Origin of the sequence: Pseudomonas chlororaphis subsp. piscium, from assembly GCF_003850345.1 — a bacterium.
GTDB classification, from domain to species: Bacteria; Pseudomonadota; Gammaproteobacteria; order Pseudomonadales; family Pseudomonadaceae; genus Aquipseudomonas; species Aquipseudomonas piscium.
In genome coordinates this window covers 2,240,396-2,291,971 of the sequence record NZ_CP027707.1, presented here as the reverse complement: position 1 = coordinate 2,291,971, position 51,576 = coordinate 2,240,396, and the positions used below count along the sequence as shown (strand labels likewise).

Below are 51,576 nucleotides of genomic sequence, written 5' to 3'. Positions count from 1 at the left end.
CGTAAAACCTCACTTCTGTTTCCGTGGCGCCCTGCCAGGTGCTGGGCGAGAATTCGTTCAAATGGTCATCGGCCAGCGATGTCAGGCTGCTTGAGGCTTCTTCGACGCCTTAAATTTGCCCTTGGAAAGAACCTGAATCTGGTACTGCCTGGATTCAGGAATGGTTTCCCCCCACATGGTTACGGCGCTCGGACGGATGCCAAGCGCCTGCGCCAGTTTTGTCTTGCTGCCGAAAAATTCGGCGACTTCATGCGTATTCATTGCGCATCCTCGTTCGAGCTTTACGTAATTTCAGCATGCTTAAGTTATTGCGTCAACGACGGTTTCTACCTACTGCATGCTTAAATTCAGTTAACTTAAAATTGGGTCCATGGAAAGACACGAACGTATCGCCCGAGCCATTGAGCTCAGCGGAAAAAAGAAAGGCGAAATTGCATCGCTGTGCGGCGTTGCGAATTCTGCTGTTACTCAATGGATTACTGGCGAGAGCAAAAGCCTCAGGCCAGAAAACCTTTACGCATTAGCGAAAGCGACCGGATTCAGAGCTGAATGGCTTGCGATTGGCGAGGGAGAAGAGCAAGAGGCGCGTGAGTCGAATGTCACTATGGCTGTCCAGCCCTCCAAGTCCTTCCGCTACCCTGTTATCAGCTGGGTCGCCGCCGGAGCCTGGTCCGAAGCTGTAGAGCCCTACCCCGCGGGAATCTCTGACACCTACGAGTTTTCCGAATATGACTCGAAAGGCCCGGCGTTCTGGCTGAAGGTCAAAGGCGACTCGATGACTGCTCCAGCCGGCCAGAGCATTACTGAAGGAACGCTGATCCTGGTCGACACCGAGGTCGAGGTCGCCCCTGGCAAATTGGTCGTGGCCAAGCTACCGGACAGTAATGAAGCAACGTTCAAGAAGCTGGTGAGCGATGGCGGGCGACTGTTCTTGAAACCGCTGAATCCTGGCTACCCGATCGAGCCGGTCGACGAGAACTGCCGGATTGTGGGCGTCGTGGTGCAGGCCCTGCAGAAGTTCTACTAGATGCCAAAGAAACAGCCCGCGGTTACCAAAGCAGCGACTGCTGCTGATATCGAGCGATCCATCCAGGCCCTCAACAAAATGGCTGAGCGGCTTTGGGGTGATGGGCGGGAGACTGAGGCGAAAGCCCTTCTCGATGCCCTGGACGCGCTAAACCGGGCGCTGGATCGGATCAGGATTGGTGAAAGTCGTAGGGTCGTGACTCTCCATTAAGGAGGGGCGACTAGGAATTGTAGACCTCACATTTGGTGGGCGATGTATTCGCGCTGAATGCATTAAGCGCTCAAAACAGCTGAACCTGCACTTGCGACAGATCATCAGCCCTAACCGGTCATCACGCTCTAGGCTTAACAGGCGAAGCGAAGGGATGACTGGTAGCCTCTATCGGTGACGAAGACGTGTTGCCTGTCGTCACTTTGGCGTAGAGTCGCCTCGCAATCTAGAGTAAACGCGTGATGTCTAAAAAAAGGTTCGGCACATGGAAGCGCTAATCAACCCACAAATTCTGCGATGGGCTAGGTCTCGGGCTCGCATCAGTACAGGTACGCTCGCAAAAAGTCTTGGTACAGCCGAAGACAACGTCCTAGCTTGGGAAGATGGCATAAAAAGGCCGACCTTCAACCAAGCAATGAATTATGCGCATCACACACATATTCCATTCGGATACCTTTATTTAGCCCACCCTCCTGTCGAGGATTTGCCTCTTCCAGACCTCAGAACCGTTAATGGCAGAGAGCCAAGCTACAGCCTGGCCCTCAGGGATACTATCAGATGGGCTATGGAACGACAGGAATGGTACCGAGACTGGCTGAAGACGCAGGGCTATGAAGAAAACGAAATAGTCGGCCGTCATAGCATGCACGATGGTGTAATGGCTGTCGTATCGAGTATGCGAAAAGAATTACAGCTTCCTGAGTTACCTAGACGTGGAACATTTGACGATTATTTTTCCGAGCTAGTGAAAAATATCGAAAATATTGGCGTGCTTGTCATGCGAAACAGTATTGTGAACAACAATACAAGCAGGCCACTTTCCGTTGATGAATTTCGGGGGTTTGCAATAAGCGATAAAATTGCGCCTCTTATATTCATCAATACCGGCGATTGTCCTGAAGCGCGACTATTCACCCTAATCCATGAGCTAGCACACATATGGATTGGCAAATCTGGTGTGTCTGACTCTGAGCCTCAAAGCCAGATGAATGAGGAGGAGTTTTGCAATGCTGTTGCAGCTGAGTTCTTAACTCCTGAGCGTGCGTTCCGTGCAATCTGGAAGCAACTAGAAGATTGGAAAGAAAACCTACCCTTGATCACGCGAACTTTTCACGTTAGCGAGTGGGTAGCGGCACGACGAGCTCTCACATGTGGATTTATCACCAAGCTTGAATATGGAAAGTTTATCGCCGAAAAAATTGCGACATATAAAGCCCGGAATAAAGATGGAGCTCCACCTTACAACCGTCTCCAAACGGGACGCGTTAGTAAGGCTCTCGCAGCCGCTGTCGCGAGTGAAGCTCTAAGTGGGGGCATGCTTCTCAGAGATGCGGCCAGACTGATTGGCATCAAGCCACATAAAATCTCTGAATACTCTAAGAAGGAACTTGGATTTTGAGTTATTTATTAGATGCTAACTCTTACATACAAGCCAAGAACTCCCACTACAGAATGAATTTCTGTCCCGGCTTTTGGGATTGGTTGGATTCCTCGTTCCAACTTGGTCACCTTTCCAGCATCTCGATGGTTTACAAAGAGCTCGTGGAATATGGAGATGAGCTGTCAAGCTGGGCTAAACAGCGCCAAATACAGTTCGACTCGATCGACGACAAAGACACCCAAGAAACCTTTGGTCGAATCGCGGAGTACGTCATGGCAATGAAGCTGCCTACTGACCCAGAGAAAATGCGTTTTTTAGAGGGGGCTGATCCATGGCTTATTGCAAAGGCATCAACAACAGGAAAGACAATTGTTACGCACGAAGTTCTTGCGCCAGATAATAGTAAAAAAATAAAAATCCCTAATATATGCAAAGCATTCAAAGTAAACTATATAACTTCATTTGACTTACTCGACACACTTCAGGCTAAGCTAGTTATGGCGCGCATTTAGGCTCCATACAGTAACTTTCGTGATGCTCGTGAATCTACCCGGTCCAGCGCCGGGCTTTTTCATTCAACCCCTTCGGAGTTACTCATTCGCTCGAATACAATCAGCGATGACTGAAGCAAGCCCCGCTCAATTGTCGGCGTTTCAACCTGGCCACCGCACCACTCGAGATGAACAGGCATTGGAAGCTGAGAGGAGATTGAACTGAGGAGCTTAGGCTTTTCCTCTCTCCATACCGAATAGCAATCAACGTCCTGATTCAGAGCGATAACCTCCACCGCGATATCGATATCACTATCGTCCCGATGATCTCCGCGCACCCTACTCCCAAAAAGCCATACCCTGGAAATGCTTTTGTGTTTCTCGGCCCAAGCACTGACAACGTTGGCGATTAAGTCGATGTGCATTGCTTTTCCTCTTCGATGCCCTGCTACCGAGGAATAGGATACTAGCCGCAAGGCTACAGCCTGCCACTCCCGCCTGATCCCACAGCCCGCCAAATGCGGGCTTTTTTGTGTCCGCCGGAGAGGTATTCGTTCGAGGTTCCTGGTTATTCAAACGGTTAGCCTCACTTCCCTCTTGCCAATTTATGGCAGCATCAATACTGTATATTTATACAGTGTAAGCAAAGAGCGAACCGTGAATCAAGCACCCTCCCAAAAACCAAAACTAAGAAATTCCTATGAGCTTGTAGGCCGACGTCTGCAGAGAATAATCGCCTCTCCAGGCGTACAGAAAGTCCAGGCGGTTGTCGTCTCAAGACGCGATGACGAGAGCCAGGAGGCATGGCAGCAGGTCATACAGGATATCGGCGATACCGTCGGAATACGTATAGAGCATCTGCATGATGGGGCCGTCAGGATCGGCTGGCGAGAATATTGCGACGCATAAATGAGCCCGCCTTTGAGCGGGCTTTTTATTGCCTATAAATTTCAGCATTCTGAATTTAATTATTAAGCATGCTTGACACGATTATTTCAGCTTGCTTAAATTTATCTCAAGCCAACGCAACACCGGCCAGCAGCGAAAGCCGCGCCGCTCTTTAACAACACGAAATCTTCGCGGATCGATCCCCGGCAACGGGCAGCCCTTGAGGCATCGCTGGAAACAGCGAACAGCGCGAAACACAAACTTCGATCTCCATGCAGGCTCTGGAACCTGCCGGACTCCCCAAATGGGAGGACGCCAAACCATGCAAGCCAGCCGGCGAAGAACACCGAACACGAAATGTGTGACGCCGGCCAGGTGGGGAAACCGCGGCGCCGAGCATGGAGCGGATAGCAACACGGAATTTTTCACTGATGCACCTGGTGACGGGTGCATTGGGAAAACAACCGGGAGCTTGAAATGGATAAACAAGATGATCAGGAGGCGCACAACGAGGCGCAAATGACTCGGCTTATAAAAATGCTTGCTGCAGGGATCGAATTTGTAGAACTCGAAGTAATGCTTAAGGCATTAGACGATCACAGGTCGGCGCCGAGAGAAAAACGCAAGCCTAACAAACTGCCGACCGCATCCTGGTCGCTGCCAGACGGCAAAATTTCCTACTCCATAGCGGAGGCAGCTCATCTGATCGGAGTCAAGACCAGCACGGTCACCGGATATTTGAACGTGTGTGGTTTGCCAAGCTTTCGGCTAGGCAAGCGCCGGTTGATTCTCGCAGATGAACTTCAGAAATGGTTACGCATGAACGCCGCCGAAGGAAGGGTAGACACCAAATGAAGTCGCTATCCAACGAACAGATCCTGTCATCTGAAATCTCCTCCTACGAGGAGATGCTGAAAACAAGCATCCAGCTCAAAACGCGAGTCGACGAGACGGTTGCAGCGCTAGAAACCTCTTACTCCAATGTCATTGGTGCGAAGTCAATCTTCGAGGAAATAAAGAAGGAAAACGTCGAAGAGCTGCGGCTGTACAGGCAAACAGTCGCCCGAGAGGTTGGCGAGATCACCCAGGCAGTCAAGCAACTCAAGTCCAATCTTGATTCAAAAAGTCTTTCCGATCTGAGGGAGTACGTTGCCCTCTGTGAGCGCTTGAAGGCGCTTCAGGATTCCGGATTCAAATTTCCAGCCTGACCAACCAGCGCCACGACAGCCTGTCGTTAACTGCCCGATCCTCTCTATGAGAGCGCATCGGTTTGCGATCTTCCAGGCAGGGCGCCCGCTCGCGAGGGAGGTGCTGATTGAAGTTCAGCAAGATCGCAATCCGATGCGGACGAAACTGCGGCCTATAACCGCCCACCTGCATCAAATCCCAGAATCGGTTGTTATCGAGCGCTGGCGAACTGAACACGGCCGTGGAACTCGGCGCCGGAGACGTAACCGGCAACGCAGATGAATGCGCAGGCTGATGCGTAGCGTGAACGATCGGGTGGCCTCTTGCTGGCCAAGATCGCACCCGCGTTAGGCGCGAAAGGAAACAAGTGAACCCTTGTACGTGCTGGAGGGTAGCCGCCAGCAAGCCGGAGATGCAGCACCGGCCATCTGCATCACCAACGTCCTGTTCGACTGGGCTTAGGCCCCACAGAGCGCAGGAGCCGGACAGCGTAACCGGCACCCTTCCCCTCCGACACCATCCGCATGCACTCCCCTCCGCGCCCATCGGCAACCAGCGGAATGGATGAGTGCAGCCGAGTTTTGTTGGATCAACCAGGAGCAAGACATGAGCGAACAACGAGCGCCACTTCCACGGTCGACGGACAACGCTGACCAGATGAACCTGCCCGAGGGCAAGACCTGCGGCGACTGCGTGCACTGCCGCCGCTGCACGCTGATGTTCGGCCACATCCCTGCTGATGAGTCTTGCGACTGGAGCCCCTCGCGCTTTCGTGAAGCCGTTCCAGTCACCGCCTAACCCAAACACTGGAGGTCGCCATGAGCGATTTCGGATATTGCGAGGGCGACACGTGCGCTCGTGATGGCTGTGAAGGAATCATCGAACTTGAGCCGGTCAAGGATTGCAGCTGCCACATATCGGCACCTTGCTGGAATCACGAAAACACCGACATGCACTGCCCTGATTGTGGTTGGCGCGCTGCTGATGATCCGCTGTGTGTCCGAGAAATCGAGACCATCAGCCTGGGCGTACTGCCATACATCCAAACAAAGCCGCGCGTGCTCGACCCCACAAAAATCGACTGGGTGGCGAAGCTCCACACCGCCAGCTCGATGATCAAGGAAGGCGTCTTCCCAGTTGGAACCTCTGCCAAAGATGTCGAGGACAAGGTTCGCGGAACGTTCGGCGGCCGTTTTTCGATGTTCGACAAAGAGCACGGCCGCTTTAAGTACATCGCATACACCGACTGACCCCGCCACCCTGGAGGCGACCATGAGCGCACTACGCAAAGCACAGTTTGAGTACGACAACCGCCAGCCACCTCCAGTGAGCGAGGAAGCCCAGGCCGAAGCCGAGGCTGAATGGCTGAAAACGAACGCCGAACGCTTGATGCTCGGCTACCGCATCGAGTGGGGTTGCAAAAAGTCGGACCGCGGCGAAGTCACCCAGGCCGACTACTGGCAAGCACTCCAGGACCTGGCCAATCAGCGACAGAAGGATGGCGAAGACGAAATTGACGCCTTCGGCGAGCTTCTGGCCCTGGCCGGCAACTTCGGCAGCGGCGGCAGGATGTTTGACCTGCAGGTGTACCTGCTGGGCTCCAAGACGGCTCGTAAGGAAGTAGCCCTCGGCCTGCTTCGTCCACACGTAGCAAAAGCAGTCGCTTTGCAGGCCGAGCAGGACGAACTCGAACGGGAGGTTGGCTGGTGAGCCCTCACATCCTCATCGACCAGGCCCTCGACGGTGTAGCAGATCCAAACAGCCAGTCGGACATCGACGTCCTGGTACAGAGCCTGATCACTCGCCTGTTCACCGACGACGCCATCACCGCCGACGAATTCAATCACTACTGCAAGCGCTTGATGACTGCCTGTCAGCGGCGCAAGGAGGCAATGTGAGTACTCCACCGGTAAAAACCTTGATCGATGAGCAGCTCGACGAAATCGAAGCGAAGCTGATCATGCTGGGCTTCGGCCTGCCCTTCAACGAGGTGATCGGCCAGCCGCGCGAGCGCGCGGTGGCCAGCCTGCCCCAGCGCTTGGCGCCGACGATGAAGGGCGGCCGGATTGCCGTGAGGGTGAGGCCATGACCATTCGCGAGTTCATCAACATCGCCGTCTGGCTTCTGTTCTGCGGCGCCGGAATCTGGGGCATGTCGCATGCAATTGAGCATCAGCCTGAAACCCCACAGATTCCGCATTGCGCTGGGGTGGTTAAGTGAGAACTCTCCAGCAGGCTAGGAGGCTCGCCTACTGGCGCGGATCCGCAGTCACCCTTCTCCTCTGCACCTTCTTGATGTTGCTCGGCGCCCTCGCTGATCGCGTCACTCAGTAATCAACTCCTTCAAGTGCTGCGCACGTCGCGGCAAGGATTCGCTCGTGTCCGCACAAACCGAACTGGCCGTCGTGCCGCCGCAAGAAACCGCCCTCGCCGTTTATAGCACGCCTAACGGCCTTGACCCTTGGCTTGATCAAGTTCGAGCAAAGGTCGATGAGTTTAAAAAGGTACTTCCTGATCTCAAGACCAGAAAGGGGCGTGAGGCATACGCGTCGATGGCTCACCAGATCGCGAAGTCGAAGACTGCGCTTGAGGCGGTAGGCAAAGAGATCTCCGCGAAGCAAAAGGAGATTCCAAAGCTGATCGACGCCGAGCGTAAGCGCGTATGGGACACGCTTGAAGCATGGCAAAAAGAAGTTAGGAAGCCGCTTGATGATTGGCAGGACGCCGAAGATGCCAGGGTCGACAAGCACAACGACGGCATCGAGGCGATCAAGGCCTTGGCCAAGTTCGAAGAGCTGCCGACAGCCGCCCATGTCGCCCAGGTCATCGCTGACCTGGAACTGCTGGCTCTCGACGACTCCTGGGAGGAGTTCTTGCCCGAGGCGGCCCAGGCCAAGGATCAAGCGCTGATCACGCTGCGCGGCCTGCACGCCGAGCGAGCCCGGCATGAGGCAGAGCAGGCTGAGTTGGCGCGCCTCCGCGAGGAGAAGGAAATGCGCGACAAGAAAGATCGTGAGGACCAGATCGCTCGGGAAGCCGCTGAGCGCGCTACGCAGGAAGCAGAAGAAAAGGCCCAGCGCGCTCGAGATGCAGAAGCTCAGCGCGTTCGCGATGAGCAGGAGGCTGCCGAGAGGCGCGAGAACGACCTTAAGCTTCAGGCGGCAGAAGCTGAGCGCCGCGCTGAACAGGCAAAGCGCGAGCAGGTTGAGGCCGAACAGAGGGCTGAGCGCGAGCGACTGGAAGGCATCGAACGGCAAGCCGCTGCGGTGGAGCAGGCGCGACTGGATGAGGTCAAGCGCCAGAACGACGCCGCCGCCGAGATCCTGCGCCAGCAGGAAGCCCGCGAGGCCGATACGGCACACAGAGCCAAGATCAACCGCGCCGCCCTGGCAGCCTTCGTGGCTGGCGGCATGACCGAGGAATGCGCCAAGCAGGCAATCACGCTGATCGCCAAGCGCCAGATCCCGAACGTTTCGATTGCCTATTGAGGTCGCCATGAGCAATACAGCACTTGCCGAGAAATCTGACGCTCGGCAGATCGCCTCCCCGGCGATCACCAGCGAGTCAACCGCAATGCTGACCATGATTCAGCGTGCCGCCACTGACCCCGCCTTCGACGCGGACAAGATGCAGAAGATGATGGAGATGTACGAACGGCACACCGATCGTACTGCTGCAGCAGCATTCAACGCGGCGATGGTTAGAGCTCAGGCCGAGATCGGCCCCGTATTCCGCGACAAGTTCAACGCACAGACGAACAGCGCTTATGCCGCGCTTGAATCGATTGACCGGAAAATATCGCCGGTCTACACGGCTTACGGCTTCTCACTGTCATTCGGCACTGGAGACAGTCCGCTGGCCGGCCACATCCGCACGGTATGCGACTGCATGCATGAGGCTGGCCACACGAAGCAGTACCACGTCGATCTTCCGATTGACTCGGCCGGCATCAAGGGCAGCGTGAACAAGACAGGCGTTCACGCCAGCGGCTCGACATACAGCTACGCCCGGCGCTATCTGACGATGATGATCTTCAATGTCGTCCTGACCAATGAGGATAACGACGGGAATGGAGATCAAACACAGGGTCTTGGCGAGCTCCTAAACGAGTGGATACCAAAGGCCTACGCCGCCGAGTCGAAAGAGGCTCTGACGGCTATCTGGCAAGCAGGCGTCCAGGCCTCCCAGGACCTGAAAGCTACCGACAAAAAAACGGCAACCGACCTCTATGAAGCATTGAAGGTTGCGGTCACCACTCGCGGGCAGCAGCTTAGCGCCCCCGCTCAAGAAGGAGCCGACCAATGATCATCGTTCACTGCTCTCAAGGATCAGACGCCTGGCATCAGGAAAGAGCCGGCGTCATCACAGCAAGCATGTTCAGCGACGCCCGCGCCCGGCTGAAGTCAGGCCCCAACAAGGGCGAGCCGACCGCCAAGGCCTTGGACTATGCCTTCCGTCTGGCCGTTGAGCGTATCAGCGGCTCCCCGCTGGATGGTGGATTCGAAACCTGGCAGATGAAGCGTGGCCACGAACTGGAGCCCGAGGCCCGCATGGAGCACGAAATCCAGACAGGGCTGATCGTCACTCAGGTTGGATTGGTTAAAACCGATGATGGCGTGTTCGGCGCCAGTGCCGACGGCTTCATTGGCGAGGATGGCGGGTCTGAGTACAAATGCTTCTTGGCGCCGGAAAAGCTGCGATCCTTCCACATCGACAATGACGCCAGCGACATCATGGACCAAGTGCAAGGCTGTATGTGGATCACCGGCCGCAAGTGGTGGCATATCGGGATGTACTGCCCAGACCTTAAGCCAGTCGGCCGCCAGCTCTGGTGGCAGGAGTTTAAGCGCGACGAGGACTACATCGAAAAGCTCGAGGAAGACCTGTGGCAGTTCAAGCTGCTGGTCGATCAGTACGAGGCCAAGCTGAGGAGTAAGGCAGCATGATCAGCAACCACCTCAACCTAGTGGAGCGGCAGCGGCAAAGCGCCGAGGAGATATCGGCACAAGTCGCCCAGTTCCTGGCGGCCGGCGGCCAGATCGCCCAACTGAAAAGCCTACCGCGAAATCCCCTGCCGCCTCCCCGCTCAACCCGGATAGACCCTGAAACGGTCCTCAAGCGCAAGCCAAGGCCGCTAACCCTGGCCGAGCGCCGCGCCCTTCGAAAAATGGCGGACTCACTATGAGCAAGCGCAAGCCTCACAACCTCAAGGCCAGGATCGAACGATCCTGCCGGGCCCTGCTCAGCACCAACCACGTCGCAGTGGTGAACATCGACCCGAGCGGTCGCCAGGGCATGATCAATTACAAGTCGCTGAAGAACATCGCGCCGGGGAAGATCGGCCAGGCCGTCTGCGGCATCCCCCACCGGTGGACGATCTACCTCAGCGCTCTATGTATCGATGCCCGCGGCGACCGCTACAGCAAGTCGATTGAGGTGGCTCCGGAAGGCGTCTACCTCTCCGACCACCTGGAGGACGTGATCGAGCATTGCTACAAGGAGCTGCGCGACTCAGCCAACCAAAGCCAGATGGTGGCTTCGGGCTGGATCGCCATTCCCGAGGCAATGTCGCTAGACGAGGATCATGCAGCGCGGATCTTCGAAGCGGTCGGGGCCTGGCATCAGGTAAAGGTCGATTCATGCGCCGCATAGCTCGCACCCAACAACGTAAACGACAGACCTGGCTGGCACTGCCGGCCAGCGGAATAGAAGAGGTAGGCCATGGCCGCCACCCAGAAAGACCGCTCAGCAAAGACCGCGGCGAAGAGAAAGAGCCGCGGCGAAGAGGAATTGCGACTCCATACACTGGCCGGAACCCGCCAGGCCCTGGCCGACCTGATGGACTGGAACGGTATTGAGGAGCAGGGCGAGGCCATGACGCTGATGATTCACCATCTGCACGGCCTGGGCCCTGCTGGATCAGCTCAGTTCCTTTCAGCTCCGCGACACGAAATCACGATAAGCGAAAACGTGTCGCGCAAATTGCAACTCGCCTACAACCGCGAATCCCTTCGCATCTGTCACGACGAATAACCCCTACCCCACGCTGCGCATCCGGTCCCGGAGGGCGGCGCACACCTGGAGAAACACAATGACCCAAGTTGCACAGCAAACCATCGCCGCCGCGGACCTTCCTGAGCGCGGCCAACCTCTCGCCGGCGGCATCTTCGCTACACGCTACTGGCTCAACGGCGAAGAACGCGCCCTGGTACTGCTCGACGACGAGCTGGTCGGCGCCTGGGGCGAGTATGGCCAAGACGTTCCTGGCGCCAAGAGCTACAGCGACGGCGAGGCGAACACTCGGGCCATGGCCGAGGCCGGCAGCGAGATCGCTATCAAGGCCCTGGAGCTGGGCGCGCACATCCCCTCCTGCCTGGAAGGCCAACTGCTGATGGCGGCAAAGGCTGACGGCCTGGTAACGCTACGCGAGGATCGTTGGCACTACATGAGCACGCAGTACTCAGCCGACCGCGCCTACTTCATGGTCTTCGGAGGTGGCTGGCTCGACAACGGCGGCAAGAACTACGAGCGCGTGGTGCGCCCTGTCCGCAGCCTTCCAATTCGCTAATTCCCTTCTTCATTCCTTTTCTTGCAGGCGATTCCGGGAGCGTCAGGACGACGCTCAGACCAGAAACGTGCCGGGCAGTGCCGGCCGCCTGCAACCTGATTCCGAGCACTGGAGCATCCCATGCAAATGATTACCGTAAGTCACGGCGAGACCATGTTGACCACTCCCGACGCCGCCCTTGCACTGCAGGTGCTCACCGGGTTGAGCGCTTCCGTAAAGCCGGCCGCGGCGCCATCTGGCATTCCAGAGATTGGCGAATACTGGCCAGGTGAAGGTGGTGTCAACGGTGGCCTGTTCCCGGGCGGCGACAAGCCCTACTACCTGATCGTTCCAATCGGCGCTGACGCGGAGAGGGAACTCCAGTGGGGTGGCTATGGTGATGAGCTCGATGGAGCCAACAGCCCGCATGACGGCCTGTCGAACACCGCTGACCTTGCTGGAGCCGATGACGAATATCCGGCTGCTCAGTTCTGCGCTGCCTTCGAGCGTGATGGGAAAAAGGACTTCTACCTGATGGCCCGCCGGGAAGCACAGTTCCTGGAGATCACTGTCCCGGATGTGTTCAGCAAGCGTTACCACTGGACCAGTTCGCAGGCCTCAGCCAACTCCGCCTACCTCATGGACTTCGAAGATGGCTGGCTCGACGGCATCGCCAAGCACCTCGAGCGCGTGGTGCGCCCTGTCCGCAGAAAGTACTTCTGATCATTCAATGATTCATTCCTGGGCGCCTCGGCGCCCTCGCTTTTAGGAGGCCAGGATGGCCCTGCATACACAGTTAGAGATCCATAAGGTGGCCGAAGAGTTGTTCGGCATGGCACTCAGCTTGGTTCGCCATATTCCGCGCGACCTGAAACAGGTTGCCGGCGGCAAGATTCGGGATGTGTGTCTTGAGGTTCTGGTGCTGATCGGTAGAGCGAATATGGCTCGAGACAAGCGCCCGTATCTCACCGAGGTCATCGAAAACATCTGGATGCTCAACTACCTGTTCAGGGCGTTATCCGAAAACAGCGCCATCAGCCGCGGCCAACATGCCAAAGCGATGAAGCTCACGGCCTCCGTAGGCCGACAGGCGAACGCCTGGAAGAAATCCGCAACCGCGCCCGCTGCTTGAGGGTTACGGCTCTCCTGCCTGTGCGCTGAATCTGGTCGTGCCGCTGGCCCTTGGGCCACCGCCATGCGCATCAGAGATACCGCCGATCTAAAGCGTTCGGGCTGGTCTCGCGCAGTTTCTCTGCTGATCGGCATCGCCTTCGGCAGAGCGACGTAGATAGCACGACAGGTCGCAGTACTCAGCCAACAACGCCTACAACATGGACTTCGAAGATGGCTGGCTCAACAACAACGACAAGAACAACGAGCGCGTGGTGCGCCCTGTCCGCAGAATCAAGTGTTGCTCCCTTCCAGTTCGAGGATCTCGTCCAGGCCTACTACGATTGCCGCCGGCGCAAGCGGAACACCGCAAGCGCCAGGCGATACGAGCAGGACATGGAGATCAACCTGCTGGAGCTTTACGACGACCTGATAGCCGGCACTTACCGGCCAGGCCGGTCTATCTGTTTCGTCGTGACTCGGCCAAAGGCTCGCGAGGTGTGGGCCGCGGACTTCCGCGACCGGATCGTGCATCACCTGCTGTACAACCACATCGGCCCCGCTATCGAGCGCAGCTTCATAGCGGACAGCTGCGCTTGTATCCCCGGTCGCGGCACGCTGTACGCCGCAAAGCGCCTTGAGTCGAAGATAAGGAGCGCCAGCCAGAACTGGTCGAAGCCGGTCTACTACCTGAAATGCGACCTGGCCAACTTCTTCGTGGCGATCAACAAGCAGGTGCTGCTCGAGCAGCTGGCCGCCAGGATCACCGAGCCTTGGTGGCTGGCACTGGCTGAGCAGATCCTGATGCACGACCCGCGCGAGAACTACGAAGTCCGCAGCCCAGCGCACCTGTTCAACCGGGTGCCGCAGCACAAGCGCCTCACCGCGCAGCCTGCGCACCTGGGCCTGCCGATCGGCAACCTGTCGTCGCAGTTCTTCGCGAATGTGTACCTGGATGCGCTGGACCAGTTCGCAAAGCACACGCTCAAGGCGCGCTACTACATCCGCTACGTCGACGACTTCGTCTTCCTGCACGAATCGCCGCAGCAGCTGAACGAGTGGCTGACTCAGGTTGAGAAGTTCTTGCCAAGGCTCGGCGCAAAGCTGAACCCCACGAAGACGATCCTGCAACCGGTCGACCGCGGCGTGGACTTCGTCGGGCACGTGATCAAGCCCTGGAGGCGAACTACCCGGAAGCGATCAGTTGCCCAGGCACTGAAGCGCACAGCTGCAGCACCTGCCGAGGATCTGCGCGAGACCGCAAACAGCTACTTCGGCTTGCTCGGCCAGGCCAGCCACAGCCAGAAAGACCGGGCCGCGCTGGCGCGGGCTGTGCTAAAGCGAGGATATACAGTCAACGGTGCGCTGACGAAGACTTATACAAAGGGAGTCGGCGATCGTGACCAACCCCAAGCCGAGAAAGAAGGCTCCTAGGGATTTCAGCATTCACGGAAAAATACACCCAATGCCCAGACCCATCTGCCATGGGTTCGTTGCTCGCAATGTAGAGCGCCACCTCGCTCTCAGACATTTGAAGATCCACGGACAGCTCGCGCTGAGTTAGTTTCCGAATCTCGCTCATCAGAACACTCCTTTGTTCCGGCCCCGTGCCGTGCCATCAATCAATAGCCCACAAACACACAACACGCCAGCCGGCGAGGCAGGCGCACGCCTGGAGGTCAACAATGCCTACCCCCCCCTCCGCATCAAGCGGATTGATCTGTCGCGCCCTCGCATCCGTAGGCGCGTTCTGCGGGCCCTGAAAAGGAGCTACCAGCTCACCGGCGGGCCGATCACCAGGGCCTGGCTGTGCACACCTGGAACCCTGACCTTCAAGCTCGGCGAATGGCGTGGGCACTACAACGCAAAGAATGAATGGGTGCCGCTATGACACCTCATGAATTCATCGAGAAGAATGTCCACGACGAGCTGCGCAAAATGAAGTTTAAGGAATCGGTGTGCTTCACTGTAAGTCGCGATGCCGTCGACTACTACCGCCAGCGCAGCATGTTCAGCAAGAGTGTTGTGCTCGACGTGCTGGCTTGGTCGAAGAAGCGCGCCAAGGAGCTATCACGCTGAACGCTCGGCCAGCAACTTCGCCCCAAGCGCCCGGCCGGCCTGCTGAGCCAAGCCCCGGTCGGTAAAGGTGCGATCGCCAGCAACAACCGGCACCACCACTTCCCCGCCGCGCTTCACCTCGACGTTGATCCTCCAGGTCTCTCGGCCTTCCTCGTCTTTCTCGCACTCCATGTAGTTCCAGAGCTGAAATCCTTCCAGCTCGTCATAGATATCGTGCTTTGTCATGGGCCTACCCGCTTTGAGGAAGGCACCATCGTAGCACCTCAACTGCCCGGGCATCGCCCGGCAAGGACTCCCCATGCCCACAGAAACCCAACACCTGGAACAGCGAGTAGCTGCCCTTCAGTCCGACCTGAACGTTACTTCCGGGAATCGATGCCATGAGTAAGGTTATGCTCAAACCTACGGTAGTTCTCGCTGAGGGTTTTGCCCGGATCACCGCTGAGCGCAACACCTTCTAAAAGTAGCTGAGCGGACCCGGAGCCAATTGAATCAAAACAACAATAAGCGACGGGCCATCCAGACTTTTAATCAAATAAATAGTTCGTCAATACTAATCATCTTAGCCGCCTCGACAGCCGACTGCACCTGCGCTGAAGACATACCGAATTCAAGATCAGCGTCACTAATCCCCAACGGCACATCCATTGACTCTGCTTGACTATAAATCGCAAGCCATTCTTTTTGAGCTTCTTCTAGATCGTTGCAAACCAAATTATATTTACTAAACTCACTATTACTCAAAGCAAGGTTAATTTCGTCTACTTCATTACTTATCTCACCACCGAGAATTTTCCAAGCATCTTGAACATTGTATAGGTTCTGCTTGGCAACCTCTGACTCAACAGCCAGATCCGTGTAGATCCCAGAAGTGACCTGCAGAGTTGAAATATCTAATGTATAGTCACTCATATTTTTAGTTAATTCTTCTATTTTGCTGTTGCACGATTTTATTTTCGAACCATCAAGCGCAATATAAAAACCAGCCACAGCCACAGCTGGCACAAGAACGATCCACGTTACAAGACCAAATAGACCTGCAGCAGAGACCGCAGCCGCACCAAGACCAATAAGGGCAGTTTCAGCACCGCCTAGAGCAATAATAGATTTCGTTAGACGAGTTATTTCCTGCTCCAAATCAGAAATGCTCATTTTAAGCTGATCAATCTGCCCCTGATCATATTTAACTCCCACGGTACAATCAGCAGCAGCAGCATTTAACTGAGCCGCTATTTGTGGCAAATCATTTTGTGTACCCTCCAACAACTCTAGCGTACGCTGAACCTCTTTAGACTCATTACCAAACAAATACTTTAGCTGATTAAGACTTTTACTGAGATTACCAGGAGCGTAATGATCTTTAGGATTAGCAATCAATTGCCTAGTTGCTGTTATCGCATCATCAAAAGCCTGACCCACTTGCCCTTTATCTTCAAGTATATAACCAGGAACATTCATTAAATCCACTAGAACCTTGTTATTCCAATTCTCCGCCCTCTTCCTTGCCTCAAGTAAATCCTTCTTAAAATCAGATATATTAGGGAGCGGATTTATACAAACAGGCGACTCCTGCTTTGAAACAGTCACCATATAACGAGTAATCGAATCGACGGTAACCTTATACGCCGCCTGCGCGGCAGTGAGCCTCTGTGAGTTCAATCGAATTACATTTGCAAGAGATGACATCTTGATAGCTCCTTTTTATTAAAACATCCATTACAGCGAAAATACGCAATAAAAAACATCAATTCAAGCCATGAGAAAGTAACTCATAAGATCAAAAAGAAATAAAGCCCGACCAGTTAATTTCAAACTCAAAAAACTCCTACCCTGCAATGTAAGAGCTTCACTATAACCAGCGTCATGTAATAACTACTAATCCCGTAGGGATTCGCTCAGCCGAATGTACTGCTAAGTCTGGCCTTACTCCCTCCCACTTCAAGTCAGTCGCAGCTTCTGCGGCAAGGACAAGTCATGCCTGAAGAAAATGAAATCCAGAACTGGGACGGCGAAGGCCTGCCGCCTGTTGGGACGCTGTGCGAGTCTCGGCGACCAAACACGAACCTTGTGTGGAGGCCGGCGACGATCCTTTGCCTGGGCGAGAAACGTGCTTTCTTCCGCGATGGCGAGGGTAACGAGTTGTCTCGCAGCTTCGAGGAAGTCGAGTTCCGACCGGCGCGCACGCCCGAGCAGATCGCGGCAGAAGAGCGCAGAAGTGCTATTGATACCCTTGCTGATGAGTTGGCGGGGTATCAAGGGTGCGAGGCGAAGGACAGGCATCAGAACCTTGCCCTGTACCTGCATGACCAGGACTACCGCAAGCAGGTGGCGCCATGAGCCGAACAGTCATTCTTACAGGCTATGCCGTGGTGAAGTTCCGCAAGGTCATGACCGACATGGACGAGGACGAGATCGAACAACTGCATAAGCTCCCCGACCTCGCCGGCGGCCAGATCGACGAGGAAGACCTGAGCGACATCGAAGACATCCAGCATATCGATGTGGAGGTGGCGCCATGATCCTGCTCTCCCTCCCCGCACTGCTCTTCATTGGCTGGAACATCTACCGAGGGCCGAAGCGATGAAGGCATTGAGCATTCGCCAGCCATGGGCCTGGCTGATCCTCCACGGCGGCAAGGACATCGAGAACCGTTCCTGGCACACGAAATTCCGCGGGCGGTTCCTCGTGCACGCAGCTCAGGGCATGACCCGCAACGAGTTTACCCAGGCGCTGCTGTACTGCCATGACCGCGGCCTGCCAATGCCCGACCGTAGCGACATGCAGCGCGGCGGAATCATCGGCTCGGTTGAGCTGGTCGATAGCCTCGATACCAGCGACTCGCCCTGGTACATGGGTCAGAAAGGCTTCCTGCTGCGCGATCCGAAGCCGCTGCCGTTCGTGCCGCTCAAGGGGCGGCTCGGTTTCTTCGAAGTGCCTGACGAGCTGATCACGCAATAGGAGTTCGCCCCAGCCCGCAACGCAGTCGACGGATAGCCAGGACAACGGACTGGGCGAACGCTGAAACCATAGCCGCCCGCAACGCCGGCAACCATCAGACCTTTCCGAAAAAAACCTACCTAAATCTGAACTGGCGCCCGTACCGGCCACAGCGCATTCGCCCCTTTACAAGTGCACTGGGCCGGCCGAGCGGCGCAACTCTATCCATAGCAGCGCCGCATGTCCCGAACACAATTCTGAATAAACCTGAAGCCGGCCGCCAGGCGCGGCATGGAGACAAATACCCATGGCAAATGCAACTGCTGCTGTGCAGTCCGGCCTGCAGCCGCGGTTCCTTCGCGCGAAAGATGCGCCTGGCTACCTCGGCATGTGCAAGGACGAATTCAAGAACACCGTAAGGCCTCACGTCCGCGAATTTCCTATTGGGAAACAGGGCGTTGGGTTCGATCGCCTGGAACTGGACGCATGGGCCGACGCCTACATCGAGTCTATGGCAATTGAAAAGGCCGCAAATCAGGACAACAATCGCCCTCGCAGCGAGCGCCAGGGCAAGAAGGAAGGAGAATTGCCGTGGCCCAAAAAGCAATCACAGGCCTCCAGCAAATGCCGAACGGCATCTGGAAGATCGACAAAAAGTACAGAGGAGAGCGAATTCAGGAGAGTACTGGCACTAGTATCCGCGCCGAAGCAGAGCAGTACCTGATCCACAAGCTGGAGCAGTTGCGCCAGCAGAAAGTGTATGGCGTTCGGCGGACCAGGACATGGCGAGAGGCGGCGACCCGCTTCCTGCTGGAAGTAAAGGACCAGGCCTCAATCCACATTTCAGCTACTTATATGGAGCAGCTGGACCCATTCATTGGGGATATGCCGCTCACCCATATCGATGATGACGCGCTCGCCCCGTACATCCAGTCGAAGCTGCACCCGACCGAGGGTAAGCCTGTCACCAACCGGACGGTGAACATTGCGCTTCAACGAGTGATTCGAGTGCTGAATCTTTGTGCGCGGAAGTGGCGGGATGAAGAGCGCCGGCCATTGCTCGATGTTGTGCCGATGATCTCTCTGCTGGATGAGAAGACGAACAGCCGAAAGCCCTACCCGCTTTCATGGGAAGAGCAGTCGATCCTGTTCGCCGAGCTCCCGGCGCACCTTCAGACCATGGCCTTGTTCAAGGTCAACACGGGATGTCGGGAGCAAGAAGTTTGCAAGCTTCAGTGGAATTGGGAGATTGCGGTACCGGAACTGGGAACGAGTGTGTTCCTGATCCCAGCAGGATTTGGCGGAAGAAGCGCCAGGTCTGGAGTGAAGAACCGAGACGAGCGCCTGGTCGTTTTAAATGATGTGGCCAAGTCGGTGATCGAGAAGCAGCGCGGCAATCATCAGCTCTACGTGTTCCCGTTTGGCAAGCCAGATGGCGAGGGGAATGAAACGACGGTTCACCGCATGAATGACTCGGCCTGGAAGAAGGCGCGGGTCCGATCGGCGAAGAAATGGCAGGAGAAGTTCTTGCGGCCGGCACATGACGGCTTTGCCAGAATCCGCATACACGACCTGAAACACACCTTTGGGAGAAGGCTACGTGCAGCAGGCGTGACTGAGGAGGATCGGAAAGCATTGCTCGGCCACAAGAATGGCAGCATCACCAGCCACTACTCGGCGGCGGAACTGGATCAGCTCATTACGGCAGCAAATAAGGTATCAGCAACCGACTCGCGCGCACCAGCGCTGACGATTCTGAAAAGGAGGGAGGCATGAAGAAAAAGTCCAAGGTCACTCGAAAAGTCACTATGGCACAAACAACAAAGCCGCTCGAAAGCGGCTAAGTCATTGAAAAATATGGTCGGGACGGAGTGATTCGAACACTCGACCCCTAGCACCCCATGCTAGTGCGCTACCGGACTGCGCTACGCCCCGACTAGGCGTGTTACTGGGTTCGCTTCTTAACGAAGCGCTCAAGAATATATCGCAAGCTTTTGAAATATGGAAGTATTTTAAAAGCTGAAAATTACTTCTTGAGTACCACCAGAACGTCCTCCAGTTCGGAGATCATCTGGCGGATCAATTGCTTGTACTGGGTGGTGTCGTCTTTGGCTTCATCACCGGAAAGGCGCAGGCGCGCTCCACCGATGGTGAACCCCTGATCATAAAGCAACGCGCGGATCTGCCGGATCATCAGCACGTCCTGGCGCTGATAATACCGGCGATTTCCGCGGCGCTTGACGGGGTTGAGTTGAGGAAACTCCTGCTCCCAATAACGCAGCACATGCGGTTTGACCGCACAGAGCTCGCTGACTTCGCCGATGGTGAAGTAGCGCTTGCCCGGAATGACCGGGAGCTCGTCGTTATGACTTGGTTCCAGCATAAGCCTCAACTCGGGCCTTCAACTTCTGCCCTGGACGAAAGGTGACCACACGGCGTGCCGTGATCGGGATTTCTTCACCCGTCTTCGGGTTACGGCCAGGTCGCTGGCGTTTATCCCGAAGATCGAAGTTACCGAAACCGGACAGTTTGACCTGTTCGTTATCTTCGAGAGCGTGCCTGATTTCCTCAAAAAACAGCTCGACCAATTCCTTGGCCTCACGTTTATTCAGGCCCAGCTCTTCGTAGAGACGTTCGGCCATTTCAGCTTTCGTCAGAGCCCCCATACGTCACTTCCTTAACGTGGCGTTCAACCTTTGTTCGAGCGAGGTGAGGATATTTTGCGTCGTGGAGTTCACCTCATCGTCATTAAGAGTGCGCGATGGATGCTGCCAGGTCAAGCCAACTGCAAGGCTTTTTCTATGAGGATCAATGCCTTTACCCTGGTACACGTCAAACAACCTGAGGTCTGTCAGCCATTCGCCTGCATTCTCACGGATTACATCCAGTACCGCACTGGCAGCAACATCGCGATCAGCCAGCAAGGCCAAGTCACGACGCACTTCAGGAAAGCGCGACAACTCGTGGAATTCAGGCATTTTTCCCGAAGCTACTTCGGCCAGAACCAGCTCGAAAACGAAAACCGGACGATCGAGACCGAGGGTTTTCGACAATTCAGGGTGGATAGCGCCAATATAGCCAACCAGGCGACCTTCACGCTCGATCCGCGCAGTTTGACCCGGATGCAACGCAGGGTGCTTGCCAGGCGCAAAAGTGAAAGCATCGAGTGCGCCGGCAAAGCCCAGTACCGCTTCCACGTCAGCCTTGACGTCAAAGAAGTCCACAACGTCGCGACCTTGTGCCCAACCTTCCGGTAGACGAGTGCCGCATACCACACCGGCCAGCATCGGCTCTTGCTTCAAGCCTTCCAGTTGACCGACGAAACGCAGACCGCTCTCGAACAGACGGACACGGTCCTGCTGACGGTTCAGGTTGTGCTGAAGCGCCTTGACCAGCCCCGGCCACAGCGACGAACGCATGGCAGCCATGTCGTTGGAAATCGGGTTGGCCAGCAACAGCGGCTCGACACCTGGATTAAACAACTCGAACTGTTTCGGATCGATGAAGCTGTAAGTAATAGCCTCCTGATAACCACGGGCCACGAGCAAACGACGCAGCTCAGGCAGATCGCTACGAGCTTCGGCCTTGGCTTGTGGAGCCAGACGCGCTTGTGGGTAGCGAACCGGCAGGCGGTTGTAGCCGTACAGACGGGCCAACTCTTCGATCAGATCGACTTCCAGGCTGATGTCGAAGCGATGGCTTGGCACTTCAACGCGCCACTGCCCTGCTCCATCGGCGGAAATCTTCAGGCCCAGGGCACCGAGCAGACGCTCGACTTCCGACGCGTCGATTTCCATACCCAGCATCTGGGTGATGCGCTCGGCACGCAGGGTGACTGGAGCGATCGACGGCAGGTACTGCTCGCTGACCGCTTCGATGATCGGGCCGGCTTCGCCACCGGTGATCTCCAACAACAGGCCAGTGGCACGCTCCATGGCTTCACGGGCAAGCTGCCAGTCCACACCACGCTCGTAGCGATGCGAGGCGTCGGTGTGCAGACCATAGGAACGAGCTTTACCAGCGACAGCAATCTGGTCGAAGAAGGCACTTTCCAGGAAAACATCGCAGGTAGTCGCAGTTACACCACTGTGTTCGCCACCCATGACACCGGCAATCGCCAGAGCGCGGGTATGGTCGGCGATAACCAGGGTATCGCTGCGCAGGGTCACTTCCTGGCCATCCAGCAAGACCAGCTTCTCACCCTCTTCGGCCATCCGTACACGGATGCCACCGTTGATTTCAGCGAGATCGAAAGCATGCAGCGGCTGCCCCAGCTCCAGCATCACGTAGTTGGTGATGTCCACGGCCGCATCGATGCTGCGTACATCAGCACGACGCAGGCGCTCGACCATCCACAGCGGGGTCGGCTTGGACAGGTCGACATTGCGGACAACCCGGCCCAGATAACGCGGGCAAGCCGCGGGCGCCAGCACTTCAACCGGACGCACTTCGTCGTGCGCAGGCGCAACGGATAGCACCACTGGACGGGTGACTGGTGCGGCATAGAGCGCGCCAACTTCACGAGCAAGGCCCGCCAGAGACAGGCAATCACCGCGGTTCGGGGTCAGATCGACCTCAATGCTGGCATCGTCCAGCTCCAGGTACTCACGAAAATCCTTGCCTACCGGCGCATCGGCCGGCAACTCCATCAGACCGTCATTGCCCTCTCCCACCTGCAGCTCTACCTGGGAACACAGCATGCCGTTCGATTCGACGCCGCGCAGCTTGGCCTTCTTGATCTTGAAGTCGCCAGGCAGCTCAGCACCGATCATGGCGAAAGGGATCTTCAGGCCCGGACGCACGTTTGGCGCACCGCACACGACCTGGAAGGTTTCCGCGCCATTGCTGACCTGGCAAACGCGCAGCTTGTCGGCATCGGGATGTTGCTCGGTGCTCAGCACCTCGCCCACCACCACGCCACTGAAAACACCGGCGGCCGGCGTCACGCTATCGACCTCAAGACCGGCCATCGACAGACGAGCAACCAGCTCGTCGCGACTTACCTGCGGGCTTACCCAGCCGCGCAGCCATTGTTCACTGAATTTCATCCTGCTCTCCTGAAAGATTCGTTACGGGCGTGCGACCTAGCGAAATTGCGCGAGGAACCGCAAGTCGTTGTCGAAGAACAGGCGCAAGTCATTCACGCCGTAACGCAGCATGGCCAGACGCTCGGCGCCCATACCGAAGGCAAAGCCCTGGAACTCTTCCGGATCGATCCCGGACATGCGCAGCACGTTCGGGTGAACCATGCCGCAGCCCATGACTTCGAGCCAACCGGTCTGTTTGCAGACACGGCAGCCTTTACCGCTGCACATCACACATTCCATGTCGACTTCGGCGGACGGCTCGGTGAACGGGAAGTACGAAGGACGGAAACGCACCGCCAGTTCTTTTTCGAAGAACACCCGCAGGAACTCTTCGATGGTCCCTTTGAGGTCGGCGAAATTGATGTCGCGGTCGATCAGCAAGCCTTCGACCTGGTGGAACATCGGCGAGTGGGTGATATCGGAGTCGCTACGGTACACACGGCCTGGGCAGACAATGCGGATCGGCGGCTGCTGCGATTCCATGGTGCGGACCTGTACCGGCGAGGTATGGGTGCGCAACAGCATGTTCGCGTTGAAATAGAAGGTGTCATGCATCGAACGGGCCGGGTGGTGGCCTGGGATGTTGAGCGCCTCGAAGTTGTGATAGTCGTCTTCGACCTCGGGGCCTTCGGCGATGCCGTAGCCGATATGGGTGAAGAACTGTTCAATACGTTCCAGAGTCCGGGTCACAGGATGCAGACCGCCGGAGACCTGGCCGCGGCCAGGCAGGGTCACATCGATGGACTCAGCGGACAGTTTGGCAGCCAGCTCGGCTTCTTCAAACAAAGCCTTACGCGTATTGAGGGCCTCTGTAACACGCTCCTTGGCAACGTTGATCAGGGCGCCGACCTGCGGACGCTCCTCTGCCGGTAAATTCCCCAGGGTCTTCATCACCTGAGTCAATTCACCCTTCTTGCCAAGGTACTGAACCCGGATTTGCTCCAGGGCATTGATATCTTCAGCGCTTTGCACAGCCTCTAGTGCTTGAGAGACCAGCGCATCCAGGTTTTCCATGTACAGACTCCAGATACAAAATAGGGGAAGAGCTTGTAGGCTCTTCCCCTATTTATGACGTTTAACACCTGAGCCCACAGAGGTGAGCCCGGGTGACTGTCGGGGGTACTTAAGCCAGAGTGGCTTTAGCTTTCTCGACAATCGCAGCAAACGCCGCTTTTTCGTTCACTGCCAGATCAGCCAGAACCTTACGGTCGATCTCGATGGACGCTTTTTTCAGGCCGGCGATGAAACGGCTGTAGGACAGACCGTTGATACGAGCACCAGCGTTGATACGGGCGATCCACAGAGCGCGGAACTGACGTTTTTTCTGACGACGGTCACGGTAGGCGTATTGGCCTGCCTTGATTACCGCTTGCTTGGCAACACGGAATACGCGGGAACGCGCGCCGTAGTAGCCTTTAGCAAGTTTCAGAATTTTTTTGTGACGTTTACGGGCAATGACGCCACGCTTTACACGAGCCATGAGTTACTTCCTCTATTCTTGATCCAAAAATTAACGAAGGCGCAGCATGCGCTCGACTTTTGCCACGTCAGACGGATGCAGCAAGCTGCTACCGCGCAGTTGACGCTTACGCTTGGTCGACATTTTGGTCAGGATGTGGCTCTTGAAAGCGTGCTTGTGCTTGATACCGTTAGCAGTTTTCAGAAACCGCTTAGCAGCACCACTTTTGGTTTTCATCTTTGGCATGTTCGGATACTCCGCATTCAGTTGATAAACATAATCAGAAGGCCTGCCGTGCCCTGTTGATTACTTCTTCTTTTTCGGGGCGATGACCATGATCAGCTGGCGTCCTTCCATCTTAGGATGCTGTTCGACCGAACCGTACTCTTGCAGGTCAGCTTCAACCCGCTTGAGGAGTTCCATCCCCAGCTCCTGGTGGGCCATCTCACGGCCGCGGAATCGCAAGGATACCTTGGCCCTGTCCCCGTCACTCAGGAAACGTACCAGGTTGCGCAGTTTTACCTGGTAATCCCCTTCCTCCGTCCCTGGACGAAACTTGATTTCTTTTACCTGAATCTGCTTCTGGTTCTTCTTCGCCGCGGCAATCTGCTTCTTCTTCTCGAAGATCGACTTGCCGTAGTCCATCACACGGCAAACCGGTGGGACTGCGTCGGCGGAGATTTCCACCAGATCAAGCTTGGCTTCTTCAGCAATACGAAGCGCTTCATCAATCGAGACGATGCCAATCTGCTCGCCGTCAGCGCCAATTAACCGAACCTCGCGTGCCGAGATATTCTCGTTGATCGGGGCTTTCGGTGCAGCTCGTTTATCTTGTCTCATTTCACGCTTAATAATAATTACTCCGAATCTGGGCGACCACGCCGGGAAACCGCTTGTGCAAGGAACTCCGAGAACTGAGCGACGGGCATCGAGCCCAGGTCGGCACCTTCACGGGTACGCACAGCGACAGTCTGCGTCTCGACTTCCCGATCTCCAATAACCAAGAGATAGGGAACCTTGAGCAAAGTATGCTCGCGGATTTTAAAGCCGATCTTTTCATTTCTCAAGTCAGACTTGGCACGAAATCCGCTTTGGTTGAGGGTTTTTTCCACTTCGAGGGCAAAATCTGCCTGTTTATCAGTGATATTCATCACCACCGCCTGGGTCGGAGCCAGCCACGCAGGGAATGCCCCTTCGTAATGCTCGATCAAAATCCCGACGAAACGCTCGAAGGAACCGAGGATCGCCCGGTGCAACATCACCGGATGTTTACGGCTGTTATCTTCGGAAACGTACTCGGCGCCCAGACGGATCGGCAGGTTGAAATCGAGCTGCAAGGTACCACACTGCCAGACACGCCCCAGGCAGTCTTTCAGCGAAAACTCGATTTTCGGACCGTAGAACGCCCCTTCGCCCGGTTGCAGGTCATACGGTAACCCGGCGCTATCAAGCGCGGCGGCCAAGGCATTTTCAGCGCGATCCCACAGCTCGTCGGAACCCACACGCTTTTCAGGGCGGGTGGAAAGCTTCATTTCGATGTCCTTGAAGCCGAAATCGGCATAGACATCCATGGTCAGCTTGATGAACGCGGCGGATTCGGCCTGCATCTGCTCTTCGGTACAGAAGATATGCGCATCGTCCTGGGTGAAGGCACGCACCCGCATGATGCCGTGCAATGCACCGGACGGCTCGTTACGGTGACAAGCACCGAACTCGGCCAGGCGCATCGGCAGCTCGCGGTAGCTTTTCAGGCCCTGATTGAATACCTGCACGTGGCATGGGCAGTTCATCGGCTTGATGGCGTAGTCGCGGCTTTCCGACTCGGTGGTGAACATGTTTTCGGCGTAGTTGGCCCAGTGCCCGGACTTCTCCCACAGGCTGCGATCGACCACCTGCGGAGTCTTGATCTCCAGGTAGCCGTTGTCGCGCTGAACCTTGCGCATGTATTGCTCGAGCACCTGGTACAGAGTCCAGCCATTCGGATGCCAGAACACCATGCCCGGCGCTTCTTCCTGGGTATGGAACAGGCCAAGACGCTTGCCGATCTTGCGATGGTCGCGCTTCTCAGCTTCTTCGATACGCTGGATGTAAGCCGCCAGTTGCTTCTTGTCCGCCCAGGCGGTGCCGTAGACGCGCTGCAGTTGCTCGTTCTTGGCATCACCGCGCCAGTAGGCGCCGGACAGCTTGGTCAGCTTGAAGGACTTGAGGAAGCGAGTATTCGGCACATGCGGACCGCGGCACATGTCGACGTATTCTTCGTGGTAGTACAGGCCCATGGCCTGTTCGTTCGGCATGTCCTCGACCAGGCGCAACTTGTAGTCTTCGCCGCGAGCCTTGAACACTTCGATCACTTCGGCGCGCGGAGTGACTTTCTTGATGACGTCGTAATCTTTCTCGATCAGCTGCTGCATGCGCTGCTCGATGGCCGCCAGATCGTCCGGGGTGAAAGGACGCTCGTAGGCGATATCGTAATAGAAGCCTTCATCGATCACTGGACCGATAACCATCTTCGCAGTCGGATACAGCTGCTTGACCGCGTGGCCAACCAGGTGAGCGCAAGAGTGGCGAATGATCTCCAGCCCCTCTTCATCCTTTGGCGTGATGATTTGCAGGGTCGCGTCGCCGTCGATCAGATCGCTAGCGTCGACCAGTTTGCCATTGACCTTGCCGGCCACGGTGGCCTTGGCCAGACCTGCACCAATGGATGCGGCGACCTCGGCTACGGAAACCGGATGATCGAATGAACGTTGACTGCCGTCGGGAAGAGTAATAGTGGGCATGGCGCCTCCTCTCCTAGTGGTGACCCCTACCAAAGGTCACGTGGGTTGGGATGAGCCAGTACGCGGTTCGATCCAGGCCGTTCGTGACGAACGCCTGCCTCACAGTGGCAGGAGCCTTGCGGCCAACCGGTAAAACGAACCAGAGTGACTGGAGTTCAAATCAAAAAATAGAGGCATAGACCGCGGTGGGATTGAAACTCGCCCAGAGCCTGAAAACACCCAAGCCGGGCATGCTAGCACAGATGAACGGTCATCGCGCCGTACTTCCCACCGGGAGCAGCTTAACAGCGCTTTCTAAACTAGAAAGTGAACTTGATGTGTACGCACGGTCTCAAATACACCGAGAATCGCCATTCTTGTACCAAATCCCAGGAGAGCTCGACTCATGCGCCTCACCCAACTATTCGCCCTTGCCGCCCCTTTCGCCCTGCTGCTGCCATTGAGCGCGCAAGCCGCCTGGCCAGCCGGGGTACGTGCCGAATACATGAAGGATTGCACGGCTGCCGCCAGCCAGAGCGTTGATGTGAAAAGTGCGGAAAAGCACTGCGCCTGTGGTGCGGACAAGCTCAATGAGAAGTTCACTACCGACGAAATCAAACAACTCATGAGCAAGCAGACTCAACCAGATCCGGCGCTGAGAGCCAAGGCGCTGGACGCCATTGCCGCTTGCCGGGTGGTGAAATAAGTCTTTAAAGCGTGAGAGAGGACCTTGATTCAGGCTTGATGCGATCTGAAAACAGGCCTTTTTTCACAATTTACGCAGCTTTTACGGCTTTTTTTATCACCGAATATTTTCGGTGAAAGCCCCTTAAACCGGGGCTTTCAGCCGATCGGAGCAACAAAACGGACTCAACCACCTGGGAATCCGCACGTCCGGGGGGCTCCCAAGTCGAACATTTCGACTATGATAGCTCGGTGTGCCCAGTTGGCCTGAGCAGCACAGTACTACTGAAAATATATGTTTCTTGGAGATACACCATGTCTAATCGCCAAACCGGCACCGTAAAATGGTTCAACGATGAAAAAGGCTTCGGCTTCATCACTCCTCAAGGTGGCGGTGACGACCTGTTCGTACACTTCAAAGCTATTGAAAGCGACGGTTTCAAAAGCCTGAAAGAAGGCCAGACCGTTTCCTTCGTGGCTGAGAAAGGCCAAAAGGGTATGCAAGCTGCACAAGTTCGTCCTGAGTAATTTCTCAGCGAGCTAAAAAAACCCCGTCCATGTGACGGGGTTTTTTATGCAAGATGCAAAAGCGCCGACAAGATCAGCCGCAGTTGACCCGGGTGACCACCAGGTTGGTATCGGTGTTGAGGTTCAGCCGATCGGAACGGTATTCCAGGGTGATCATGTCATTCGGCTTGAGAATACGGGCGTTCTGCGCGCCTGCGCGAGTACGCGCCTGCTCCAGCAGCTCGGGCGAAGCTTTTTTGCCGATGGCGAACTCGGCCGCCTTAGCCTCACAGCGGCTATGGCCGCTCTCGGTCGCTACCGGATCCTTATCCGGTGAAGAAGTGCTGCACCCTGCCAAAACGACTGCAGCCAACAAGGTACCGAATGACGCGAGCTTCCAAGGCATGAAGCCTCCTTTTCAAAAATAAGCAGAGATAGTGCGACAACCGCTCTGACTATTGGTTTCACAAACGGACTGGCCAATGGCTCCTGGCCAGACAGCGGGCAAGTCTGCATCAGGTACGGCCACGTTTTCATGCAGCAATCGTGACCGGATATGAACAGCCTCAGTAAATATCGATGTAATCGAACGGTGGTTTCGGCCAGTTCTGTTTCAATGCGTTAAGAATCTGCGTCACCCAGACCTCATCGCTGGCCGCTACCAGCCCGACATAACCGGAGCCGGCAGCCCAGGTTTCCAGCCTGAACAGCAGGCCGTCGATGTCCGCGCCACCGACCACGCCCGACGAGATATAGGCAATGCCCGTCTTGGTCACTCGCAGCTGGGTATGCACATCGTCACTGGCCGATGCCAGCAACTGGCGCACCGCCTCGGAGGTCAAGGCATCAGGGTTGTTCAAATCGATCTGCACACTGGCACCCTTTGAAAACAGACAATGACCAAGTGTCGCACAGCCCTCCCCTCATGCCTAAGTCGGAGTGCGAAAAGCCCGCCAAGGTGTTTAACTCTACAAGACCGGAAGCCCTCGACAAGCGCCTGTCCGGCCCGCCCATTTCCGAGCTTGCGAGACTTCCATGGCCACCGTGACGATCGACGCCGACATCAAAGCCAAATGGCCCGAAGGCCACTGTTCCTACAGCCCTGGCAGCCCCGAAGAGCTGGCGATCATCGGCATCGACTTACTGATCAGGGAGCTGGGCACCGAAGCGGCCCAGACGTTCATCGAGCAGATATTCGAGAAGTATCCCGGCGAGCACTCGGGCACGCCGGATACAGGGAAGGCGTAACGCCCGGCAGGCTGGCACCTGCCGGGAATGTTGCTTATTTCAGGCGAGCCAGGCGCTCGGTCAGCAGATCGAAGAAGCCCTGGGCATCGCCATTCTCCACCCAGAACACGTTCTTCTCCTGCTTCAGGCCGTCGTACCAATCGACGATGGTCTGGCCGAAGGTCGGACCTTCACGGCTGTCGATGACCATGTTGGCCTGGCGCCCGCTGAACAGCTCGGGCTTGAGCAGGTAGGCAACGACGGTCGCGTCATGCACCGGGCCACCCGGAATGCCGTAGTGCTCCATGTCACCCTTGACGTATTCGTTGAGGATATCCCCCACCACCTTGCTGGCATTGTTGTTCAAGGCCGCGATTTTCTGCAGGCGCGCATCGCTGGTCAGCACCTTGTGGGTGACGTCCAGCGGCAGGTAAGTCAGTTTCACACCGCTCTTGAGCACCACCTCGGCGGCCTGCGGGTCGGCGAACAGGTTGAACTCCGCCACCGGGGTGATATTGCCGCCATTGAAATGCGCCCCGCCCATGACCACCACTTCCTTGATGCCTTGGGTGATATCTGGTGCCTGGATCAGCGCCAGCGCCAGGTTGGTCTGCGGGCCCAGCATGGCGATGGTGATGCTGTGGGGCTTGGCGGCGCGCAGGGTGTCGATCAGGTAATTGATCGCGCTACCCTCGGCCAGGCCTTTTTTCGGCTCGTGCACCGTGACCCCGGAAATACCTTCCTTGCCATGAATGTTCTCGGCATAGATCGGCGTGCGCAGCAGCGGCTTCGGCGCTCCGGCGTACACCGGCACCTCCTCGCGCCCCGCCCACTCACGGGCCAGGCGCGCATTGCGCGAGGTCTTGTCCAGGCGCACGTTGCCGGCCACCGTGGTCAGCGCGCGAATATGCAGCTCTTCCGGCGACGCCAGGGCGAACAGCAACGCAACCACATCATCGGCACCCGGATCGGTATCGATGATCAGATCGATTTTTTCTGCCGCATGGGCGCTTGTAGCAGTGAACAGGGACACGAGCAGAACACTCCGGATCAGGTGTTTCAGTAGCTGAGCATAGCGGTGCATGGCGCACTCCTTTGCGTGATTAAACAGAGAGGGACAACGCTCAGAACGTCACCCCGGCAATCAAAGCGATGTTGCAATAAGGCTGGCACTCCCCGGTACGGACGATTGCCCGCGCCTGGCGGCTGAGCACCTTGAACTCATCGTGGCTCAACAGTTTGCGCGCACCCAGCGCGCCCTCGGCGCTCAGCGCCTCGAGCGCCTGCAGGGCCGAGGACTGCCGATCCAGGATCTCCCGAGCCAGTACATGGCCCTCCACCTGCATCTCGCAGAGCACCACCTGCAAGGTGCTGAGGAAATCCGGAATGCCCTGGGTCAGGGCCAGGTCGATCAACTCGACGCCCGGCGGCACAGGCAAACCAGCATCGCCGATGACCACGATATCGCCGTGCCCCAGGGAGGCAATCAGTCGCGACAGGGCGACATTGAGCAAGGGTGTTTTTTTCATGCGGGAGAGAACGCCTGTACGTCGGACAACGTGGGAATGGAAGGTTGCGCACCTGGCCGGGTCACCGACAGCGCCGCCGCGACCTGGCCGAAACGAATCGCCTCGGCCTCGCTCTTGCCGGCAGCCAGGGCCGCGGCAAAACCACCGACGAATGTATCGCCGGCGGCTGTGGTGTCGACCGCCTTGACCTTGGGCGCCGGGAAATGCTCGAAGCTCGTGCCATTGGCGAACAGCGAACCCTGGGACCCGAGCGTGATGATCACCTTACCGGCCCCGGCGGCGATCAGGCGGGCGGCCGCGGCTTCAGCGCTCGCCAGGGAGTCCACCGGCAAGCCACTGAGCGCCGCGGCCTCGCTTTCGTTGGGAATCAGATAATCGATGGACGCGTACCAGTCCGCCGGCAACGGGCTACTGGCCGGTGCCGGATTGAGGATCACTGTCTTGCCCAGCTCACGGCCACGCTTGAGGCTATGCCCCACCGTAGACAGCGGCACTTCGAGCTGGCAGATGATCACGTCGGCCGCCTGTAGCACCTTGTCGAAGCCACCGACCACTTCTGGCGTGAGCTGACCATTGCCACCGGCCACGATCACGATCGCGTTCTGGCTACTGTCGTCCACCACGATCAAGGCGACGCCACTGGAGCCCGCGACGGCGGTGACGGCCTGGCAATCGATCTGTTCGGCGAGCAACGCCAAGCGCAATTGCTCGCCGTAGGCATCATCACCGACGCAGCCGACCATCGACACCTGGGCGCCCAGGCGGGCTGCCGCCACCGCCTGGTTCGCCCCCTTGCCACCAGAAACCGTGGCGAACGATTGGCCGATCAGGGTTTCACCGGCACGTGGCAGCCGCTCGGCCCGGGTGACCAGGTCCATGTTGAGGCTGCCTACTACCACTACTTTTGCTGGCATACATCGATACTCATCAATTCGGTTCAACGGTACTCGGAGAATGCGCCGGCCACTGGCGCCGTCGACTCGCGCAGGACAATGCTTGGGGTGACGATCCGCTGGTCGGTCGCCAACCCAGGCGTGGCGATGCGGCGCAGCAACAGCTCCGCCGCCTGCTCGCCCAACTGCAGGATCGATTGGCCGACCGTGGTCAGCGCCGGATACACATAACGGCTCATCTGGATATCGTCGAAGCCGATCACCGACAGCTCGCTCGGCACCCGGATATTGCGCTCCGCCGCCGCTCGCAGCACACCGATACCCATCATGTCGTTGCCGGCAAAGATCGCGCTGGGCGGGTTGCGCTCCAGCAACTGGGCCGCCGCGTGATAACCGCCGGTGCTGGTGAAGTCGCTCTGCAGGATGCGCTCCGCCAGCACTTCCACACCGGCTTCGCGCAACGCCCGCTGGAACCCCGCCAGACGCAGCTGCGCCACGCTGGTGTAGTCCGGACCGCCGATGCAGGCGATATCACGATGGCCCAACTCGAGCAGATGACGGGTCGCCAGGTACGCGCCGTATTCGTGATCGATGCGCACTAGGTCCGCATCCACCCCTTCCAGCCCGCGGTCGACTATCACCATCGGCGTGCGTACCGCCGCCAGGCCCTTGGCCAGTCCACCGTCGCCACCAGCCGAGGTCACGATCAGGCCATCGATGCGTTTTTCCAGCAGCACTCGCAGGTAGCTGCGCTGTTTTTCCGGATCGTCGTCGGAGTTGCAGAGAATCACGCAGTAACCGTTGCGCTCGCAATAATCCTCGATCCCCCGGGCCAGCTCGGCGAAATACGGGTTGAGGCTGTTGGGCACCAACAGGCCGATGGTCGCCGTGGTCTTGGCCTTCAGCGAGCGCGCCACGGCGCTGGGCACGTAGTCGAGCTGCTGGATCGCCGCCTCGACCTTGATCCGCACCTCCTCGCTGACCGGGCGCGTCTTGTTCAGCACGTGGGAAACCGTGGTGTAGGAAATCCCCGCGAGGGCCGCCACATCTTTGATCGTTGCCATGACTCAGCTCCGCCGGCTTGCACGCTGGCTGCGATAAGTATCCAGCACCACCGCAATCACGATGACCGCGCCGGTAATGATGCGTTTGGTCGGCTCGGTCGCGCCGATCTGCGCCAGACCCGCGGCCAGCACCGAGATAATCAATACCCCGAAAAAGGTGCTGATCACCGACCCGCGTCCGCCCATCAGGCTGGTGCCGCCGATCACCACGGCCGCGATCACTTGCAGCTCCAGGCCGGAACCGGCATTCGGGTCCGCCGCCTCCAGGCGGGAAATCTGGAACAGCGCGGCGATGCCCGCCAGCAGCCCCATCAGGCTGAACACCAGGATCTTGTAGGGCTTGGGATTGATGCCCGCCAGGCGCACCGCTTCCTCGTTGGTGCCGATGCCGATCAGGTAACGGCCGAACACCGTGCGGGTCAGCACTGCCTGGGCGATGAAGATGATCAGCAAGGCGATGATGAACGACGGCGAGATGCCAAAGGCGATCGGGTTCGACAACCAGGCAAAGGCATCGCCGATATAGGCGGTGCGCGAGCCGGTCATCTGGTAAGCCACGCCGCGGGCCATTTCCAGCACGCCGAGGGAGACGATGAACGACGGAATGCGCCAGGCCACGGTGATCGAACCGGTGATGGTCCCGGCCAACGCCGCGCAGCCCATGCCCAGCAATGCCGCCGGGACCACGCTCCAGCCCCAGCCGAGAATCGCCACGCTGACGGTGGAGGCCGCCAGGGCCAGCACCGAACCCACGGACAGGTCGATACCACCGATGATCAGGACAAAGGTCATGCCCACCGCCAGCACCATCAGGTCCGGGATCTGGTTGGCCAGGGTGCTGAAGGTGTCGTAGGAAAGAAAATGGCTGCTCAATGTCGAGAACAGCGCAATCATTGCCAGCAAGGCACCGGCCAGCCCCAGGTAGGTGCCCAGGCCGTAGTAGTTGCCGCCACGTTTGCCGGCCGAAGATGCAGTTGTCATGGAAGATCCCTAGGCGCTGCTTCGTGGAGCAACGCATCACGTTTTTGATAGCCGGCGAAAGCGGCGGCAAGCAGTTCATCCTGGGTCCAGCTGTCGCGCTCGAAGGTATCGATCAGGCGCCCGGCGGACAGCACGCCAATACGGTCGCAGATCAGCATCAGCTCCCGCAGGTCGCTGGAGACCACTACCAGCGCCTTGCCCTGGCGGGTCAGCTCGCCGAGCAGGCCGTAGATATCGAACTTGGCGCCGACATCGATGCCTCGGGTCGGCTCGTCGAACAGCAGCACCGCGCAATCACGCTCCAGCCAGCGGCCGATGACCACCTTCTGCTGATTGCCTCCAGACAGTTCGGACACCAGTTGCGCCGGCCCCGAACTGCGAATGCGCATGGCATCGATCTGCCGCTGCGCCAGCGCCGATTCGTCACGGCCATTGACCAGGCCGCCACTGGAGATTTCCGGCATGTTGCCCAGGGCGATATTGGCGCTGATGGACTGCGTCAGCAGCAGGCCTTCGCCCTTGCGATCCTCGGTGATCAGGGCAATGCCGTGGGCCACCGCGTCGACCGGCGAACGGATATTTGCCACCTGCGCGGGAGAACCCAGGGCAACCGTGCCGCTGTCGGCCTTGTCGGCGCCGAAGATCAGTCGCAACAGTTCGGTGCGCCCGGCCCCGATCAACCCGGAAATACCGAAGATCTCGCCGCTGCGCACCTCGAAAGACACGTCCAGCACCTTGTCGGAACGGCTCAGGCCACTGACCGTCAGAGCCGGCGCGCCAATCTTGCGCGGGCCGAGATCGATGTGTTCGCCCAGCTCGCGCCCCACCATCAGGTTGACCAGTTGCTCGCTGTTGTAATTGGCCATCGGCTCGACGCAGACCAGGCAACCGTCGCGCAGCACCGCAATGCGCTGGGCAACCCGGGCCAGTTCTTCCAGGCGATGGGAGATGTAGATGATGGCTACGCCACGGGCTTGTAGACGGGTGATCTGCTCGAAGAGCAGCTCGACTTCGCGGGCCGTGAGCATCGCGGTCGGCTCGTCGAGGATCAGCACATGACAGTCGCCGATCAGGTTGCGCGCGATCTCCACCATCTGCTGGTGGCCAATCCCCAGTTCACCGACCAGGGTATCGGGGTCGATCGCCTCCAGGCCGACCTGGGCCATGGCTTCGATCGCCGCCTTGCGCAACTGTTTGCGATTGATCCAGCCACCGCGGCTGGGCAGGTTATCGAGAAACAGGTTCTCGGCCACCGACAGGGTCGGCAACAGGTTGAGCTCCTGCATGACCATACGGATACCCAGCTCTTCGGCCTGGGTACGACTGCCGGGGCGATAAGCCTGACCGTTGAAGCGCATCTCGCCGGTGGTCGGGGCCACCAGGCCACCGATGATTTTCGACAGGGTGCTTTTGCCCGCGCCGTTTTCCCCGGTCAGCGCCAGCACTTCCCCGCGCATCAGCGTCAGGTCGATGCCGGTCAATACCGGTTGCGCATAGGTCTTGCCGATACCGCTGACTGAAAGGACAGCGTTCACAGCGGAAACTGACATAAGAAACTCTCCATGCGCCCGCCTGCTCAGGCGGGCGCCGTTGCGCCGCCAGAACGATTACTGGGTGACCAGCTCAACCGGAGTTTCGATCACGCCATTGGCGCCGCCGTCCACCTTCTCGCCCTTGAGAATCTTCAGCGCCGTCTCGATACCGAAGACTGCTTGCTTGGCGGCGAACTGGTCGGCGGTCGCCAGCACGCGACCGTCCTTGAGCATCGGCTTGATGGCATTGATGTTGTCGTAGCCGACCACCTTGACCTTGCCTGTCTTGCCCGCCGCACGCACCGCCGAGACGGCACCGACGGCCATGCTGTCGTTACCGGCCAGCAGTGCCTTGAGGTTCGGGTATTCGCTGAGCATGGCGGCGGCGACACGGTTGCCGGCGTCGATTTCCCAATCACCGGATTGCAGCGAGACCACCTTGATCTGCGCGGCCTCCATCGCATCCTTGAAGCCTGCGGTGCGCTGCTGGGCGTTGGTGGTGGTCGATACGCCTTCGATGATGCCGACTTCGTCCCCGGCCTTCAGGTCCTTGGCCAGGTACTCGCCCACCAGGCGCGCACCCTTGCGGTTGTCGGGGCCGACAAAAGGCACGCTGATGTTTTTGCTCTTGAGTACCGCCGGGTCCAACTGGTTGTCGATGTTGATCACGGTGATACCGGCGTCCACCGCCTTCTTGATCACCGGCACCATGGCCTTGGAGTCCGCCGGGGCGATCACCAGCGCGTTGACCTTGGAAACGATCATCTGCTCGACGATACGGATCTGGTTGGCGGTGTCGGTTTCATCCTTGATGCCGTTGGAAACCAGGTCGAAATCGGCGGCATGGTCTTTTTGATAGGCCTTGGCGCCGTCTTCCATGGTGAGGAAGAATTCGTTGGCCAGGGATTTCATGACCAGGGCGACCTTGGGTTTTTCCGGGGTCTCGGCGAATGCCGAAGCGAGAGGAAGCGTAGCGGATGCGGCAGCCAGAACAGCGACAGCGAGAAGACGTCCAGCGAATGGCAGCTTCATGGGTTCACTCCGATCTTATGATTATTGTGAGCAACGCTTGCGCCGGAGTACGCTCGACGACCTTCAGACCCCGATGAACGTGGCTTGAAGCGAACCTGAGGCGCGTATGACTCTTATCGCCCAGGGCCTGCGCAAACGTTTGCGTAGAACGAACTATGCGAACCCTGTCGGGATTTGTCAACGGGAAGCCAAGCGCCGCGGAATGCCAGGGCAGGCACCCCGCCTTGCGCCAATCGGAACATCGGGCAATCAAGCGGTGGTACTGACCAGCCCACCCGATGCGGAGTCCTTGTTCAGTTCCTTGACCAGCTTCCCCGCCACTTCCTGTACCGCACCGTTGGTGGCGGCGATCTGGCCTTGAATCGCCATCACTACAGCCGCCTTGGCCTCAGGGGTCGGGTAACTCGCCGCCTGGGCAGCAGCCAACTGCTCCTGTTGTTCCTGCAATTGTTCCTGCAGTTCTTTCATGCGCTTGAGCAGCATTTTCACCACCAGGCTTTGAGTGTCCCCTTCGGAGCCTTGGGTCTCGGCCTTCTCGGCCTCGGCACCGGACGCTACCCCCTGCTTGCCGTCTTCATCCAGCCCCAGGGCTTGCGCAGCGTTATCGGCGGCGCCCTGGCTCAGGGTATCGATAGTGGCCGGCGATTTGCCATTGATGGTGATGGCCCCGGCAGCAGGAAAACCGACAGAAATAGACATGTGAGCTCCATAAGAAAACGATCCTTGAAGGGCATCGGCTGCAAGGACCAGCTCTTTAATTCAGAGTTTTCCTCATGACAATCAGAACTGTCGGACAACCGAACGCGAATCTTTCAACTATTCGGAAAACCGGACAGCAAAACGTCCGGCGCACCCGATAAATAAAAATAAATTGATATAAATCATTAAGTTAAAAGAGTTTTGCGGCCACAGTCCGGCTGGTACAGATCCTGCTCTTCCTTTTCGCCCGCGGCATTCAGATCTGTCTCGGGTGTATCTAGATGAACCTGCACCAGCACCGTCTCACTACTAGAGAGAAAATAATGAAATCTGCTTTCAACACCTTTGTTCCGGGCGCTTTGGCCCTCCTCTTGCTCCTTCCGACTGCATTGCAGGCCAAGGAAGTCGAAACCAAACAGAAGCTGGCCAACGTGGTCGTGCTCGCTACCGGCGGCACTATTGCCGGCGCCGGCGCCAGTGCCGCCAACAGCGCCACCTACCAGGCCGCCAAAGTCGGCATCGAGCAGTTGATCGCCGGGATCCCCGAGCTGAGCCAGGTCGCCAATGTGCGCGGCGAACAGGTCATGCAGATCGCCTCCGAGAGCATCAACAACGATAACCTGCTGCAACTGGGCCGCCGCGTCGCCGAACTGGCCGACAGCAAGGACGTCGATGGCATCGTCATCACCCACGGCACCGACACCCTGGAAGAAACCGCCTACTTCCTGAACCTAGTGGAAAAGACCGACAAACCTATCGTCGTGGTTGGCTCGATGCGTCCTGGCACCGCCATGTCCGCCGACGGCATGCTCAACCTGTACAACGCCGTCGCCGTGGCCGGTAGCAAGGAAGCCCATGGCAAGGGCGTACTGGTCACTATGAACGACGAGATCCAGTCGGGTCGCGACGTCAGCAAAATGATCAATATCAAGACCGAAGCCTTCAAGAGCCCATGGGGCCCGCTGGGCATGGTGGTGGAAGGCAAATCCTACTGGTTCCGCCTGCCAGCCAAGCGCCATACCACGGCTTCGGAATTCGACATCAAGAACATCAAGAGCCTGCCTGGCGTAGAAATCGCCTACGGCTACGGCAACGTCGGCGACACCGCCTACAAGGCCCTGGCCCAATCCGGCGCCAAAGCCATCATCCATGCCGGTACCGGCAACGGTTCGGTGTCTTCCCGCGTGGTGCCAGCCCTGCAAGAGCTGCGCAAAGAGGGCGTGCAGATCATTCGTTCGTCCCACGTCAACGCCGGCGGCTTCGTACTGCGTAACGCGGAACAGCCTGACGACAAATACGACTGGGTCGTGGCCAATGACCTGAACCCGCAGAAAGCCCGCATCCTGGCCATGGTCGCCCTGACCAAGACCCAGGACAGCAAGGAACTGCAGCGGATGTTCTGGGAGTACTGATTGCCCCGCCCGACCTACTCCGGTCGGGCACCGCTCTACCCCGCACTCGCCCGCCCGGGCGAGCGCTCCGCCTCAGTTGGCCGGCCCTGTTCTTGTCCCGCAGATAAAAAACTCAATCGTTTTGCAGTAATCCGCGGATATCGCTGTCAGAAGAACTTCTTGAATTTTAAGCGGTTGCGAAATTTCCTACAGTAAAATACTGTATGCGCATACAGCTTAATAAGGAATGTTCCGTGCCTGCCGCAGCAACTACCCCACCAAGCTCTTATGAACGCCTCGGTTTGCGCGTTCAGAAAATCATCAACTCGCCCAACGCGCAAAAAGCCAAAGCCGCCCTGATCTTCCGTCAGCCCGACGAAGCGGTCGATGAGTGGGAGCGCCTGCTCGAAGAAATCGCCGAAAACGACAACGTCACCCTCGCCTATCGCGATGACGGCGGTGTGCAGATTTTCTGGGTCGTGCCGAAGGAAGACTGAGTCGATGATTGTCCGCTGTTTTGCTGTACTGCTGTTTTGCGTTGCCCTGAATGCCCACGCCGAGGCGCCCCGTACCTTCAACGAAGCGAAGAAAATCGCCTGGAAGCTGTATGCCCCGCAATCCACCGAGTTCTACTGCGGCTGCAAGTACAGCGGCAATCGGGTCAACCTCGCTGCCTGCGGTTATGTACCACGCAAGAATGCCAATCGCGCCGCGCGCATCGAATGGGAACACATAGTTCCTGCCTGGCAGATCGGCCATCAGCGCCAATGCTGGCAGCAAGGCGGGCGCAAGAACTGCACACGCCACGACCCGATTTATCAACGCGCCGAAGCCGACCTGCACAACCTGGTGCCGAGCATCGGCGAGGTCAATGGCGACCGTAACAACTTCAGCTTCGGTTGGCTGCCGGCGCAGTCCGGCCAGTACGGCTCATGCCTGACCCAGGTCGACTTCAAGGCCAAGAAGGTCATGCCGCGCCCGTCCATTCGCGGCATGATCGCCCGGACTTACTTTTATATGAGCAAGCAGTACAACCTGCGCCTGTCGAAACAGGATCGCCAGTTGTACGAAGCCTGGAACAAGACCTATCCGGTACAACCCTGGGAGCGCCAGCGCAATCAGAGCGTGGCCTGTGTGATGGGGCGCGGCAACGAGTTCGTCGGCCCGGTCAACCTGAAGGCCTGCGGCTGATATCCGTCCAGGTTACCGATAAGCGTCTGGGGCATGGACAGCCCCTTCAAGATGACTGAGCGCCGGCAAGGCCGGTCGCTCAACACCCCGGCGACGGCCTGGCCCGGCACTCAGAAGAACGGCTTATTGCGCGACGCGGTGCTCGATCACCTGCGGCTCGATATTGCGCTTCTTGGCCTTGGTCAGCTTCTCGACCAGCTCGGCTTTCTTGGCTTCGGCTTCGGCCTGGGAATCGAACGGGCCGATCAGCACCCGATCCTTGCCGTCTTCGACGACGACATAGGAAATGATCCCGTGTTCGATCAGCCAGCCGGCCAGGTCGCTCGTCGCCTGAGGCAGGGTTCCAGCGACCAGCACATCCCATTGCGGCGTCGCGGCGGTCTGCGGCGGTTGTGCCTGGACGACCGGCGCCGCCTTCTTGTCGACCTCGACCTTCTTGCCCTCACCGCATCCCGCCAGTGCCAGAACCGCCATCATCATCGCTACTGTGCGCACAACCTACCCCTTGAAAGTCTGAGGCGGCGATTTTAGCACCCCAATCCCCTGCGCAAACGCCACAAAATCAGCGCAAAACAAGGAGAATGATATTTATCGCCTCTGTATAGTTGCACCTCGGGAATTAATACCGCGTCTACGCGTCAGAAAGAGGCACCCACACAGTGGTACTTCGCAGTAATCTATACGCACTACTACCGACATCTGCACTGTCTGAATCAGGTGCCCTACAAAGCAATCAAGGAGAAGATCATGCTGATACTCACCCGCAAAGTCGGTGAAAGCATAAATATCGGTGACGACATCACGATCACCATTCTGGGCGTTAGCGGCCAGCAGGTCCGGATTGGCATCAATGCCCCGAAAGACGTTGCAGTCCATCGCGAAGAAATCTACCAACGGATCCAAGCCGGCCTCACCGCCCCGGACAAACGCGAAACACCTTGAGCGTCATGAGCGGCCAGCCCTTTGTCTTACCGCAATGGCTGGCGCAGCGTCGTCGTTGATTGATTCCCCCCGCAGTACACTCCCTCTTCAAATGGTAGCGGCGCAGTTAAGGCCGCCACCGCCAGCCCCGGCAAAGTGCATTACCCAAGCCCGCCACCGATAGCGCTCCATCCCGGCAATCCGTCGATACGACTCGCCGGGAGAAGGCCTTCCCTCGTGTTTGTATAAATACTCAGTAGCGTGGCAACGAGCAGGAGGAGTAATTTCAGGACCTACCGCCTCCGCGAGCCTGCCGAGGCTCCCCCTTGCCACCGGCAGACGCTTTACGAACAAGGAGCGGTCAATGCAAGAGTTCGCTTACCTTCTGATCACCAACGACCTGAATGCGATGCGGACCATTGCCGCCTGCTCGACGGAGGGGCTCTACGAAGTCAAACGCGGAATATTCACCTTCCGCTCCCAGGCCAATGTCGACTACCTGCACCGCGCGCTGGCCATCGTCAGTGACGAGTTCGGCATCATTCCGGTGCAGCAAGCCGAGTTCAAAACCAGTCGGGCCACCATCAGCAAGGCTTTCAGCCAACTCTGCTAGAGAATGCCGTGCTCGATGCCGCGCAACAGCCCGCATCGAGCCCGAGAACGCTCGACTCGTCGCTCTTTCCTCGACTCATGACTGGCTGAACATGACCCCACGCGCCATGCCGCTGGCCGCTACCACCATCAGCACAATCAGCAGCGCCTGCAGGTGGCTGATGCGCGCAAACAGCGTGGCGCGGCCGGTATCGATCGAGGCGCCACGCCCCAGGGCGATTCGCCATTTGATCAACGCCACCATCGGCAATATTTCGAGCAACAGGATGATGACGAACAGAGTCATCTTGATGTGAAACAGCGGCTGGTGCAGGTAGTAATCCGTGCCTTTTTCGTAGCCAGCGAAGGCGCGCAGCAAGCCGGTGATCAACAACACCGCGGCGGCCAACCCCCAGCCGTTGTCGGCCAGCAGAGCCCGGCGCACGTCCGCCCCCTCGGTGACCACGCGGCGCAACGCCGTACCGCGATTGAGCACCGCCGCAAACGCGACAGCAAAGGCCAACAGGTGTACGGCGGCAAGAAACCAGTGCATGAGCATCGCTCCACTCTCCATTGACGGATGACAAAAAAACGGTCTGTGAGTATTAGCCCATAACCCGCAGCTTTGCCTTGCCCGGCACACAACAAAAAAGCGCCCGTCATCGGGGCGCCTTTGTACTGCTTCTACCCGCGTTCACGCACGACGCTGAACCGCCACCTTGGCCCAAAGGGTAAAGGCGACATCCGGAGTCCAGCCGGCATTCGAGGTGTGCTCCTGGAAGCACAGATACAGACTGCCCTGGTAGGTCACACCATCATCTTTTCGGTAGTGATGATTCAACTGCCATTCCGGGTATTGCGGGTCAGGTACCCCGCCGGCGGTCTTGATGCTCAGGCTGGTACTCGGCAGCGACTGATTACCCTGGGCATCCGTGGCGCTGACAAAGTAGCTGTACAGCGTATCGGTTTTCAGCCCTTCGTCCTTCAAAGTCAGCGAGGCCGTCTGGGCCACCGGCTTGCCATCGCGGAACAGGGTGTAGAACTCGATCGGACGAACGCCGTGGGCAGCACTCCAGCTCAAGGTCACGCTGTTTTCCGTCTGCGCCGGAGAAAACAGGCTGCCCGGCGCCGAAGGTCGCTCCTCGCCACTGCCGCCATGGATCAGCGGTGCATAACGATCACGGAACTCCCAGTTGTAACGGACGCCGTACTTGTTGAGGCCATCATCCCAGTTGACCGACCAGGTCATCAGCCCCTTGATCGGCAATCCGGCACGATCCAGACGCTTGAAAGCATTGCTCACCGCCGCGGGGTCAATGACATACCCGGTCGCCGCCGCGTCGACGTTGGCCGGCAGACCGATCACGAACTTGTCGGCAGGGATGGCGATATAACCACGAGTACCGGTGACCAGGCTCTCAGTCAGATAAAACAGAAAGTCTTCCTTCAGCGCGTCGTTGTTCTGGGCAATCCAGGCACCCTGCCCGCCGTTGGCTTCCTGGACCCACAAACCGTCGCCGCCCTGGTTGTAATACTGCGGCGCGATGAAATCGTAGTAGCCATCCAGCGCCTGGATGTAACCAACATACTTGCCGCCGGTGATCAGGTAGGGAAACTCCGGCGCCATGCTGATGATGAAATGCTTGCCCTCGCCTGCGTAGTGATCCTTCACCAGCTTGAGCGCCGCCGGCAGCACGGTCTTGTTGTCGGCAAAATCGATGGCGCTCTGCTCGAGGTCGATGTCCAGCCCGTCGAAACCATAGGTTTCCACCAGACGAATGATTTCGTTGGCCAGCGCTTGCTCGTTGCCCTTGTGCAACTCGATATGAGCATCCGCACCGCCAAGGGAAATCAACACCGCCCGCCCCTGGCTGTTGAGCACGCCAACCTGGCGTCGGAACTCCTCGTCCGACAGGTTGTAGGGCTTGAAGGTGGGAATGCCATTGCCCTTCATGAAGGCCACCGCCACCACGTTGTATTCCTTGGGTACATTCACTAGGTCGAGGTTGGCGAACTGCCCCTGCTGGTAGCCGTCACTGGGGCCTGCCGGCCAGTTGTGCCAGAAGCCCATGAGAATCTTCTTGCCAGCAATCGACGGCATCAACGATGCCGAATCATTAGCCTGGGTCTTTACCGATGCAAAGTTGATCTTGTTCACGTTCTAATCCTTCAGAACCATTTAAAGAGAATGACAACTTCTATTGTTATTTGAAGTCGACGTCGAACGCCTGATAGAACGCATTGCCGGTGTTGGCGACAATCCACGCCAGAACAATCACGTGATGGCCTCTCTTGTTCTTGGGCAGGGTTACTTGATGCTCGACCTTGGCCTTCATTTCATCGCCGTGCTGGTCATACGGAACTTGTGTGTAGAAGTCCTTGAAGAAAGCCTGCGGCTCCAGTTGCGCGCGGCTGATGCGCTGTTTCGGGTCCCAGCCATCCTTGGTGATGAACCAGCTGTAACCACGGGTCACATGAGGAGCGGTGTACTCCCACTTGACCTGGAACACCTGCCCCGGATCGACGTTGAGCAACGGCCAGGAGAACGAACGCCCAAGCTTCTTCGACATTTCTTCATTAGTGAAATTGAGGCAATCACGCTCATCGGTCTTGCCGCCGCTGAGGATATGCCCATCAGCAGGTGGCACAACGCTGGCGACGTCACTCTCGTAAGGTGTCTGGAAAGGTCCGCCCACCAGGGCCGGGAAGTTTTTGCCACCTTCCATCTCATTGACCTGCCAGGTGCCCAGCAGCCCCAGCTCGACGGCGACAGCACCACGACTGGATGGAGATACGACACGGCCGTGTTTCGGTTGAACTAATGGTTTATTCATGAACTCTCACTCCTTTGATTAAATAAAACTCCTTCTTGAGGAGAGCTTTTAAACTAGTCCAAACCAGTGTTTTGTCTACTGATTCCCGCACACAAAATGCCGAGCCAATTGTCACACCTCAACAAAGCCGGGATATCAAGAAAACAATTACAGCGCAAACCTACAGAGAGAAAGGCAAATAACTTACACAAGCAAATAAAAGAACAAACCCAACTAGTTTTGCACTAACTAATCGTTCAGGACAACCAATGGACATCCCCAAGAAAACATAAACCCGGCAAAAGCCGGGCTCATGATCTGTTTGCTGGACAATATTCAGAAAGGAATTACAGGCAAGTCGCCAACGCTGCCAGTCTACGCTTGGCAACCCAGTTGTCCTGGGTCGCGTAATAATTGACGGTGGCACCCGAAGCCTGTCCCCGAATATCGGCAAAGGACTCCGCCGAACGGGTGTAGACCGTATATCCACCCACCTTGGCAGACTCCAGATAGGCCGACGCATCCACACCGAACACAGCTTCGTCCTGCCAGGCAAACTGCACGCACTGCGCCACGAGTTGCTCCGCCTTGGCCGACGAGAGCACCTTGTAGGGGCTCTTCGAACGCGCCTCATTCATCGCCGAACCGGCACATCCCGCCAGCAACGCCGCGACCATTACCGCCATCAACACCCGCATCATGCTACCTCGCCGTGAAAACGCGACTGTACCACTCACAGGGTAAACAATTGGCTCTCGGCCGTGAGAAAACCGCTCGCAGGCCATTTCGCCCACTGGCCAGAAAAACAAAAGCCTGCGCAAGGCGGGCTTCTTCATGAATCGATAACACCTCGGTTACAGGCGGCGTAAAAACGAACTCACGATACTCTTGGTGGCGGCCGTTGCATCCAGCTCGCTGGCAGCCCCATAGGCATGCCAAGCGATGGCCGCAATTTCATTCAAGGGACGGGCATCCCCGGCATTGGCCACGGCAACCTCGAACACGTGATGCCGCACATTGCCAGCTTCGAACTCCAGGATGTAAAGAGGCTCGCTGGCATCCAACCCTGTCTCTTCCCGCAACTCACGTATCGCGGCGGCAGCGAGAGACTCCCCAGGCTCGACCTTGCCACCCGGTAAAGACCATTTGGAGCGATCCTTGCGAACAAAAAGAATGTGCCCTCCATGTGCACAAATAACCGTCGCTCTGCTCTTCATACCTGCACCCTACCCGACCACACCCTGTCCGCATCGCACAGGGAACATACATACAGACCGCAATTGACTTAAAAATGTCACAAAAATGTCACGAAATGCATAAGCATTAAGGATGCCAAAAAGACAACGGCATAGCCTGGAGGGAGGAAGCATGTCGGCGACTCGAAGAACGGCAAAGCCTATCCACGCAAACAGAGATATTTATCTCAAGTAAAAACTGCACGCATCTCTATAGGTATCAGTGCACTCCAGGATCGTTGATGAGGAAAAGTCCCGAGACTCTTTCCATGATAACGAATTTCCAATCCACATGACCTGTTTGTAATTACCGCCGAGATCAAGGTGCATCTTCAAATACCTACCACCAGAGGTCACATAGATACAGTTATTTATAAAACCAACTTTATCGACACCTTGGTGAGTCAATACAAAATAGCTTTTCTCAAAGTTGGTAACAGCTTCCATGGCGCCATCAACCAACACACCTACCCACTCAGCGCCCTCACTCTTAGCTGGCGCGCTAAAAACCCCCATCTCGCCCTTGATATCTCGTGGTGAAGGGCATGATTCCTGGTCACCCGACCAGTCAGGGATATTGAAGTAATTGCTACCAGGCGCGGCATGCACGAATGTAAATAGCGGTGAACACAGTAACACCCAACCCAACAATCTAAACACACTCCATTCCCTCGTAAATATCAGAAGGAAGGTTCTAACAGTCAGAATAATTTTAGGATGTAGGACGATTCCTAAAGTATTAGGTTTTTCTCTTAAGAGCAGCAGTCTCTACGCCGACGCACTTGGCCTTGGTGGCCAGCAGTAACAGGGATGCTGCGCATGCGTATGACCACATTCCCACTGGTGAGCGCCCTGCTTTTCATGAGATTCGCGCCTTGGGCGCATGGCTGTACGAACAGCAGAAATTCCCACAGGAATATATTCAAGCCCTGATGGGGCATGCCGACGAGAAGATGACGAAACACTATCAGGAGGGGCACACCGAAAAAGAGATCGTGTACCTGGAGGTGGGTGCCGATTTGGCCTTTTGAGTGGGGGTTTTGCAAAAGTTTTGCAAAGGCTTTGAAAACCGCAGACAACAAAAAAGGGCCCACCTTTCGGTGAGCCCTTCTAGACCGCCCAGCAGAGCGGATTTTGTTTGGTAGGCGCGATTGGACTCGAACCAACGACCCCCACCATGTCAAGGTGGTGCTCTAACCAACTGAGCTACGTGCCTGCTGTGAGGCGGCATTCTACGGAATTCCGGAGGGGTGTCAACACCTTTTTTGCAGCTAACCCTCTGAATATGCGAATTTTTATTTTTCGGGCTCAGCAAGAAGATTTTTCGATGGCTGGTAGGCGTTTTTCAACTCAGGTAGGATCGACGCAATCGTCAAGAATATTAAACAGAGGTTGCAGGATGGCGAACACTCCCTACCCACAGTCGTATTACGCCGCGTCAGCCAACGCCGCTCCAGCCCGCCCATCACTGCAAGCTGATGTGGAAACCGATGTCTGCGTGATCGGTGCCGGCTACACCGGCCTGTCCAGCGCCCTGTTCCTGCTTGAGAACGGTTTTAAAGTCACCGTCCTGGAAGCAGCCAGGGTTGGCTTCGGCGCTTCCGGGCGTAATGGTGGGCAGATCGTCAACAGCTATAGCCGCGACATTGACGTGATTGAACGTAGTGTCGATCCCAAGCAGGCTCAGTTGCTTGGCCAGATGGCCTTCGAAGGCGGCAGGATCATTCGTGAGCGGGTCGCCAAGTATCAAATCCAGTGCGACTTGAAGGACGGCGGAGTGTTCGCCGCCATTACCAGCAAGCAGATGGGCCATCTGGAGTCGCAGAAGCGCCTGTGGGAGCGCTACGGCCACACCCAGCTGGAATTGCTGGATCAGCGTCGTATTCGCGAAGTCGTCGCCTGTGACCTGTATCAGGGCGGCATGCTCGACATGAGCGGTGGACACATCCACCCACTCAACCTCGCGCTGGGTGAAGCGGCAGCCGTAGAGTCGCTGGGCGGCGTTATCTACGAGCAATCCCCCGCGGTGCGCATCGAACGCGGCGCCAATCCGGTGATACACACTCCACAAGGCAAAGTCAGGGCCAAGTTCGTCATAGTCGCGGGCAACGCCTACCTGGGCAACCTCGTGCCGGAGCTGGCCGCCAAATCGATGCCGTGCGGCACCCAGGTCATCACTACCGAACCCTTGAGCGATGAGCTGGCAAATAGTCTTCTCCCCCAGGACTACTGCGTCGAGGACTGCAACTACCTGCTGGATTACTACCGCCTTTCCGCCGACAAGCGCCTCATCTTCGGCGGCGGCGTGGTGTACGGCGCTCGGGACCCGGCGAATATCGAAGCAATCATCCGACCGAAGATGCTCAAGGCCTTCCCGCAACTCAAGGATGTGAAGATCGACTACGCCTGGACCGGCAACTTCCTGCTGACCCTATCGCGCCTGCCGCAAGTCGGACGCCTGGGCGACAACATCTACTACTCCCAGGGCTGCAGCGGCCATGGCGTCACCTACACCCATCTGGCGGGCAAGGTACTGGCAGAGGCCCTGCGCGGCCAGGCAGAGCGTTTTGACGCCTTTGCCGAGCTGCCGCACTACCCCTTTCCTGGCGGCCAGCTGTTGCGCACCCCATTCACTGCAATGGGTGCCTGGTATTACAGCCTGCGGGACAAGCTGGGGTTCTGATAACCCCGCCCCTCTCCAAATAAAAAACCGCCCATAAGGCGGTTTTTTTTGGGGCGTTGCAGAGGGGAAATATCGACAGCCTGAGCGACATCGAAAAAAGCCGGATTCCGAAAACAAAAAACCCCAGTCTTTCGACCAGGGTCTTTGCTATCGATCCGAAGAGCCTGTGGCTTCTTCGTCACCTGAGGGCGTTCAGTATTCCCTCAAGTAGATATGGCGCAGCGGACGGGACTCGAACCCGCGACCCCCGGCGTGACAGGCCGGTATTCTAACCGACTGAACTACCGCTGCGTATCGCTTGGACTTGCGTCCATGTGAACCGTTTAAATCGTCTGACTGGAAAGCTTCGAGGCTTTTCAATCTCAAATCAGGAACACCTGACTTGGAAAATATGGCGCAGCGGACGGGACTCGAACCCGCGACCCCCGGCGTGACAGGCCGGTATTCTAACCGACTGAACTACCGCTGCGCGTCGGTTGGATGCTTCCTTGGAAGCCTCCGCCTTTCTTTCGAAAGACACTCAAGAAGTGGTGGGTGATGACGGGATCGAACCGCCGACCCTCTGCTTGTAAGGCAGATGCTCTCCCGGCTGAGCTAATCACCCTTTGCTTCGTTGAGGCCGCGAAATTTACGCAGATACCGATGCTAAGTCAATACCCTGCTTGAAGTTTTTCTGAAAAAGACAAAATCACGACAAAGCCTGCGGAAGGGATCAACAACACCGGCGACCTCAAGCCGCGCTCGCTGCGCCCTTCACATGCCATCAATCGCGATAAATCATTTTTTTGCTCATGCCGCCGTCGACCACGAACTCCTGGCCAGTGACAAAACCGGAGTTCTTCGACAACAGCCATGCCACCATCGCCGCCACATCTTCGACCGTCCCTACCCTGCCCGCTGGATGTTGGGCATGATCGGCATCGCTCAAAGGTTCGGCCCGACGCGCCGCCGGATCCCGGGCGTCGATCCAGCCGGGGCTGACCGCATTGACCCGAATCTCCGGCCCCAAACTCATGGCCAGCGCATGGGTCAAGGCCAGCAGACCGCCCTTGCTCGCCGCATAGGCTTCAGTGTCGGGTTCCGATTGCCGGGCACGGGTAGACGCCAGGTTGACGATGGCTCCGCCGTGGGCGCGCAGATACGGCGCACAGTGCTTGGCCAGGAGCATCGGACCACTGAGGTTCACCGCCAGCACCCGATTCCAGTAAGCCAGGTCGAGGCTTTCCAGGGTGATGTTGCGCGGATCGGCGACCGCCGCGTTGCACACCAACGCATCGAGGCGCCCGAACTGCCCCAGCACTTCGGCGACACCCAGAGCGACCTGCGCTTCATCCGCCACATCCATGCCGATGAACCAGGCACTATCACCCAGGACCTTGGCCACCTGGGAGCCGCGTACGCGGTCCAGATCGGTCAGCACCACCTGCCAGCCTTCGCTGATCAGCCAGGCAGCGATGCCCAGACCGATACCCCGTGCCGCGCCGGTCACCAGCGCGACGCGGCCGTTGGCAATGCTCTGCTGTTCGGACAACTCGATCACAAGGCTGCCAAGCCGCGCGCCAGGTCGGCTTGCAGGTCCACCACATCCTCAAGACCGACAGCGATACGAATCAGGCTGTCACGGATGCCCGCCGCTTCACGCTCTTGCGGTGCCAGACGGCCGTGAGAGGTGGTGCTCGGGTGAGTGATGGTGGTCTTGCTGTCACCCAGGTTGGCGGTAATGGAGATCAGGCGAGTGGCATCGATAAAACGCCAGGCCCCTTCCTTGCCGCCCTTGACCTCGAAACTCACCACCGCACCGAAACCACGCTGCTGACGCTTGGCCAGTTCGTATTGCGGATGGCTTGGCAGACCGGCGTAGTGCACCTTCTCGATGCCGTCCTGCTGCTCCAGCCATTCGGCCAGGGCCTGGGCATTGGCACAATGGGCGCGCATACGCAGGTTGAGGGTCTCGAGGCCCTTGAGGAAGATCCAGGCGTTGAACGGACTCAGGGTCGGCCCCGCGGTACGCAGGAAACCCACCACTTCTTTCATTTGTTCGCTGCGACCAGCCACCACACCGCCCATGCAACGACCCTGGCCGTCGATGAACTTGGTCGCCGAGTGCACCACCACATCCGCACCCAGCTTCAGCGGCTGCTGCAGCGCCGGCGTGCAGAAACAGTTGTCGACCACCAGCATCGCGCCCTTGGCGTGAGCCACTTCGGACAGCGCAGCGATATCCACCAGCTCGGCGAGCGGGTTGGACGGCGATTCAACGAACAGCAACTTGGTATTGGCCTTGATTGCCGCATCCCAGCCGGACAGGTCCGCCAGGGGCACGTAGTCGACCTCGATACCGAAGCGTTTGAAATACTTTTCGAACAGGCTGATGGTCGAGCCAAACACACTGCGCGAAACCAATACATGATCGCCCGCACTGCACAAACTCATGACCACCGAGAGAATGGCCGCCATGCCGGTGGCCGTGGCCACGGCCTGCTCGGCGCCTTCCAGGGCGGCGATGCGCTCTTCGAACGCCCGCACGGTCGGGTTGGTGTAACGGGAATAGACATTGCCCGGCACCTCGCCAGCGAACCGCGCGGCCGCATCGGCGGCCGTGCGGAACACGTAGCTGGAGGTGAAGAACATCGGATCACCGTGCTCCCCTTCCGGGGTACGGTGTTGGCCGGCGCGCACGGCCAGGGTATCGAAAGCTACGCCATCAAGGTCGCTGTCCAGCCGACCGGCATCCCAATCCTGACTCATGCCGCCTACTCCTTATGTCTTTAATGCTCTAAATCAGTTGTTGTACAGATCGATGATCGCACTGACCGCCTGGGTCTTGGCCTTGGAGGCATCGTTACGGGCGTTTTCGATCTTGTTCAGGTAGGCCTCGTCGACGTCGCCAGTGACATATTTGCCATCGAACACCGCGCAGTCGAAGTTCTCGATCTTGATCTTGCCACCACCGACCGCCTCGATCAGGTCAGGCAGATCCTGATAGATCAACCAGTCGGCGCCGATCAGATCGGCCACATCCTGAGTCGAACGATTGTGTGCGATCAGTTCGTGAGCGCTCGGCATGTCGATGCCGTACACGTTCGGGAAACGCACGGCCGGCGCTGCGGAGCAGAAGTAGACATTCTTCGCACCGGCTTCACGGGCCATCTGGATGATCTGCTTGCAGGTGGTGCCGCGAACGATCGAGTCATCCACCAGCATCACGTTCTTGCCGCGGAACTCCAGCTCGATGGCATTGAGTTTCTGGCGCACGGATTTTTTCCGTGCAGCCTGGCCCGGCATGATGAAGGTCCGGCCGATGTAGCGGTTCTTCACGAAGCCTTCGCGGAACTTGACGCCCAGGTGGTTCGCCAGCTCCAGCGCCGCGGTACGGCTGGTATCCGGAATCGGGATGACCACGTCGATATCGTGATCCGGACGCTCGCGCAGGATCTTCTC

General features: G+C 57.6%; 71 protein-coding genes and 5 tRNA genes (1 of these 76 running past the window's edge). 39 read left to right on the top strand and 37 right to left on the bottom strand.

Annotated features, from left to right (window positions below):
• Window positions 1-81: 81 nt before the first annotated feature.
• The gene (locus C4K38_RS10600; RefSeq protein ID WP_053278246.1) at window positions 82-261 is read right to left on the bottom strand and encodes a Cro/CI family transcriptional regulator; all 180 of its coding nucleotides are present in this window, start codon (window positions 259-261) and stop codon (window positions 82-84) included.
• A 109-nt stretch (window positions 262-370) separates the two neighbouring features.
• Between C4K38_RS10600 and C4K38_RS10595 the strand changes: the two genes are divergently transcribed.
• The 4 genes from C4K38_RS10595 to C4K38_RS10580 all read left to right on the top strand — a co-directional run bounded on the left by C4K38_RS10595 (window position 371) and on the right by C4K38_RS10580 (window position 3,130).
• A complete protein-coding gene (locus C4K38_RS10595; RefSeq protein ID WP_053278245.1) occupies window positions 371-1,027 on the top strand; it encodes a LexA family protein in 657 nt (218 codons plus the stop codon).
• Window positions 1,028-1,237, top strand: a complete 210-nt coding sequence (locus C4K38_RS32540) for a hypothetical protein (protein WP_053278244.1) — start codon at window positions 1,028-1,030, stop codon at window positions 1,235-1,237.
• Window positions 1,238-1,502: 265 nt separating this feature from the next.
• Complete coding sequence (locus C4K38_RS10585) at window positions 1,503-2,636, top strand: ImmA/IrrE family metallo-endopeptidase (protein ID WP_081001453.1); 1,134 nt, start codon at window positions 1,503-1,505, stop codon at window positions 2,634-2,636.
• Window positions 2,633-3,130 (top strand): DUF4411 family protein, encoded by a 498-nt coding sequence (locus C4K38_RS10580; protein WP_053278243.1) that lies wholly within the window; start codon window positions 2,633-2,635, stop codon window positions 3,128-3,130. Before C4K38_RS10585 ends, C4K38_RS10580 begins: the two co-directional genes overlap by 4 nt.
• Window positions 3,131-3,189: 59 nt before the next feature.
• Here C4K38_RS10580 and C4K38_RS10575 read toward each other — a convergent pair whose 3' ends face one another.
• Window positions 3,190-3,534 (bottom strand): nucleotidyltransferase family protein, encoded by a 345-nt coding sequence (locus tag C4K38_RS10575; protein ID WP_053278242.1) that lies wholly within the window; start codon window positions 3,532-3,534, stop codon window positions 3,190-3,192.
• Between the two features lie 232 nt (window positions 3,535-3,766).
• Between C4K38_RS10575 and C4K38_RS10570 the strand changes: the two genes are divergently transcribed.
• The 20 genes from C4K38_RS10570 (at window position 3,767) to C4K38_RS32275 (ending at window position 14,920) form a co-directional block, all read left to right on the top strand.
• A complete protein-coding gene (locus C4K38_RS10570; protein ID WP_081001452.1) occupies window positions 3,767-4,018 on the top strand; it encodes a DUF1654 domain-containing protein in 252 nt (83 codons plus the stop codon).
• Window positions 4,019-4,474: 456 nt separating this feature from the next.
• Window positions 4,475-4,852: a helix-turn-helix domain-containing protein gene (locus C4K38_RS10565; protein ID WP_053278240.1), complete on the top strand. Its 378-nt coding sequence runs from the start codon at window positions 4,475-4,477 to the stop codon at window positions 4,850-4,852.
• A complete protein-coding gene (locus C4K38_RS10560; protein ID WP_053278239.1) occupies window positions 4,849-5,205 on the top strand; it encodes a hypothetical protein in 357 nt (118 codons plus the stop codon). The genes C4K38_RS10565 and C4K38_RS10560 overlap by 4 nt, the downstream gene beginning before the upstream one ends.
• Window positions 5,206-5,791: 586 nt before the next feature.
• Window positions 5,792-5,983: a hypothetical protein gene (locus tag C4K38_RS10555; RefSeq protein ID WP_053278238.1), complete on the top strand. Its 192-nt coding sequence runs from the start codon at window positions 5,792-5,794 to the stop codon at window positions 5,981-5,983.
• Window positions 5,984-6,003: 20 nt separating this feature from the next.
• Complete coding sequence (locus tag C4K38_RS10550; RefSeq protein WP_053278237.1) at window positions 6,004-6,435, top strand: hypothetical protein; 432 nt, start codon at window positions 6,004-6,006, stop codon at window positions 6,433-6,435.
• Between the two features lie 22 nt (window positions 6,436-6,457).
• A complete protein-coding gene (locus C4K38_RS10545) occupies window positions 6,458-6,895 on the top strand; it encodes a hypothetical protein (RefSeq protein WP_053278236.1) in 438 nt (145 codons plus the stop codon).
• Window positions 6,892-7,083, top strand: coding sequence for a hypothetical protein (locus C4K38_RS10540; protein WP_053278235.1), 192 nt, complete (start codon window positions 6,892-6,894; stop codon window positions 7,081-7,083). The genes C4K38_RS10545 and C4K38_RS10540 overlap by 4 nt, the downstream gene beginning before the upstream one ends.
• Entirely contained in the window at window positions 7,080-7,274 is a 195-nt protein-coding gene (locus C4K38_RS10535; RefSeq protein WP_053278234.1) for a hypothetical protein, read from the top strand. The genes C4K38_RS10540 and C4K38_RS10535 overlap by 4 nt, the downstream gene beginning before the upstream one ends.
• Complete coding sequence (locus tag C4K38_RS32710) at window positions 7,271-7,405, top strand: hypothetical protein (RefSeq protein WP_269458489.1); 135 nt, start codon at window positions 7,271-7,273, stop codon at window positions 7,403-7,405. Before C4K38_RS10535 ends, C4K38_RS32710 begins: the two co-directional genes overlap by 4 nt.
• A gap of 157 nt (window positions 7,406-7,562) precedes the next feature.
• Entirely contained in the window at window positions 7,563-8,672 is a 1,110-nt protein-coding gene (locus C4K38_RS10530) for a hypothetical protein (protein WP_053278233.1), read from the top strand.
• A gap of 7 nt (window positions 8,673-8,679) precedes the next feature.
• Window positions 8,680-9,489 (top strand): ERF family protein, encoded by an 810-nt coding sequence (locus C4K38_RS10525; protein WP_172833180.1) that lies wholly within the window; start codon window positions 8,680-8,682, stop codon window positions 9,487-9,489.
• A complete protein-coding gene (locus tag C4K38_RS10520; protein ID WP_038633052.1) occupies window positions 9,486-10,130 on the top strand; it encodes a lambda exonuclease family protein in 645 nt (214 codons plus the stop codon). The genes C4K38_RS10525 and C4K38_RS10520 overlap by 4 nt, the downstream gene beginning before the upstream one ends.
• On the top strand, window positions 10,127-10,369 hold the full coding sequence (locus tag C4K38_RS10515; RefSeq protein WP_053278232.1) for a hypothetical protein: 243 nt from the start codon (window positions 10,127-10,129) through the stop codon (window positions 10,367-10,369). The genes C4K38_RS10520 and C4K38_RS10515 overlap by 4 nt, the downstream gene beginning before the upstream one ends.
• Window positions 10,366-10,836 (top strand): hypothetical protein, encoded by a 471-nt coding sequence (locus C4K38_RS10510; RefSeq protein WP_053278231.1) that lies wholly within the window; start codon window positions 10,366-10,368, stop codon window positions 10,834-10,836. The genes C4K38_RS10515 and C4K38_RS10510 overlap by 4 nt, the downstream gene beginning before the upstream one ends.
• Before the next feature lie 69 nt (window positions 10,837-10,905).
• Window positions 10,906-11,217 (top strand): hypothetical protein, encoded by a 312-nt coding sequence (locus C4K38_RS10505; protein WP_053278230.1) that lies wholly within the window; start codon window positions 10,906-10,908, stop codon window positions 11,215-11,217.
• Window positions 11,218-11,275: 58 nt separating this feature from the next.
• A complete protein-coding gene (locus C4K38_RS10500; protein ID WP_053278229.1) occupies window positions 11,276-11,752 on the top strand; it encodes a hypothetical protein in 477 nt (158 codons plus the stop codon).
• Between the two features lie 120 nt (window positions 11,753-11,872).
• Complete coding sequence (locus C4K38_RS10495; RefSeq protein WP_053278228.1) at window positions 11,873-12,454, top strand: hypothetical protein; 582 nt, start codon at window positions 11,873-11,875, stop codon at window positions 12,452-12,454.
• A 55-nt stretch (window positions 12,455-12,509) separates the two neighbouring features.
• Window positions 12,510-12,863 (top strand): four helix bundle protein, encoded by a 354-nt coding sequence (locus C4K38_RS10490; protein WP_053278227.1) that lies wholly within the window; start codon window positions 12,510-12,512, stop codon window positions 12,861-12,863.
• Between the two features lie 212 nt (window positions 12,864-13,075).
• Window positions 13,076-14,275, top strand: a complete 1,200-nt coding sequence (locus C4K38_RS10485; RefSeq protein WP_081001451.1) for an RNA-directed DNA polymerase — start codon at window positions 13,076-13,078, stop codon at window positions 14,273-14,275.
• A 504-nt stretch (window positions 14,276-14,779) separates the two neighbouring features.
• A complete protein-coding gene (locus tag C4K38_RS32275) occupies window positions 14,780-14,920 on the top strand; it encodes a hypothetical protein (RefSeq protein ID WP_155772919.1) in 141 nt (46 codons plus the stop codon).
• On the opposite strand, the gene C4K38_RS10470 is transcribed toward C4K38_RS32275, so the two are convergent.
• Together C4K38_RS10470 and C4K38_RS10465 are read right to left on the bottom strand one after the other, a co-directional pair.
• Window positions 14,912-15,145 carry a hypothetical protein gene (locus C4K38_RS10470; RefSeq protein ID WP_053278347.1) on the bottom strand — a complete coding sequence of 78 codons (234 nt, stop codon included), beginning with the start codon at window positions 15,143-15,145 and terminating at the stop codon, window positions 14,912-14,914. The genes C4K38_RS32275 and C4K38_RS10470 overlap by 9 nt on opposite strands.
• 306 nt (window positions 15,146-15,451) lie before the next feature.
• A complete protein-coding gene (locus C4K38_RS10465) occupies window positions 15,452-16,606 on the bottom strand; it encodes an HBL/NHE enterotoxin family protein (RefSeq protein WP_081364263.1) in 1,155 nt (384 codons plus the stop codon).
• A 288-nt stretch (window positions 16,607-16,894) separates the two neighbouring features.
• Here C4K38_RS10465 and C4K38_RS10460 point away from each other — a divergent pair, with 288 nt between their 5' ends.
• The 5 genes from C4K38_RS10460 to C4K38_RS10445 all read left to right on the top strand — a co-directional run bounded on the left by C4K38_RS10460 (window position 16,895) and on the right by C4K38_RS10445 (window position 19,633).
• Window positions 16,895-17,257, top strand: a complete 363-nt coding sequence (locus tag C4K38_RS10460; protein WP_053278224.1) for a hypothetical protein — start codon at window positions 16,895-16,897, stop codon at window positions 17,255-17,257.
• Window positions 17,254-17,439, top strand: coding sequence for a hypothetical protein (locus tag C4K38_RS10455; RefSeq protein ID WP_124345267.1), 186 nt, complete (start codon window positions 17,254-17,256; stop codon window positions 17,437-17,439). Before C4K38_RS10460 ends, C4K38_RS10455 begins: the two co-directional genes overlap by 4 nt.
• Before the next feature lie 61 nt (window positions 17,440-17,500).
• On the top strand, window positions 17,501-17,878 hold the full coding sequence (locus C4K38_RS10450) for an ASCH domain-containing protein (RefSeq protein ID WP_053278223.1): 378 nt from the start codon (window positions 17,501-17,503) through the stop codon (window positions 17,876-17,878).
• Window positions 17,879-18,164: 286 nt separating this feature from the next.
• Window positions 18,165-18,581, top strand: a complete 417-nt coding sequence (locus tag C4K38_RS32535) for a hypothetical protein (RefSeq protein ID WP_231998557.1) — start codon at window positions 18,165-18,167, stop codon at window positions 18,579-18,581.
• The gene (locus tag C4K38_RS10445; RefSeq protein WP_231998622.1) at window positions 18,482-19,633 is read left to right on the top strand and encodes a tyrosine-type recombinase/integrase; all 1,152 of its coding nucleotides are present in this window, start codon (window positions 18,482-18,484) and stop codon (window positions 19,631-19,633) included. Before C4K38_RS32535 ends, C4K38_RS10445 begins: the two co-directional genes overlap by 100 nt.
• 82 nt (window positions 19,634-19,715) lie before the next feature.
• Here the strand turns inward: C4K38_RS10445 and C4K38_RS10440 are convergent.
• The 9 genes from C4K38_RS10440 to thrS form a co-directional block, all read right to left on the bottom strand.
• Window positions 19,716-19,792: transfer RNA gene (locus C4K38_RS10440), tRNA-Pro, on the bottom strand.
• A 91-nt stretch (window positions 19,793-19,883) separates the two neighbouring features.
• Window positions 19,884-20,240: a MerR family transcriptional regulator gene (locus tag C4K38_RS10435; RefSeq protein WP_007920509.1), complete on the bottom strand. Its 357-nt coding sequence runs from the start codon at window positions 20,238-20,240 to the stop codon at window positions 19,884-19,886.
• On the bottom strand, window positions 20,221-20,523 hold the full coding sequence (gene ihfA / locus C4K38_RS10430) for an integration host factor subunit alpha (protein ID WP_002553164.1): 303 nt from the start codon (window positions 20,521-20,523) through the stop codon (window positions 20,221-20,223). Before ihfA ends, C4K38_RS10435 begins: the two co-directional genes overlap by 20 nt.
• Before the next feature lie 3 nt (window positions 20,524-20,526).
• Complete coding sequence (gene pheT / locus C4K38_RS10425) at window positions 20,527-22,905, bottom strand: phenylalanine--tRNA ligase subunit beta (protein ID WP_053278221.1); 2,379 nt, start codon at window positions 22,903-22,905, stop codon at window positions 20,527-20,529.
• A 36-nt stretch (window positions 22,906-22,941) separates the two neighbouring features.
• Window positions 22,942-23,958 (bottom strand): phenylalanine--tRNA ligase subunit alpha, encoded by a 1,017-nt coding sequence (gene pheS / locus C4K38_RS10420; protein ID WP_007920512.1) that lies wholly within the window; start codon window positions 23,956-23,958, stop codon window positions 22,942-22,944.
• A 109-nt stretch (window positions 23,959-24,067) separates the two neighbouring features.
• Window positions 24,068-24,424: a 50S ribosomal protein L20 gene (gene rplT / locus C4K38_RS10415; RefSeq protein WP_007905879.1), complete on the bottom strand. Its 357-nt coding sequence runs from the start codon at window positions 24,422-24,424 to the stop codon at window positions 24,068-24,070.
• A gap of 30 nt (window positions 24,425-24,454) precedes the next feature.
• Window positions 24,455-24,649 carry a 50S ribosomal protein L35 gene (gene rpmI, locus C4K38_RS10410; RefSeq protein ID WP_002553160.1) on the bottom strand — a complete coding sequence of 65 codons (195 nt, stop codon included), beginning with the start codon at window positions 24,647-24,649 and terminating at the stop codon, window positions 24,455-24,457.
• Between the two features lie 60 nt (window positions 24,650-24,709).
• Window positions 24,710-25,261 (bottom strand): translation initiation factor IF-3, encoded by a 552-nt coding sequence (infC, locus tag C4K38_RS10405; protein WP_169914426.1) that lies wholly within the window; start codon window positions 25,259-25,261, stop codon window positions 24,710-24,712.
• Window positions 25,261-27,183, bottom strand: a complete 1,923-nt coding sequence (gene thrS, locus C4K38_RS10400; protein WP_053278220.1) for a threonine--tRNA ligase — start codon at window positions 27,181-27,183, stop codon at window positions 25,261-25,263. Before thrS ends, infC begins: the two co-directional genes overlap by 1 nt.
• A 385-nt stretch (window positions 27,184-27,568) precedes the next feature.
• Between thrS and C4K38_RS10395 the strand changes: the two genes are divergently transcribed.
• A complete protein-coding gene (locus C4K38_RS10395) occupies window positions 27,569-27,868 on the top strand; it encodes a hypothetical protein (RefSeq protein ID WP_007920518.1) in 300 nt (99 codons plus the stop codon).
• A 293-nt stretch (window positions 27,869-28,161) separates the two neighbouring features.
• Window positions 28,162-28,374, top strand: coding sequence for a cold-shock protein (locus tag C4K38_RS10390; protein ID WP_003179963.1), 213 nt, complete (start codon window positions 28,162-28,164; stop codon window positions 28,372-28,374).
• 73 nt (window positions 28,375-28,447) lie between these two features.
• Here C4K38_RS10390 and C4K38_RS10385 read toward each other — a convergent pair whose 3' ends face one another.
• A complete protein-coding gene (locus C4K38_RS10385; protein ID WP_025804144.1) occupies window positions 28,448-28,759 on the bottom strand; it encodes an I78 family peptidase inhibitor in 312 nt (103 codons plus the stop codon).
• Between the two features lie 160 nt (window positions 28,760-28,919).
• Complete coding sequence (locus tag C4K38_RS10380) at window positions 28,920-29,225, bottom strand: hypothetical protein (RefSeq protein ID WP_053278219.1); 306 nt, start codon at window positions 29,223-29,225, stop codon at window positions 28,920-28,922.
• A gap of 163 nt (window positions 29,226-29,388) precedes the next feature.
• Here C4K38_RS10380 and C4K38_RS10375 point away from each other — a divergent pair, with 163 nt between their 5' ends.
• Window positions 29,389-29,601 (top strand): hypothetical protein, encoded by a 213-nt coding sequence (locus tag C4K38_RS10375; protein WP_009043057.1) that lies wholly within the window; start codon window positions 29,389-29,391, stop codon window positions 29,599-29,601.
• A 34-nt stretch (window positions 29,602-29,635) separates the two neighbouring features.
• Here C4K38_RS10375 and C4K38_RS10370 read toward each other — a convergent pair whose 3' ends face one another.
• From C4K38_RS10370 to C4K38_RS10335, 8 genes are all read right to left on the bottom strand, one after another.
• Window positions 29,636-30,664, bottom strand: a complete 1,029-nt coding sequence (locus tag C4K38_RS10370; protein ID WP_053278218.1) for a nucleoside hydrolase — start codon at window positions 30,662-30,664, stop codon at window positions 29,636-29,638.
• A gap of 40 nt (window positions 30,665-30,704) precedes the next feature.
• The gene (gene rbsD / locus C4K38_RS10365; protein WP_053278217.1) at window positions 30,705-31,109 is read right to left on the bottom strand and encodes a D-ribose pyranase; all 405 of its coding nucleotides are present in this window, start codon (window positions 31,107-31,109) and stop codon (window positions 30,705-30,707) included.
• Window positions 31,106-32,023, bottom strand: coding sequence for a ribokinase (gene rbsK, locus C4K38_RS10360; RefSeq protein ID WP_053278216.1), 918 nt, complete (start codon window positions 32,021-32,023; stop codon window positions 31,106-31,108). Before rbsK ends, rbsD begins: the two co-directional genes overlap by 4 nt.
• A 23-nt stretch (window positions 32,024-32,046) precedes the next feature.
• A complete protein-coding gene (locus C4K38_RS10355; RefSeq protein WP_053278215.1) occupies window positions 32,047-33,066 on the bottom strand; it encodes a LacI family DNA-binding transcriptional regulator in 1,020 nt (339 codons plus the stop codon).
• Window positions 33,067-33,069: 3 nt separating this feature from the next.
• On the bottom strand, window positions 33,070-34,047 hold the full coding sequence (locus C4K38_RS10350; RefSeq protein ID WP_053278214.1) for an ABC transporter permease: 978 nt from the start codon (window positions 34,045-34,047) through the stop codon (window positions 33,070-33,072).
• Entirely contained in the window at window positions 34,044-35,597 is a 1,554-nt protein-coding gene (locus C4K38_RS10345) for a sugar ABC transporter ATP-binding protein (protein ID WP_053278213.1), read from the bottom strand. The genes C4K38_RS10350 and C4K38_RS10345 overlap by 4 nt, the downstream gene beginning before the upstream one ends.
• Window positions 35,598-35,654: 57 nt before the next feature.
• Window positions 35,655-36,611, bottom strand: a complete 957-nt coding sequence (locus C4K38_RS10340; protein WP_053278212.1) for a sugar ABC transporter substrate-binding protein — start codon at window positions 36,609-36,611, stop codon at window positions 35,655-35,657.
• Between the two features lie 249 nt (window positions 36,612-36,860).
• Window positions 36,861-37,310: a hypothetical protein gene (locus tag C4K38_RS10335; protein WP_053278211.1), complete on the bottom strand. Its 450-nt coding sequence runs from the start codon at window positions 37,308-37,310 to the stop codon at window positions 36,861-36,863.
• Window positions 37,311-37,633: 323 nt separating this feature from the next.
• On the opposite strand from C4K38_RS10335, the gene C4K38_RS10330 reads away from it, so the two are divergent.
• From C4K38_RS10330 to C4K38_RS10320, 3 genes are all read left to right on the top strand, one after another.
• Complete coding sequence (locus C4K38_RS10330; RefSeq protein ID WP_053278210.1) at window positions 37,634-38,722, top strand: asparaginase; 1,089 nt, start codon at window positions 37,634-37,636, stop codon at window positions 38,720-38,722.
• 203 nt (window positions 38,723-38,925) lie between these two features.
• The gene (locus C4K38_RS10325; RefSeq protein WP_053278209.1) at window positions 38,926-39,198 is read left to right on the top strand and encodes a DUF1654 domain-containing protein; all 273 of its coding nucleotides are present in this window, start codon (window positions 38,926-38,928) and stop codon (window positions 39,196-39,198) included.
• Window positions 39,199-39,202: 4 nt separating this feature from the next.
• Window positions 39,203-39,892 (top strand): endonuclease, encoded by a 690-nt coding sequence (locus C4K38_RS10320; protein WP_053278208.1) that lies wholly within the window; start codon window positions 39,203-39,205, stop codon window positions 39,890-39,892.
• Window positions 39,893-40,015: 123 nt separating this feature from the next.
• Here the strand turns inward: C4K38_RS10320 and C4K38_RS10315 are convergent, their stop codons facing one another.
• Window positions 40,016-40,372 carry a sporulation protein gene (locus C4K38_RS10315; protein WP_053278207.1) on the bottom strand — a complete coding sequence of 119 codons (357 nt, stop codon included), beginning with the start codon at window positions 40,370-40,372 and terminating at the stop codon, window positions 40,016-40,018.
• Between the two features lie 267 nt (window positions 40,373-40,639).
• Here C4K38_RS10315 and csrA point away from each other — a divergent pair, with 267 nt between their 5' ends.
• Both csrA and C4K38_RS10305 read left to right on the top strand, forming a co-directional pair.
• Window positions 40,640-40,834, top strand: a complete 195-nt coding sequence (gene csrA, locus C4K38_RS10310; RefSeq protein WP_007920550.1) for a carbon storage regulator CsrA — start codon at window positions 40,640-40,642, stop codon at window positions 40,832-40,834.
• A 343-nt stretch (window positions 40,835-41,177) separates the two neighbouring features.
• Window positions 41,178-41,426, top strand: coding sequence for a hypothetical protein (locus C4K38_RS10305; protein WP_053278206.1), 249 nt, complete (start codon window positions 41,178-41,180; stop codon window positions 41,424-41,426).
• 75 nt (window positions 41,427-41,501) lie between these two features.
• Here the strand turns inward: C4K38_RS10305 and C4K38_RS10300 are convergent, their stop codons facing one another.
• The 6 genes from C4K38_RS10300 to C4K38_RS10275 form a co-directional block, all read right to left on the bottom strand.
• Window positions 41,502-41,963 (bottom strand): DUF2214 family protein, encoded by a 462-nt coding sequence (locus C4K38_RS10300; RefSeq protein ID WP_053278205.1) that lies wholly within the window; start codon window positions 41,961-41,963, stop codon window positions 41,502-41,504.
• A 135-nt stretch (window positions 41,964-42,098) separates the two neighbouring features.
• The gene (locus C4K38_RS10295; RefSeq protein ID WP_053278204.1) at window positions 42,099-43,562 is read right to left on the bottom strand and encodes a carbohydrate-binding protein; all 1,464 of its coding nucleotides are present in this window, start codon (window positions 43,560-43,562) and stop codon (window positions 42,099-42,101) included.
• 46 nt (window positions 43,563-43,608) lie between these two features.
• Complete coding sequence (locus C4K38_RS10290) at window positions 43,609-44,238, bottom strand: lytic polysaccharide monooxygenase auxiliary activity family 9 protein (protein WP_053278203.1); 630 nt, start codon at window positions 44,236-44,238, stop codon at window positions 43,609-43,611.
• Window positions 44,239-44,564: 326 nt separating this feature from the next.
• Window positions 44,565-44,915 (bottom strand): hypothetical protein, encoded by a 351-nt coding sequence (locus tag C4K38_RS10285; protein ID WP_053278346.1) that lies wholly within the window; start codon window positions 44,913-44,915, stop codon window positions 44,565-44,567.
• Between the two features lie 156 nt (window positions 44,916-45,071).
• Window positions 45,072-45,434, bottom strand: coding sequence for an NUDIX hydrolase (locus tag C4K38_RS10280; RefSeq protein ID WP_025804162.1), 363 nt, complete (start codon window positions 45,432-45,434; stop codon window positions 45,072-45,074).
• Between the two features lie 201 nt (window positions 45,435-45,635).
• On the bottom strand, window positions 45,636-46,112 hold the full coding sequence (locus C4K38_RS10275; RefSeq protein ID WP_170181103.1) for a DUF3757 domain-containing protein: 477 nt from the start codon (window positions 46,110-46,112) through the stop codon (window positions 45,636-45,638).
• A gap of 131 nt (window positions 46,113-46,243) precedes the next feature.
• Here C4K38_RS10275 and C4K38_RS10270 point away from each other — a divergent pair, with 131 nt between their 5' ends.
• A complete protein-coding gene (locus tag C4K38_RS10270; protein ID WP_231998623.1) occupies window positions 46,244-46,483 on the top strand; it encodes a tyrosine-type recombinase/integrase in 240 nt (79 codons plus the stop codon).
• Window positions 46,484-46,591: 108 nt separating this feature from the next.
• Here the strand turns inward: C4K38_RS10270 and C4K38_RS10265 are convergent.
• Window positions 46,592-46,668, bottom strand: a tRNA-Val gene (locus C4K38_RS10265).
• A 183-nt stretch (window positions 46,669-46,851) separates the two neighbouring features.
• Here C4K38_RS10265 and C4K38_RS10260 point away from each other — a divergent pair.
• Window positions 46,852-48,135: an NAD(P)/FAD-dependent oxidoreductase gene (locus C4K38_RS10260; RefSeq protein WP_053278200.1), complete on the top strand. Its 1,284-nt coding sequence runs from the start codon at window positions 46,852-46,854 to the stop codon at window positions 48,133-48,135.
• Between the two features lie 214 nt (window positions 48,136-48,349).
• Here the strand turns inward: C4K38_RS10260 and C4K38_RS10255 are convergent.
• The 6 genes from C4K38_RS10255 to purF form a co-directional block, all read right to left on the bottom strand.
• A tRNA-Asp gene (locus C4K38_RS10255) sits at window positions 48,350-48,426 on the bottom strand.
• Between the two features lie 101 nt (window positions 48,427-48,527).
• Window positions 48,528-48,604, bottom strand: a tRNA-Asp gene (locus C4K38_RS10250).
• A gap of 59 nt (window positions 48,605-48,663) precedes the next feature.
• Window positions 48,664-48,739, bottom strand: a tRNA-Val gene (locus C4K38_RS10245).
• Window positions 48,740-48,898: 159 nt separating this feature from the next.
• The gene (locus C4K38_RS10240; RefSeq protein ID WP_219733791.1) at window positions 48,899-49,666 is read right to left on the bottom strand and encodes an SDR family oxidoreductase; all 768 of its coding nucleotides are present in this window, start codon (window positions 49,664-49,666) and stop codon (window positions 48,899-48,901) included.
• Between the two features lie 5 nt (window positions 49,667-49,671).
• Window positions 49,672-50,883 carry an O-succinylhomoserine sulfhydrylase gene (locus C4K38_RS10235; RefSeq protein WP_009048109.1) on the bottom strand — a complete coding sequence of 404 codons (1,212 nt, stop codon included), beginning with the start codon at window positions 50,881-50,883 and terminating at the stop codon, window positions 49,672-49,674.
• Window positions 50,884-50,916: 33 nt separating this feature from the next.
• Window positions 50,917-51,576, bottom strand: partial view of an amidophosphoribosyltransferase gene (gene purF, locus C4K38_RS10230; protein WP_007921973.1) — the 3' portion only. 846 nt of this gene lie beyond the right edge of the window; 660 of the gene's 1,506 nt are visible here — the last part of the coding sequence; its start codon lies off the right edge, out of view; the stop codon is at window positions 50,917-50,919.

Coding starts and splice junctions, on each gene's coding strand:
- C4K38_RS10600 (WP_053278246.1), bottom strand. CDS start 261: ATGAATACGCATGAAGTCGCCGAATTTTTCGGCAGCAAGACAAAACTG.
- C4K38_RS32710 (WP_269458489.1), top strand. CDS start 7,271: ATGACCATTCGCGAGTTCATCAACATCGCCGTCTGGCTTCTGTTCTGC.
- rbsK (WP_053278216.1), bottom strand. CDS start 32,023: ATGCCAGCAAAAGTAGTGGTAGTAGGCAGCCTCAACATGGACCTGGTC.
- C4K38_RS10460 (WP_053278224.1), top strand. CDS start 16,895: ATGCCTGAAGAAAATGAAATCCAGAACTGGGACGGCGAAGGCCTGCCG.
- C4K38_RS10560 (WP_053278239.1), top strand. CDS start 4,849: ATGAAGTCGCTATCCAACGAACAGATCCTGTCATCTGAAATCTCCTCC.
- C4K38_RS10495 (WP_053278228.1), top strand. CDS start 11,873: ATGCAAATGATTACCGTAAGTCACGGCGAGACCATGTTGACCACTCCC.
- C4K38_RS10370 (WP_053278218.1), bottom strand. CDS start 30,664: ATGCACCGCTATGCTCAGCTACTGAAACACCTGATCCGGAGTGTTCTG.
- C4K38_RS10500 (WP_053278229.1), top strand. CDS start 11,276: ATGACCCAAGTTGCACAGCAAACCATCGCCGCCGCGGACCTTCCTGAG.
- C4K38_RS10450 (WP_053278223.1), top strand. CDS start 17,501: ATGAAGGCATTGAGCATTCGCCAGCCATGGGCCTGGCTGATCCTCCAC.
- C4K38_RS10505 (WP_053278230.1), top strand. CDS start 10,906: ATGGCCGCCACCCAGAAAGACCGCTCAGCAAAGACCGCGGCGAAGAGA.
- C4K38_RS10385 (WP_025804144.1), bottom strand. CDS start 28,759: ATGCCTTGGAAGCTCGCGTCATTCGGTACCTTGTTGGCTGCAGTCGTT.
- C4K38_RS10490 (WP_053278227.1), top strand. CDS start 12,510: ATGGCCCTGCATACACAGTTAGAGATCCATAAGGTGGCCGAAGAGTTG.
- pheT (WP_053278221.1), bottom strand. CDS start 22,905: ATGAAATTCAGTGAACAATGGCTGCGCGGCTGGGTAAGCCCGCAGGTA.
- rplT (WP_007905879.1), bottom strand. CDS start 24,424: ATGGCTCGTGTAAAGCGTGGCGTCATTGCCCGTAAACGTCACAAAAAA.
- C4K38_RS10470 (WP_053278347.1), bottom strand. CDS start 15,145: ATGACAAAGCACGATATCTATGACGAGCTGGAAGGATTTCAGCTCTGG.
- C4K38_RS10340 (WP_053278212.1), bottom strand. CDS start 36,611: ATGAAGCTGCCATTCGCTGGACGTCTTCTCGCTGTCGCTGTTCTGGCT.
- C4K38_RS32540 (WP_053278244.1), top strand. CDS start 1,028: ATGCCAAAGAAACAGCCCGCGGTTACCAAAGCAGCGACTGCTGCTGAT.
- C4K38_RS10285 (WP_053278346.1), bottom strand. CDS start 44,915: ATGCGGGTGTTGATGGCGGTAATGGTCGCGGCGTTGCTGGCGGGATGT.
- C4K38_RS10375 (WP_009043057.1), top strand. CDS start 29,389: ATGGCCACCGTGACGATCGACGCCGACATCAAAGCCAAATGGCCCGAA.
- C4K38_RS10565 (WP_053278240.1), top strand. CDS start 4,475: ATGGATAAACAAGATGATCAGGAGGCGCACAACGAGGCGCAAATGACT.
- C4K38_RS10525 (WP_172833180.1), top strand. CDS start 8,680: ATGAGCAATACAGCACTTGCCGAGAAATCTGACGCTCGGCAGATCGCC.
- C4K38_RS10300 (WP_053278205.1), bottom strand. CDS start 41,963: ATGCTCATGCACTGGTTTCTTGCCGCCGTACACCTGTTGGCCTTTGCT.
- C4K38_RS10435 (WP_007920509.1), bottom strand. CDS start 20,240: ATGCTGGAACCAAGTCATAACGACGAGCTCCCGGTCATTCCGGGCAAG.
- C4K38_RS10510 (WP_053278231.1), top strand. CDS start 10,366: ATGAGCAAGCGCAAGCCTCACAACCTCAAGGCCAGGATCGAACGATCC.
- thrS (WP_053278220.1), bottom strand. CDS start 27,183: ATGCCCACTATTACTCTTCCCGACGGCAGTCAACGTTCATTCGATCAT.
- C4K38_RS10585 (WP_081001453.1), top strand. CDS start 1,503: ATGGAAGCGCTAATCAACCCACAAATTCTGCGATGGGCTAGGTCTCGG.
- C4K38_RS10315 (WP_053278207.1), bottom strand. CDS start 40,372: ATGATGATGGCGGTTCTGGCACTGGCGGGATGCGGTGAGGGCAAGAAG.
- C4K38_RS10330 (WP_053278210.1), top strand. CDS start 37,634: ATGAAATCTGCTTTCAACACCTTTGTTCCGGGCGCTTTGGCCCTCCTC.
- C4K38_RS10350 (WP_053278214.1), bottom strand. CDS start 34,047: ATGACAACTGCATCTTCGGCCGGCAAACGTGGCGGCAACTACTACGGC.
- C4K38_RS10305 (WP_053278206.1), top strand. CDS start 41,178: ATGCAAGAGTTCGCTTACCTTCTGATCACCAACGACCTGAATGCGATG.
- C4K38_RS10485 (WP_081001451.1), top strand. CDS start 13,076: ATGGCTGGCTCAACAACAACGACAAGAACAACGAGCGCGTGGTGCGCC.
- C4K38_RS10395 (WP_007920518.1), top strand. CDS start 27,569: ATGCGCCTCACCCAACTATTCGCCCTTGCCGCCCCTTTCGCCCTGCTG.
- C4K38_RS32275 (WP_155772919.1), top strand. CDS start 14,780: ATGAAGTTTAAGGAATCGGTGTGCTTCACTGTAAGTCGCGATGCCGTC.
- C4K38_RS10280 (WP_025804162.1), bottom strand. CDS start 45,434: ATGAAGAGCAGAGCGACGGTTATTTGTGCACATGGAGGGCACATTCTT.
- C4K38_RS10325 (WP_053278209.1), top strand. CDS start 38,926: ATGCGCATACAGCTTAATAAGGAATGTTCCGTGCCTGCCGCAGCAACT.
- C4K38_RS10260 (WP_053278200.1), top strand. CDS start 46,852: ATGGCGAACACTCCCTACCCACAGTCGTATTACGCCGCGTCAGCCAAC.
- C4K38_RS10335 (WP_053278211.1), bottom strand. CDS start 37,310: ATGTCTATTTCTGTCGGTTTTCCTGCTGCCGGGGCCATCACCATCAAT.
- rpmI (WP_002553160.1), bottom strand. CDS start 24,649: ATGCCAAAGATGAAAACCAAAAGTGGTGCTGCTAAGCGGTTTCTGAAA.
- C4K38_RS10595 (WP_053278245.1), top strand. CDS start 371: ATGGAAAGACACGAACGTATCGCCCGAGCCATTGAGCTCAGCGGAAAA.
- C4K38_RS10465 (WP_081364263.1), bottom strand. CDS start 16,606: ATGTCATCTCTTGCAAATGTAATTCGATTGAACTCACAGAGGCTCACT.
- C4K38_RS10520 (WP_038633052.1), top strand. CDS start 9,486: ATGATCATCGTTCACTGCTCTCAAGGATCAGACGCCTGGCATCAGGAA.
- C4K38_RS10555 (WP_053278238.1), top strand. CDS start 5,792: ATGAGCGAACAACGAGCGCCACTTCCACGGTCGACGGACAACGCTGAC.
- ihfA (WP_002553164.1), bottom strand. CDS start 20,523: ATGGGGGCTCTGACGAAAGCTGAAATGGCCGAACGTCTCTACGAAGAG.
- C4K38_RS10545 (WP_053278236.1), top strand. CDS start 6,458: ATGAGCGCACTACGCAAAGCACAGTTTGAGTACGACAACCGCCAGCCA.
- C4K38_RS10515 (WP_053278232.1), top strand. CDS start 10,127: ATGATCAGCAACCACCTCAACCTAGTGGAGCGGCAGCGGCAAAGCGCC.
- C4K38_RS10235 (WP_009048109.1), bottom strand. CDS start 50,883: ATGAGTCAGGATTGGGATGCCGGTCGGCTGGACAGCGACCTTGATGGC.
- C4K38_RS10575 (WP_053278242.1), bottom strand. CDS start 3,534: ATGCACATCGACTTAATCGCCAACGTTGTCAGTGCTTGGGCCGAGAAA.
- C4K38_RS10320 (WP_053278208.1), top strand. CDS start 39,203: ATGATTGTCCGCTGTTTTGCTGTACTGCTGTTTTGCGTTGCCCTGAAT.
- C4K38_RS10390 (WP_003179963.1), top strand. CDS start 28,162: ATGTCTAATCGCCAAACCGGCACCGTAAAATGGTTCAACGATGAAAAA.
- C4K38_RS10355 (WP_053278215.1), bottom strand. CDS start 33,066: ATGGCAACGATCAAAGATGTGGCGGCCCTCGCGGGGATTTCCTACACC.
- rbsD (WP_053278217.1), bottom strand. CDS start 31,109: ATGAAAAAAACACCCTTGCTCAATGTCGCCCTGTCGCGACTGATTGCC.
- C4K38_RS10455 (WP_124345267.1), top strand. CDS start 17,254: ATGAGCCGAACAGTCATTCTTACAGGCTATGCCGTGGTGAAGTTCCGC.
- pheS (WP_007920512.1), bottom strand. CDS start 23,958: ATGGAAAACCTGGATGCGCTGGTCTCTCAAGCACTAGAGGCTGTGCAA.
- C4K38_RS10345 (WP_053278213.1), bottom strand. CDS start 35,597: ATGTCAGTTTCCGCTGTGAACGCTGTCCTTTCAGTCAGCGGTATCGGC.
- C4K38_RS10445 (WP_231998622.1), top strand. CDS start 18,482: ATGCCGAACGGCATCTGGAAGATCGACAAAAAGTACAGAGGAGAGCGA.
- C4K38_RS32535 (WP_231998557.1), top strand. CDS start 18,165: ATGGCAAATGCAACTGCTGCTGTGCAGTCCGGCCTGCAGCCGCGGTTC.
- csrA (WP_007920550.1), top strand. CDS start 40,640: ATGCTGATACTCACCCGCAAAGTCGGTGAAAGCATAAATATCGGTGAC.
- C4K38_RS10290 (WP_053278203.1), bottom strand. CDS start 44,238: ATGAATAAACCATTAGTTCAACCGAAACACGGCCGTGTCGTATCTCCA.
- C4K38_RS10550 (WP_053278237.1), top strand. CDS start 6,004: ATGAGCGATTTCGGATATTGCGAGGGCGACACGTGCGCTCGTGATGGC.